General features: G+C 67.5%; 54 protein-coding genes, 2 tRNA genes and 2 pseudogenes (1 of these 58 only partly in view). 23 read left to right on the top strand and 35 right to left on the bottom strand.

What is annotated here, in order from left to right; translation table 11 throughout:
- Positions 1-179 precede the first annotated feature (179 nt).
- On the bottom strand, positions 180-974 hold the full coding sequence (locus tag ACLP9N_RS03515; protein WP_442406089.1) for an alpha/beta hydrolase: 795 nt from the start codon (positions 972-974) through the stop codon (positions 180-182).
- Between the two features lie 168 nt (positions 975-1,142).
- On the opposite strand from ACLP9N_RS03515, the pseudogene ACLP9N_RS03520 reads away from it, so the two are divergent.
- Positions 1,143-1,580 (top strand): annotated as a pseudogene (locus ACLP9N_RS03520) (HNH endonuclease signature motif containing protein); the annotation flags it as partial.
- A gap of 13 nt (positions 1,581-1,593) precedes the next feature.
- Positions 1,594-2,343, top strand: a complete 750-nt coding sequence (locus tag ACLP9N_RS03525) for an SIMPL domain-containing protein (RefSeq protein ID WP_442406090.1) — start codon at positions 1,594-1,596, stop codon at positions 2,341-2,343.
- On the opposite strand, the gene hpt is transcribed toward ACLP9N_RS03525, so the two are convergent.
- From hpt to dacB, 4 genes are read right to left on the bottom strand one after another with little or no spacing between them, the layout of a single operon-like run.
- Positions 2,340-2,951 (bottom strand): hypoxanthine phosphoribosyltransferase, encoded by a 612-nt coding sequence (gene hpt, locus ACLP9N_RS03530; protein WP_442406091.1) that lies wholly within the window; start codon positions 2,949-2,951, stop codon positions 2,340-2,342. The two genes, ACLP9N_RS03525 and hpt, sit on opposite strands and share 4 nt — an antisense overlap.
- Positions 2,952-2,978: 27 nt before the next feature.
- On the bottom strand, positions 2,979-3,947 hold the full coding sequence (gene tilS, locus ACLP9N_RS03535; protein WP_442406092.1) for a tRNA lysidine(34) synthetase TilS: 969 nt from the start codon (positions 3,945-3,947) through the stop codon (positions 2,979-2,981).
- Positions 3,926-4,996 (bottom strand): zinc-dependent metalloprotease, encoded by a 1,071-nt coding sequence (locus ACLP9N_RS03540; RefSeq protein ID WP_442406093.1) that lies wholly within the window; start codon positions 4,994-4,996, stop codon positions 3,926-3,928. Before ACLP9N_RS03540 ends, tilS begins: the two co-directional genes overlap by 22 nt.
- The gene (gene dacB, locus ACLP9N_RS03545) at positions 4,993-6,378 is read right to left on the bottom strand and encodes a D-alanyl-D-alanine carboxypeptidase/D-alanyl-D-alanine endopeptidase (protein WP_442406094.1); all 1,386 of its coding nucleotides are present in this window, start codon (positions 6,376-6,378) and stop codon (positions 4,993-4,995) included. The genes ACLP9N_RS03540 and dacB overlap by 4 nt, the downstream gene beginning before the upstream one ends.
- A 96-nt stretch (positions 6,379-6,474) precedes the next feature.
- On the opposite strand from dacB, the gene ACLP9N_RS03550 reads away from it, so the two are divergent.
- Genes ACLP9N_RS03550 through ACLP9N_RS03565 form a run of 4 tightly spaced genes read left to right on the top strand, consistent with a single transcriptional unit; the run spans position 6,475 to position 9,277 of the window.
- Positions 6,475-6,963 (top strand): inorganic diphosphatase, encoded by a 489-nt coding sequence (locus ACLP9N_RS03550; RefSeq protein WP_442406095.1) that lies wholly within the window; start codon positions 6,475-6,477, stop codon positions 6,961-6,963.
- A gap of 35 nt (positions 6,964-6,998) precedes the next feature.
- Positions 6,999-8,213, top strand: coding sequence for a hypothetical protein (locus ACLP9N_RS03555; RefSeq protein WP_442406096.1), 1,215 nt, complete (start codon positions 6,999-7,001; stop codon positions 8,211-8,213).
- A 24-nt stretch (positions 8,214-8,237) separates the two neighbouring features.
- Positions 8,238-8,939, top strand: a complete 702-nt coding sequence (locus ACLP9N_RS03560; RefSeq protein WP_442406097.1) for a glycosyltransferase family 2 protein — start codon at positions 8,238-8,240, stop codon at positions 8,937-8,939.
- Positions 8,936-9,277, top strand: coding sequence for a DUF2304 domain-containing protein (locus ACLP9N_RS03565; protein ID WP_442406098.1), 342 nt, complete (start codon positions 8,936-8,938; stop codon positions 9,275-9,277). Before ACLP9N_RS03560 ends, ACLP9N_RS03565 begins: the two co-directional genes overlap by 4 nt.
- 93 nt (positions 9,278-9,370) lie before the next feature.
- Here ACLP9N_RS03565 and ACLP9N_RS03570 read toward each other — a convergent pair whose 3' ends face one another.
- A complete protein-coding gene (locus ACLP9N_RS03570; RefSeq protein WP_442406099.1) occupies positions 9,371-10,318 on the bottom strand; it encodes an NAD-dependent epimerase/dehydratase family protein in 948 nt (315 codons plus the stop codon).
- Between ACLP9N_RS03570 and ACLP9N_RS03575 the strand changes: the two genes are divergently transcribed.
- Both ACLP9N_RS03575 and ACLP9N_RS03580 read left to right on the top strand, forming a co-directional pair.
- On the top strand, positions 10,284-12,095 hold the full coding sequence (locus ACLP9N_RS03575) for a hypothetical protein (RefSeq protein ID WP_442406100.1): 1,812 nt from the start codon (positions 10,284-10,286) through the stop codon (positions 12,093-12,095). The genes ACLP9N_RS03570 and ACLP9N_RS03575 overlap by 35 nt on opposite strands.
- Before the next feature lie 199 nt (positions 12,096-12,294).
- Positions 12,295-13,695 (top strand): PE family protein, encoded by a 1,401-nt coding sequence (locus ACLP9N_RS03580; protein WP_442406101.1) that lies wholly within the window; start codon positions 12,295-12,297, stop codon positions 13,693-13,695.
- Positions 13,696-13,711: 16 nt separating this feature from the next.
- Here the strand turns inward: ACLP9N_RS03580 and ACLP9N_RS03585 are convergent.
- Positions 13,712-13,784: transfer RNA gene (locus ACLP9N_RS03585), tRNA-Thr, on the bottom strand.
- Between the two features lie 49 nt (positions 13,785-13,833).
- Positions 13,834-15,051: a DNA polymerase III subunit delta' gene (locus tag ACLP9N_RS03590; protein WP_442406133.1), complete on the bottom strand. Its 1,218-nt coding sequence runs from the start codon at positions 15,049-15,051 to the stop codon at positions 13,834-13,836.
- Positions 15,052-15,098: 47 nt separating this feature from the next.
- Between ACLP9N_RS03590 and ACLP9N_RS03595 the strand changes: the two genes are divergently transcribed.
- Positions 15,099-16,823, top strand: a complete 1,725-nt coding sequence (locus tag ACLP9N_RS03595; RefSeq protein ID WP_442406134.1) for an adenylate/guanylate cyclase domain-containing protein — start codon at positions 15,099-15,101, stop codon at positions 16,821-16,823.
- Positions 16,824-16,862: 39 nt separating this feature from the next.
- Here the strand turns inward: ACLP9N_RS03595 and topA are convergent, their stop codons facing one another.
- The 3 genes from topA to cspA form a co-directional block, all read right to left on the bottom strand.
- Entirely contained in the window at positions 16,863-19,649 is a 2,787-nt protein-coding gene (topA, locus tag ACLP9N_RS03600; protein WP_442406102.1) for a type I DNA topoisomerase, read from the bottom strand.
- 206 nt (positions 19,650-19,855) lie between these two features.
- On the bottom strand, positions 19,856-20,446 hold the full coding sequence (locus ACLP9N_RS03605; RefSeq protein WP_442406103.1) for a hypothetical protein: 591 nt from the start codon (positions 20,444-20,446) through the stop codon (positions 19,856-19,858).
- A gap of 157 nt (positions 20,447-20,603) precedes the next feature.
- Positions 20,604-20,807, bottom strand: a complete 204-nt coding sequence (gene cspA / locus ACLP9N_RS03610; protein WP_007166602.1) for a cold shock protein CspA — start codon at positions 20,805-20,807, stop codon at positions 20,604-20,606.
- A gap of 311 nt (positions 20,808-21,118) precedes the next feature.
- On the opposite strand from cspA, the gene ACLP9N_RS03615 reads away from it, so the two are divergent.
- Both ACLP9N_RS03615 and ACLP9N_RS03620 read left to right on the top strand, forming a co-directional pair.
- Positions 21,119-23,455, top strand: a complete 2,337-nt coding sequence (locus ACLP9N_RS03615; protein WP_442406104.1) for a DEAD/DEAH box helicase — start codon at positions 21,119-21,121, stop codon at positions 23,453-23,455.
- Between the two features lie 413 nt (positions 23,456-23,868).
- The gene (locus ACLP9N_RS03620; RefSeq protein ID WP_442406105.1) at positions 23,869-24,906 is read left to right on the top strand and encodes a PAS domain-containing protein; all 1,038 of its coding nucleotides are present in this window, start codon (positions 23,869-23,871) and stop codon (positions 24,904-24,906) included.
- Between the two features lie 5 nt (positions 24,907-24,911).
- Here the strand turns inward: ACLP9N_RS03620 and ACLP9N_RS03625 are convergent, their stop codons facing one another.
- The 7 genes from ACLP9N_RS03625 to ssd are packed head-to-tail and all read right to left on the bottom strand — an operon-like array spanning position 24,912 to position 29,449.
- Positions 24,912-25,220 (bottom strand): Rv3654c family TadE-like protein, encoded by a 309-nt coding sequence (locus tag ACLP9N_RS03625; protein ID WP_442406106.1) that lies wholly within the window; start codon positions 25,218-25,220, stop codon positions 24,912-24,914.
- 16 nt (positions 25,221-25,236) lie between these two features.
- Positions 25,237-25,527 (bottom strand): TadE family type IV pilus minor pilin, encoded by a 291-nt coding sequence (locus ACLP9N_RS03630; RefSeq protein WP_442406135.1) that lies wholly within the window; start codon positions 25,525-25,527, stop codon positions 25,237-25,239.
- 47 nt (positions 25,528-25,574) lie between these two features.
- A complete protein-coding gene (locus ACLP9N_RS03635) occupies positions 25,575-25,781 on the bottom strand; it encodes a DUF4244 domain-containing protein (protein ID WP_442406136.1) in 207 nt (68 codons plus the stop codon).
- Between the two features lie 9 nt (positions 25,782-25,790).
- On the bottom strand, positions 25,791-26,381 hold the full coding sequence (locus ACLP9N_RS03640) for a type II secretion system F family protein (protein WP_442406107.1): 591 nt from the start codon (positions 26,379-26,381) through the stop codon (positions 25,791-25,793).
- Between the two features lie 22 nt (positions 26,382-26,403).
- The gene (locus ACLP9N_RS03645) at positions 26,404-27,204 is read right to left on the bottom strand and encodes a type II secretion system F family protein (RefSeq protein ID WP_442406108.1); all 801 of its coding nucleotides are present in this window, start codon (positions 27,202-27,204) and stop codon (positions 26,404-26,406) included.
- On the bottom strand, positions 27,201-28,388 hold the full coding sequence (locus ACLP9N_RS03650; protein WP_442406109.1) for a TadA family conjugal transfer-associated ATPase: 1,188 nt from the start codon (positions 28,386-28,388) through the stop codon (positions 27,201-27,203). Before ACLP9N_RS03650 ends, ACLP9N_RS03645 begins: the two co-directional genes overlap by 4 nt.
- Positions 28,385-29,449 (bottom strand): septum site-determining protein Ssd, encoded by a 1,065-nt coding sequence (ssd, locus tag ACLP9N_RS03655; RefSeq protein WP_442406137.1) that lies wholly within the window; start codon positions 29,447-29,449, stop codon positions 28,385-28,387. The genes ACLP9N_RS03650 and ssd overlap by 4 nt, the downstream gene beginning before the upstream one ends.
- Positions 29,450-29,876: 427 nt before the next feature.
- On the opposite strand from ssd, the gene ACLP9N_RS03660 reads away from it, so the two are divergent.
- The gene (locus ACLP9N_RS03660; RefSeq protein ID WP_442406110.1) at positions 29,877-30,734 is read left to right on the top strand and encodes an HAD-IB family hydrolase; all 858 of its coding nucleotides are present in this window, start codon (positions 29,877-29,879) and stop codon (positions 30,732-30,734) included.
- 391 nt (positions 30,735-31,125) lie between these two features.
- Here ACLP9N_RS03660 and ACLP9N_RS03665 read toward each other — a convergent pair whose 3' ends face one another.
- From ACLP9N_RS03665 to ACLP9N_RS03690, 6 genes are all read right to left on the bottom strand, one after another.
- Positions 31,126-31,893: an oxidoreductase gene (locus tag ACLP9N_RS03665; protein WP_442406111.1), complete on the bottom strand. Its 768-nt coding sequence runs from the start codon at positions 31,891-31,893 to the stop codon at positions 31,126-31,128.
- A gap of 65 nt (positions 31,894-31,958) precedes the next feature.
- Complete coding sequence (locus ACLP9N_RS03670) at positions 31,959-33,593, bottom strand: dipeptide ABC transporter ATP-binding protein (protein WP_442406112.1); 1,635 nt, start codon at positions 33,591-33,593, stop codon at positions 31,959-31,961.
- Positions 33,590-34,453 (bottom strand): ABC transporter permease, encoded by an 864-nt coding sequence (locus ACLP9N_RS03675; RefSeq protein WP_442406113.1) that lies wholly within the window; start codon positions 34,451-34,453, stop codon positions 33,590-33,592. The genes ACLP9N_RS03670 and ACLP9N_RS03675 overlap by 4 nt, the downstream gene beginning before the upstream one ends.
- Entirely contained in the window at positions 34,446-35,372 is a 927-nt protein-coding gene (locus ACLP9N_RS03680) for an ABC transporter permease (RefSeq protein WP_442406114.1), read from the bottom strand. Before ACLP9N_RS03680 ends, ACLP9N_RS03675 begins: the two co-directional genes overlap by 8 nt.
- Before the next feature lie 11 nt (positions 35,373-35,383).
- Positions 35,384-37,021: a peptide ABC transporter substrate-binding protein gene (locus tag ACLP9N_RS03685; RefSeq protein WP_442406115.1), complete on the bottom strand. Its 1,638-nt coding sequence runs from the start codon at positions 37,019-37,021 to the stop codon at positions 35,384-35,386.
- A gap of 26 nt (positions 37,022-37,047) precedes the next feature.
- Positions 37,048-37,509: a DUF4232 domain-containing protein gene (locus tag ACLP9N_RS03690; protein ID WP_442406138.1), complete on the bottom strand. Its 462-nt coding sequence runs from the start codon at positions 37,507-37,509 to the stop codon at positions 37,048-37,050.
- Positions 37,510-37,661: 152 nt separating this feature from the next.
- Between ACLP9N_RS03690 and acs the strand changes: the two genes are divergently transcribed.
- A complete protein-coding gene (acs, locus tag ACLP9N_RS03695; RefSeq protein WP_442406116.1) occupies positions 37,662-39,623 on the top strand; it encodes an acetate--CoA ligase in 1,962 nt (653 codons plus the stop codon).
- 11 nt (positions 39,624-39,634) lie between these two features.
- On the opposite strand, the gene ACLP9N_RS03700 is transcribed toward acs, so the two are convergent.
- Entirely contained in the window at positions 39,635-40,333 is a 699-nt protein-coding gene (locus ACLP9N_RS03700; RefSeq protein WP_442406139.1) for a serine protease, read from the bottom strand.
- 380 nt (positions 40,334-40,713) lie between these two features.
- On the opposite strand from ACLP9N_RS03700, the gene ACLP9N_RS03705 reads away from it, so the two are divergent.
- On the top strand, positions 40,714-41,253 hold the full coding sequence (locus ACLP9N_RS03705; protein WP_442406117.1) for a phage holin family protein: 540 nt from the start codon (positions 40,714-40,716) through the stop codon (positions 41,251-41,253).
- Positions 41,254-42,225: an alpha/beta fold hydrolase gene (locus tag ACLP9N_RS03710; RefSeq protein WP_442406118.1), complete on the top strand. Its 972-nt coding sequence runs from the start codon at positions 41,254-41,256 to the stop codon at positions 42,223-42,225.
- Here the strand turns inward: ACLP9N_RS03710 and marP are convergent.
- From marP to nth, 4 genes are read right to left on the bottom strand one after another with little or no spacing between them, the layout of a single operon-like run.
- On the bottom strand, positions 42,218-43,408 hold the full coding sequence (gene marP / locus ACLP9N_RS03715; RefSeq protein ID WP_442406140.1) for an acid resistance serine protease MarP: 1,191 nt from the start codon (positions 43,406-43,408) through the stop codon (positions 42,218-42,220). The two genes, ACLP9N_RS03710 and marP, sit on opposite strands and share 8 nt — an antisense overlap.
- A 5-nt stretch (positions 43,409-43,413) precedes the next feature.
- Entirely contained in the window at positions 43,414-44,199 is a 786-nt protein-coding gene (locus ACLP9N_RS03720) for an NUDIX hydrolase (RefSeq protein WP_442406119.1), read from the bottom strand.
- Positions 44,200-44,208: 9 nt separating this feature from the next.
- Positions 44,209-44,847 carry a TlpA family protein disulfide reductase gene (locus tag ACLP9N_RS03725; protein ID WP_442406141.1) on the bottom strand — a complete coding sequence of 213 codons (639 nt, stop codon included), beginning with the start codon at positions 44,845-44,847 and terminating at the stop codon, positions 44,209-44,211.
- A 36-nt stretch (positions 44,848-44,883) separates the two neighbouring features.
- The gene (gene nth, locus ACLP9N_RS03730) at positions 44,884-45,564 is read right to left on the bottom strand and encodes an endonuclease III (protein ID WP_442406142.1); all 681 of its coding nucleotides are present in this window, start codon (positions 45,562-45,564) and stop codon (positions 44,884-44,886) included.
- Between the two features lie 173 nt (positions 45,565-45,737).
- Between nth and ACLP9N_RS03735 the strand changes: the two genes are divergently transcribed.
- Positions 45,738-46,133 carry a hypothetical protein gene (locus tag ACLP9N_RS03735; protein ID WP_442406120.1) on the top strand — a complete coding sequence of 132 codons (396 nt, stop codon included), beginning with the start codon at positions 45,738-45,740 and terminating at the stop codon, positions 46,131-46,133.
- Between the two features lie 98 nt (positions 46,134-46,231).
- Positions 46,232-46,906, top strand: coding sequence for a cAMP-activated global transcriptional regulator CRP (gene crp, locus ACLP9N_RS03740; RefSeq protein ID WP_424072064.1), 675 nt, complete (start codon positions 46,232-46,234; stop codon positions 46,904-46,906).
- A gap of 99 nt (positions 46,907-47,005) precedes the next feature.
- On the opposite strand, the gene ACLP9N_RS03745 is transcribed toward crp, so the two are convergent.
- Genes ACLP9N_RS03745 through ACLP9N_RS03755 form a run of 3 tightly spaced genes read right to left on the bottom strand, consistent with a single transcriptional unit; the run spans position 47,006 to position 48,435 of the window.
- Positions 47,006-47,806, bottom strand: coding sequence for an MBL fold metallo-hydrolase (locus ACLP9N_RS03745; RefSeq protein WP_442406121.1), 801 nt, complete (start codon positions 47,804-47,806; stop codon positions 47,006-47,008).
- A 6-nt stretch (positions 47,807-47,812) separates the two neighbouring features.
- Positions 47,813-48,277, bottom strand: coding sequence for a RidA family protein (locus ACLP9N_RS03750; RefSeq protein WP_442406122.1), 465 nt, complete (start codon positions 48,275-48,277; stop codon positions 47,813-47,815).
- Positions 48,274-48,435 (bottom strand): DUF4177 domain-containing protein, encoded by a 162-nt coding sequence (locus ACLP9N_RS03755; protein WP_090350112.1) that lies wholly within the window; start codon positions 48,433-48,435, stop codon positions 48,274-48,276. The genes ACLP9N_RS03750 and ACLP9N_RS03755 overlap by 4 nt, the downstream gene beginning before the upstream one ends.
- A gap of 88 nt (positions 48,436-48,523) precedes the next feature.
- On the opposite strand from ACLP9N_RS03755, the gene ACLP9N_RS03760 reads away from it, so the two are divergent.
- Together ACLP9N_RS03760 and ACLP9N_RS03765 are read left to right on the top strand one after the other, a co-directional pair.
- Positions 48,524-49,546, top strand: a complete 1,023-nt coding sequence (locus tag ACLP9N_RS03760; protein WP_442406123.1) for an ArsA family ATPase — start codon at positions 48,524-48,526, stop codon at positions 49,544-49,546.
- Positions 49,543-50,715: an ArsA family ATPase gene (locus tag ACLP9N_RS03765; protein WP_442406124.1), complete on the top strand. Its 1,173-nt coding sequence runs from the start codon at positions 49,543-49,545 to the stop codon at positions 50,713-50,715. The genes ACLP9N_RS03760 and ACLP9N_RS03765 overlap by 4 nt, the downstream gene beginning before the upstream one ends.
- A gap of 142 nt (positions 50,716-50,857) precedes the next feature.
- On the opposite strand, the gene ACLP9N_RS03770 is transcribed toward ACLP9N_RS03765, so the two are convergent.
- A complete protein-coding gene (locus ACLP9N_RS03770) occupies positions 50,858-51,211 on the bottom strand; it encodes a WhiB family transcriptional regulator (protein WP_442406125.1) in 354 nt (117 codons plus the stop codon).
- Between the two features lie 359 nt (positions 51,212-51,570).
- On the opposite strand from ACLP9N_RS03770, the gene ponA2 reads away from it, so the two are divergent.
- From ponA2 to ACLP9N_RS03790, 4 genes are all read left to right on the top strand, one after another.
- Complete coding sequence (gene ponA2, locus ACLP9N_RS03775; RefSeq protein WP_442406126.1) at positions 51,571-54,009, top strand: transglycosylase/D,D-transpeptidase PonA2; 2,439 nt, start codon at positions 51,571-51,573, stop codon at positions 54,007-54,009.
- An 89-nt stretch (positions 54,010-54,098) separates the two neighbouring features.
- Positions 54,099-55,058 (top strand): metallophosphoesterase, encoded by a 960-nt coding sequence (locus ACLP9N_RS03780; RefSeq protein WP_442406127.1) that lies wholly within the window; start codon positions 54,099-54,101, stop codon positions 55,056-55,058.
- The gene (locus tag ACLP9N_RS03785) at positions 55,055-56,161 is read left to right on the top strand and encodes a PLP-dependent cysteine synthase family protein (protein ID WP_442406128.1); all 1,107 of its coding nucleotides are present in this window, start codon (positions 55,055-55,057) and stop codon (positions 56,159-56,161) included. The genes ACLP9N_RS03780 and ACLP9N_RS03785 overlap by 4 nt, the downstream gene beginning before the upstream one ends.
- A gap of 72 nt (positions 56,162-56,233) precedes the next feature.
- Positions 56,234-56,307 (top strand) — tRNA-Pro (locus tag ACLP9N_RS03790).
- Between the two features lie 37 nt (positions 56,308-56,344).
- On the opposite strand, the gene ACLP9N_RS03795 is transcribed toward ACLP9N_RS03790, so the two are convergent.
- Both ACLP9N_RS03795 and ACLP9N_RS03800 read right to left on the bottom strand, forming a co-directional pair.
- On the bottom strand, positions 56,345-56,653 hold the full coding sequence (locus ACLP9N_RS03795) for a tyrosine-type recombinase/integrase (protein WP_442406129.1): 309 nt from the start codon (positions 56,651-56,653) through the stop codon (positions 56,345-56,347).
- A 70-nt stretch (positions 56,654-56,723) separates the two neighbouring features.
- Positions 56,724-56,790, bottom strand: a pseudogene (locus ACLP9N_RS03800) (tyrosine-type recombinase/integrase); its annotated part runs 749 nt beyond the window's last position; the annotation flags it as partial.

Consider the following 56,790-nt stretch of genomic DNA (forward strand, 5'->3'; position numbering starts at 1 on the left):
ACTGGTACTGGCTACGCCGTCTGGGCGAAGATGAGGGTGGACTCCAAACATGACAAGGCCTTAAAAACGTTTGCAATCACCTTTTGAAGGCCTTCTGGACAGGTTGGTGCGACGAGCAATGGCCTGACGGCACGGGAAATCTTCTGAGATACACCCCTGCCTGTATCCGCCGGAGGCAGCTAGGCAATGGCGAGCACGTGATTCCTAGCAATCCAGTCATCGATATGGCCCATGGTCACGGGTAACGCCTCGCCGAAAAAGACGAGGTGGTCGGAGCCGGGAATCTCCACGTAGGTCCCCCTCTGATACCGGGCTGCTGTCCAGGAGGTGACCTGTGGCGCGATGGCTCGGTCGCATTCGCCCTGGATCACAAGCACTGGCGTGGTGACTGCGGCGAAGTTGACGGTGGCGGCTTTGCCCCGGTCCAGAAACCAGAAGGCCATCTCGCAGTAGGCGCGCCCCGATTCGCACACCAAGTCGGTGAAGAACTCGCGGGCGATCTCTTCGGTCTGGGTGTTGGCTATCAACCGCCGAAACCGCTCCCATGTCGGGGGATACAGGGGTTTGGCCCACGGTCGCGGCTGTAGATAGTGCCTCCCCACGAGGCGCGCCGCGTTGCGCAGCATCGTGGGGTTCGGGATGAACCCTGGCGCAGGCACCGGGCATGCAGCGATGACTCCGGCATGACGGGTACGTGCGGCCACTAGCTGCGCCAGCAGACCACCCAGCGACAGCCCCACAATAAGCGGTGGCGAGTCCAGCGAGTCGACCAGCGCCACGAGGTCGTCGGTGTAATCACGCATGCTCAGTGGCGCGATTTTCATTCCGCCTTCCTGCAAGGGTAGTTCGTGATGGCGCAGCGTCGGGGTGTGCACGGTGTAACCGCGCTCTTCGAAGGCCGCCTGCGTGGCGGCCCAACTGTCGCCGCGACACCACGTGCCGTGGATGAGAACGACGTGCTTGGTGTCGGACATGAAACTAAGGATGACAGCCATTGCGCCAGACAGTGCCCCATAAACGTCAAGTTGTTTTGGTAGGCAAGAGGCTGGCGAGTGGATGCGCCCCATCGACGATGTCGATTGTCGACATCGACTGCGCGACAAGGAGACCATCGACAGCGAGTTGCGACTCCTGGCCGCATGGGCCTCCGCGACCGACAGCTCGTCGGCGGCACCGTTATCTGGACGTCATCCTCCGGGCGGATCTATCGAACCGCGCCGGCCGGGGCAGATCTCTTCCCTCAGCAGCCGCGCGGGCCGGCGTGCACGCCGCCGGATGCCAACAGGCGAAGCCGCTCGAAGTAACGAAGCGCTCGAATTGCTCAGGCGCGCAAGCACAACCGCGAGCAACGACCCGTCAACGAAGCACGGCGCTGGTTGGAGCAAGCCCGGAAGCAGGAGATCGCGGCGCGCAAGTTCCGAAACCATATGCGCGGCATGCTGTTTCTGTTCAAGGGCACACCGAGTACCAGCCCCTTCTGCACCTGGGTGAACGAACCCCAAGAGCCCGACGAATTGCCTGCGGACTGGACGCCCGACGAACCGGCCGCGGCAACGCTGCCCGACGACCCACCCTTTTAGATAGGGTCCACACATGCCGATCGCAACGCACGCCCCGAGGTTCGTCCGCAGATCGATTGCCTTGGCCGCCGCCGGTTTGACCGTCGCCACGCTGTCGGCGTGTAACAAGCACAACGCACCACCGCCCGGGGCGAATCCGCGCCAAGTGACCGTCATCGGCTCGGGGCAAGTCCAGGGCGTGCCGGACACCTTGACCGCCAACGTCGGCATCGAGTTCACCGCGCCCGACGTCACCACCGCGATGAACCAGACCAATGACCGCCAGCAGGCGGTGATCAACGCGCTGGTCGGCGCCGGAGTGGACCGCAAGAACATCAGCACCACCACGGTCAACCTGCAACCCCAGTACAGCAACCCCGAGCCCGCCGGCACCGCCAACATCGCCGGCTACCGCGCCACCAACGCGATCGAGGTCAAAATCCACCCGACCGACGCCGCGTCGAAGTTGCTGGCGCTCATCGTCAGCACCGGCGGCGACGCGACCCGCATCACCTCGGTCAGCTACTCGATCGCAGACGACTCGCAACTGTTGAAGGACGCGCGTGCGAGGGCCTTCCAGGACGCCAAGAGCCGTGCCGACCAGTACGCCCAACTGTCCGGCCTTCAACTGGGCAAGGTGCTGTCCATCTCGGAGGCATCCGGCTCGGCGCCGGTCGCGGGGGCACCGCCCGCACCGCCCAGGGGTATGGCCGCCGCGGTGCCGCTGGAACCCGGCCAGCAGACAGTCAGCTTCTCGGTGACCGCGGTGTGGGAGCTGGACTAGCTCTGGTAGACCCTGGGATCCAGCGTTCCGATGTAGGGCAGGTCGCGGTAGCGCTCGTCGTAATCCAGGCCGTACCCCACGACGAAATCGTTGGGAATGTCGAAGCCCACATAAGCGATTTCGACGTTGCCCCCGACCGCGTCGGGCTTGCGCAGCAAAGTGCACACCCGCAGCGAACGCGGATGCCGGGTGGTGATGTTGCGCGACAGCCACGACAAGGTCAGGCCCGAGTCGACGACGTCCTCGACGATCAGCACATCGCGATCGTTGACGTCGCGGTCGAGGTCCTTGAGGATGCGCACCACACCCGACGAGGACGTCGAGGATCCGTAAGAGCTGACGGCCATGAATTCGAACTGAGTCGGTAGCGGGATGGCGCGCGCGAGGTCAGTGACGAAAAGCACAGCGCCCTTGAGCACGGTGATCAACAGCAGATCCTGGCCACTGGCCGTGGCGAGGTCACGGTAGTCGTTGCCGATCTGGGCGCCCAGCTCCGCGATGCGGGCCTGAATCTGCTCCTCGGTGAGAAGTACCGACTTGATATCCCCCGGGTACAGCTCCGCTGGCTGTCCGGGGGTGATCGCCGAGGAGATGGGCTGCACGACCACAGCGTGCCACGCCAGCGGGCGAAATCGCTACACGGGCTCGCGCCGCAAGGTCAGTACGCCGTCGCGGCGGGCCGCGACCAATCGCTGACCACGCAATGTGGATCCGACCGCGACCCCGCCCTGGCCCCGCCACCTGGTAACGAGCGTGTCCACCCCGCGAATTTGCTTGTCGGTCAGTCCGGTCGCACCGCCGCCCAGTAGCCAGCCGCGGATCACCCGGCGTCGGATCACGTCGGGCAGCGCGGCCAGGGCCTGGGTTTGTAGCCCGGCCCCGGCCGTGACTCCGGGCAGCGCCTGCGCGGCGAGCGTGTCGATCAGCTCGGTGTCCTCGCGCAACGCCATGGCGGTGCGGGCCAGCGCCTCGGCCACGCCGCCACCCAGCACTTCTTCCAGCAGCGGCAGCACCTCTTGGCGCAGCCGGGTTCGGGTGAAACGGCGGTCGGCGTTGTGCGGGTCCTGCCACGCGGTCAGGCCCAGCTCCACGCACGCGGCGTGCGTCACGGCGCGCCGAACCCCGAGCAAGGGGCGGCACCACGGCGGATCGTGCGGGCGCATCCCGGCGATCGAGCGCGCCCCCGAACCGCGGCCCAGCCCCAGCAGCACCGTCTCGGCTTGGTCGTCGAGCGTGTGGGCCAGCAGCACCGGGCCTTCATGATAGGCGCCCAACGCGGCGTAGCGCGCGGCTCGGGCCGCCGCCTCGGGTCCGCCCTCATTACCCACTCGCACGCAAAGCACCTGGGCGTCAACACATCCCAGCGCTACGGCTTGCGCCCGCGCGGTCTCGGCGACGGCAGCCGAATCGGGCTGCAGGCCGTGATCCACGATCAGCGCGGTGGTCGGCCGCAGCGGGGCGGCAACAGCGGTGAGCGCCAACGAATCCGGGCCACCGGACAGCGCAACGCACCACCCAGCGAGGGCGGGGTCGGCGGCGAGCTGGTCCCTGACGAACGCTTCGACAGCTGTGCGCAGCTGCCCTACAGCACCCTGTCGATCCATCGCTGCGGGTGTTCGATCTCTTCGGGCAACGGCAGCGTTTCGGGGCCCGACCAGACCGTGTTGAATCGCTGCATTCCGACTCGGCCTACCACGTGGTCGACGAACGCCTTACCGCGGGTGTATTGGCTGAGCTTGGCGTCCAGGCCCAGCAGTGCGCGCAGCAACCGCTGCAGTGGAGGTTGCTTGCGATTGCGACGCTCGTCGAACCGGCGGCGGATGGTGGCCACCGACGGCACCACCATCGGCCCGACCGCATCCATCACGTGATCGGCGTGGCCCTCCAGCAGTGTGCCGAGCACCAGAAGCTGATCGAGGGCTTTGCGCTGCGGCTCGGACTGCAGGGCGCGCACCAGCGCGAGGATTCCCGACCCGTCGGAGCCCTGCCGCGAAGACACCCCGTTACCGCGGCTGCGGACAAAGTCGGCGAGCCGGCTCATCACCTGCCCGACGTCTTCTCCGGATTCCTGGGTCAACAAACCCAGCGACTCCGACATGTAACCGGACAGCCAGCGGTTCGCGGTGAACTGCACGCGATGGGTCACCTCATGCAGGCACACCCACAGCCGGAAATCGGAGGGCTCCACCCGCAATTGCCGTTCGACGGCAATGACATTGGGATAGACCAGCAGCAGGCAGCCCTGTTCGGCGGCAGCGAACGGGTCGTATTGACCGAGGATCCCGGACGCCACAAACGCCAGCACGGCACCCGTCTGCGCACCGGTGAGCCGACCGGTGAAAAACCCGCGCGGCTTGTCGGTCCCGTTTGTCATCACGCGCATCGACTCGGCCGCCGCACGGACCCACTCGGCCCGGTCGACGATGCGGGCCGCGGGCACCAACCCTTCCCTACCTTCGGCTATTAGGCCCGTGACGTCGCGCACCGGCGGTTCGGCCTTCGCCGCTAAAGCGGTCAGCTCGTCGATCGCCTGGCGCCGGGTGTAGTCGCTGGACGGCGGACCCGGACGGGCCAATCTTGACCCGACGGTGGCGGCGAATTGCCAGTCCACGGTGGCACCCAGGGTCAGGTCGGGGGAAGAGGAAGTGGTCATGCGCACCCGCAGGTCCACAGCTTGCTGGCCAACGCATCCATCGCGTTGCGCCCATTCGGGCCGGCGGCATTGGAGATGAACGCGAACGTGAGCACCCGTCCGCTGGCGTCGGTGAGCACGCCGACCAACGAGTTGATCGCGGTCAGCGACCCGGTCTTGGCACGCAACCAGCCCGCCGGACCCTGGTTGGTGGCCGGGTCGAGGAAACGGTCGGCCAGGGTGCCGCTGCCGCCGGCGATCGGCAGCAGATCCAACAACGCCCGCAACGAAGGCTGGTCCGGCCCCGCCGCCGCCTGCGCCGTGCCGTCGAGAGTCTTGGCCGTCAACCGATCGTCGACCGACAACCCGCTGGAATCCGTCAGGGTAGCGCCGGTGGTGTCGATGTGGGCGTTGCTCAACCTATTGGTCACGGCGTCGACCGCGCCGGCGAAACTTAGCGGCCGGTTGATGGCGGCCGCCACCTCCCGGGCGATGCATTCGGCCAGCACATTGTCGGAATGGTCCATCATCTCCGACAGCCGCTGCACCAGCGGCGCCGACTGCACGACGGCCAGCTGCCGCGCGCCCGAGGGTGCCTTGGCGATGGTCACCGCCCCGGGATCCAGGCCGAGAGCCTTGGCCAGCTCCCGCCCGGCGTCCAGAGCGGGCGTCTTCGACCGTCGCGAGTTGACGGTCGTCGGCTGGATGCGCCCGGCGTCGATCATCGCCGACTCGATCGGGGCGATGTCGCCGTTGTCCACATCGGACGGATCCCAGCCCGGCGCCATCGTGGGACCGCTGAACAACGAGGTATCCACCTGCACCGACGTCGGCGTAACACCGCTGCGCCGCACCTGTTCGACCAGGTCACTGATCCGCGGCGCACCGCGATACCAGGTGGGCGCCTCCGGTGGCGCCGCCGACAGCGTCGGATCCCCGGCGCCCACCAGCACGACGGGCCCCTGGGCGTTTTGGCTGCCCGCCACCACGCGTGTGCTGAGCCGCGCCTGGCGGTCCAGCGTCAGCAGCGCCGCGGCCGCCGTTAAGACCTTGTTGGTCGACGCCGGCACCAACGGCACGTCGTCTGCCATCTGCCACAGCTCTTTGCCGGTCATGGCGTCGGTGATCCGGCCGCCCAACTTGCCCAGATTCGGATCGGCCGCCGCCGGCGCCAACACGGCCGCCAGCCCGCCGGCGCTGGGTACCGCGGCGGTGCCGGCTACCGGGACAATTCCCGGCTTGACCGTCGGCGGCCGAGGGGGCGGTACCGTGGCCCGCACGCCGCTGGTGCCGTGATTGCCCATGGTGAAGAACGCCGCGGCCGCGACCACGGCGGCGACAAACGCCAGCACGGCGAACCCGACGAATACCTGGGTGATTTTCCGCCGGCGAGTAGCACTCATCCCTCTCCTGACTGTCTGGTCCCATTCTGCCGAACCAGTCGAAATCCGCTCCATTAGGGTGGATCCGCGACCCACCCAGACTTAAGGAGCGAGACGGTGCAATTCGACGTGATCATCGAAATTCCGAAGGGCAGCCGCAACAAGTACGAGGTCGATCACGAGACAGGACGGGTGCGGCTGGATCGCTACCTCTACACCTCGATGGCCTACCCGACCGACTACGGCTTCATCGAGGACACCCTCGGTGAAGACGGCGACCCGCTGGACGCGCTGGTGCTACTGCCGGAGCCGCTGTTTCCCGGCGTGCTGGTGGAAGCGCGTCCAGTGGGAATGTTCCAGATGGTCGACGAGGCCGGCGGCGACGACAAGGTGCTCTGTGTTCCCGCCGGCGATCACCGCTGGGAGCACATCGAAGACATCGGTGATGTTCCGGAACACCAGCTGCATGTCATCAAGCACTTCTTCACGGAATACAAGGCGCTCGAGCCGGGCAAATTCGTGAAGGCCGCGGATTGGGTGGGCCGCGCCGAGGCCGAGGCGGAGGTGCAGCGCTCGGTGGAGCGGTTCAAGAAGGGCTCGCACTGACGGGAGCTGCACAGGGGCCCATAGCGCGCGGCAGCATGGCCCGGGTTGGCACGGCGACCGCGCTGACCGCCCTGTGCGGCTATGCGGTGATCTATCTGGCCGCCCGCGACCTGGCCCCGAGCGGCTTCTCGGTGTTCGGGGTGTTCTGGGGGGCGTTCGGCCTGGTCACCGGCGCCGCCAACGGCCTGCTCCAGGAAGCCACCCGGGAGGTCCGCGCAACGGTCTTTTTAGGGCAGCTCGACGTGTTGCCGGACAGGCGCACCCATCCGATGCGGGTCGGCGCGCTGCTGGGCGTCGCTGCGGCCGTCGTGATCGCCGCCAGCGCACCGCTGTGGAGCGGGCGGGTGTTCGTCGAGCAGCGCTGGCTGTCAGTGGCGCTGCTCAGCGTTGGGCTGGCCGGGTTCTGCCTGCACGCCACGCTGCTGGGGATGCTGGCCGGCACCAACCGCTGGACGCAGTACGGAGCGCTGATGGTGACCGACGCGCTCATCCGGGTGACGGTCGCCGCGGCGACGTTCGTGATCGGCTGGGGCCTGGGCGGGTTCTTGTGGGCAACCGTTGCCGGCGCGGTGGCCTGGCTGATCATGCTCGTGGCGTCACCCGCGGCGCGCGCGGCGGCGCACCTCATGACGCCCGGCAGCGTCGCGATGTTCCTGCGGGGCGCCACGCACTCGATCACCGCCGCCGGCGCCAGCGCGATCCTGGTGATGGGATTACCGGTGCTGCTGAAGGTGACCTCGAATCAGCTTGGGGCACAAGGGGGCGTCGTCATCCTGGCCGTCACGTTGACCCGCGCACCGCTGCTGGTGCCGCTGACCGCCCTGCAGGGCAACCTCATCGCTCATTTCGTCGACGAGCGCACCGACCGGTTCCGCGCGCTGATCGCACCGGCGGCGATCATCGGCGGCATCGGCGCGCTCGGGGTGCTGGCGGCCGGTGTGGTGGGCCCCTGGTTGCTGCGCGTCGCGTTCGGGCCGCAGTACGACGCCGGCAGTGCCCTGCTGGCCTGGCTGACCGCCGCCGCGGTGGCGATCGCCATGCTCACCCTTACCGGCGCCGCCACGGTGGCGGCCGCGTTGCATCGGGCGTATTCGCTGGGCTGGGTCGGTGCGACGGTGGCGTCGGCTCTGTTGCTGTTGTTGCCGCTGCCGCTGCAGACCCGCACCGTGGTCGCCCTGTTGTGCGGCCCGCTGGTGGGAATCGGCGCCCATCTGGTGGCGCTGGCGCGTGCCGGACGCCCAGCGGGCTGATACTGGCTAACCTGGTGGGCACAAATGGCCACTGAACCGCATCACCCCGACGTCTGGATCGTCGTTCCCGCCTTCAACGAAGCCGCCGTCATCGGCGAGGTCGTCGCCGACCTGCGCTCGGTGTTCGACCACGTCGTCTGCGTGGACGACGGCAGCGCCGACGGCACCGGCGAGATCGCCTTGCGGGCCGGAGCTCACCTGCTGCGCCATCCGACCAACCTGGGTCAGGGCGCGGCCATCCAGACCGGCGTCGAGTACGCCCGCAAGCAGCCCGGGGCGAAGGTGTTCGCCACGTTCGACGCCGACGGCCAGCACCGCATCAAAGACGTGGCCGCGATGATCGACCGGCTGGCCGCGGGCGACGTCGACGTGGTCATCGGGACCCGGTTCGGACGGCACGAGGGCAGCCGGCCGCCGTTGCTGAAGCGGGTCGTGCTGCGCACCGCCGCGCGGTTGAGCCCGCGCGGTCGCCGGCTCGGCCTGACCGATACCAACAATGGGTTGCGGGTGTTCAACAAGAAGGTCGCCGACGGGCTGAACATCACCATGAGCGGGATGAGCCACGCCAACGAGTTCGTCATGCTGATCGCCGAAAACAATTGGCGTGTGGTCGAAGAACCGATCGAGGTGCTCTACACCGATTACTCGAAGTCGAAGGGGCAGCCGCTGCTCAACGGCGTCAACATCATCTTCGACGGATTCCTGCGAGGGAGGACTGGACGATGAACTGGATCCAGGTGTTACTGATCGGGTCGATCGTCGCGCTGCTGGTGTACTTGCTGCGGTCGCGGCGCAGTTCGCGTTCCAAGGCCTGGGTCAAGGTCGGTTACGTCTTCTTCGTGCTGGCCGGCATCTATGCGGTGCTGCGGCCCGACGACACCACGGTGGTCGCCCACTGGTTCGGCGTGCGCCGCGGCACCGACCTGATGCTCTACGCGCTGATCATGGCGTTCAGCTTCACCACGCTGAGCACCTATATGCGGTTCAAGGACTTGGAGCTGCGCTACGCCCGACTGGCGCGGGCGGTGGCGCTCGAGGGCGCGCAGGAGCCCGAGCAGGTGTAGTTCCGCTTAGTTGCGTCATAGGCACCCGCCGAGCGTGAACTGGGGGCGAGAAATCGGCCGAAACCTCGCCTTGAGTTCACGCTCGGCGCAGGGTCATCCGGTGTGCTGCCGGCGGAAGTACTCCACCGTCCGGCGCACGCCTTCGTCCAACGCAACTTGCGGGCGCCAGCCCAAAACCCTTTCGGCTAAGCCGATGTCGAGGCAGGACCGCTTCAGATCACCCAGCCGCGGCGGACAAAACTCCGGGTCGTCCGGCCCGCCGACGGCCGCCGCCACCGCGGTGTGCAGGGCGCGGTCTGATGTCTCGATCCCGGTGCCGACGTTGAAGCGCTGCCCGCCGCCTACGTCGCCGGACGCTTTGACGAAGGCATCCGCTACGTCGTCGACGAACACATAGTCGCGGGTGTTGGTGCCGCCCTCGCCGAACACTTTGGTGGGCTTACCCAACAGCAGCGCCTGGGCGAAGATCGCCACCACGCCCGCCTCGCCGTGCGGATCCTGGCGGGGGCCGTAGACGTTGCCCGGCGCGATATGCGAGCAGTCCAGACCGTACAGATGGCGAAACGTGTTCAGGTAGATCTCCCCCGCCACCTTGCCCGCGGCATACGGCGACGCCGGATCGGTGGGCACCGTCTCGGGGGTCGGGAACTGGGTCGGGGTGCCATAGATGGATCCGCCCGAGGAGGTGTGCACGATTTTGCGGACTTCGGCCCGCCGAGCGGCTTCGGCCAGACGCACCGTCCCGATCACGTTGACCGATGCGTCGAATTGCGGGTTGGACACCGAGCGCCGCACGTCGATCTGCGCCGCCAGGTGGAACACCACCTCGGGCCGGTGCTCGTCGAGGATGCCGTCGAGATCCGCGGTGACGATGTCCGCCTCGATGAAGACGTGTGCGGGATTGTCGGCCAGATGCTCGAGGTTGGTGGCGCGGCCGGTCGCGAAATTGTCCAGCCCCACAACCGTGTGACCGTCCGCCAGCAGACGGTCGACTAGCGTCGACCCGATGAAACCGGCCGCCCCGGTGACCAATGCGCGCACCGGCCCACCATACCGGCGGGTCGTTTTGGCCGCGGCCGCGCTGGTTGCCGCGCAGCTGGTGATCCGCGGGGTGCTGGCCTTCGGTGGCTACTTCTACTGGGACGACCTGATCCTGGTCGGGAAGGCCGGCACCGAGGGATTGCTGTCGCCGTCGTACCTGTTCGACGACCACGACGGGCACGTGATGCCGGCCGCCTTCCTGGTCGCCGGGGCGATCACGCGATTGGCGCCGCTGGTGTGGACGGGTCCGGCGATCAGCCTGGTGGTGCTGCAGCTGCTGGCCTCGCTGTCGCTGTTGCGTGCGCTGCACGTAATCCTCGGCTGGCGTCCGGTGCTGCTGATCCCGCTGACGTTCGCGCTGTTCACGCCATTGGCCGTACCGGGGTTCGCGTGGTGGGCGGCGGCGTTGAACTCGCTGCCGATGCTGGCCGCGCTGGCGTGGGTCTGCGCCGACGCGATCCTGCTGGTGCGCACCGGCAACCAGCGCTACGCGGTGACCGGTGTGCTGGTCTATCTCGGCGGGCTGCTGTTCTTCGAGAAGGCCGCGGTGATCCCGTTCGTCGCGTTCGTCGTGGTCGCACTCCTGCGCCACGTCCAGGGCGACCGGTCGGCGTTGCGTACGGCGTGGCGGGGGGGTGCCCGGTTGTGGATCGCGTCGCTGGCGCTGACCGCCGGCTGGGTGGCGCTGTATCTGGCCGTCGTCAATCAGCGGCGGTGGAGCACCGACCTGGCGATGACGTGGGATCTGTTGTCGCGATCGGTCACCCACGGCATCGTGCCGGGTCTGGCCGGCGGCCCATGGCGCTGGGCTCGTTGGGCCCCGGCCTCGCCCTGGGCCACGCCCCCGCCGCTGGTGATGGCGCTCGGCTGGCTGGTGCTGCTGGGCGTGTTGGCGCTGTCACTGATCCGCAAACAACGCATCGGCGCGGTCTGGCTGATCGCTGTCGGGTATGTCGCCGCCTGCCAGGTGCCGATCTATCTGATGCGGTCATCCCGGTTCACCGCGCTCGAATTGGCGCAAACCCTAAGGTATTTCCCGGATCTCGTCGTGGTGCTGGCACTGTTGGCCGCCGTCGGCTTCACCGCATCGAACCGGCCATCTTCCCGTCGGCTCGATGCATCGCCGCCGCGCGCCGTGGTGACGGTGTGTTTGGCGGCGTTGTTCCTGGGGAGCAGCCTGTATTCGACGGCGACGTTTCTGACCAGCTGGCGCGACAACCCGGCCCAGCCCTACCTGCAGAACGCCCGCGCCAGTTTGGCTGCCGCGCATGCTAATTCGGACGCACCGTTGCTGGATCAAGAGGTCGATCCGTTTGTGCTGCAACGGGTGGCCTGGCCGGAGAACCTGGCCAGCCACATGTTCGCCCTATTGCACGACCGGCCCGAATTCGACACGGCGACAACGCAATTACGGATGCTGGACAGCTCCGGACATCTGATCAACGCCCGAGTCACCTGGGTGCGGACTATCGTGCCCGGGCCGATGCCGCGCTGCGGCTATTTCGCACAGCCGGATAAGCCGGCGCGCATGGTTCTGGACGGGCCGCTACTGCCGGCCGACTGGACCGTCGAACTCAACTACCTGGCCAACAGCGACGGCTCGATGACGTTGTCACTGTCCGAGGGCCCGCCGCAAAAGGTTCCTGTGCATCCGGGGCTGAACCGGGTCTATGCGCGGCTGCCGGGCGCCGGAGACGCGATCACGGTGCGGGCCAACACCACCGCGCTCGCGCTCTGCCTCGCATCCGGGCCAGTGGGATTCCTCGCGCCGGCCTGACGAGAACACGCACGGAACTTCATTATCTTTGGTGCTCAGCTTGTTTGGGATCCACCGCCCGCAATTCCGCCAAGGCCTTAAAAGTTCCTGTCAGGTTGGGGTATGTTCAGAAATCCGGGTGAGGGTCGGAATACGCTCCCCATGCATTCTTGAATGTTCGTCAGATTCGCCGGCGGTTTAGAGCGGAGTGGGAGGCGGCATGTCATACCTGATCGCAGCGCCAGAAATCCTGACGGCGGCAGCCGCGGATGTAGCGGGTATCGGCTCGTCGCTGAGTGAGGCCAATGCGGCGGCGACGATTCCGACCACCGGGGTAGTGGCTGCTGCCGCCGATGAAGTGTCGACGGCGATTGCGTCGCTGTTCTCCGGTCACGCCCAGCAGTTTCAGGCGCTGAGCGCACAGGCGGCGGCGTTTCATGCCCGGTTTGTGCAGGCGCTGACCAGCGCAAGCACGTCGTATGCGGCCGCCGACGCTGCTAGCACCCACACCCTGGGGTTTTTGTCGCCCGTTGAGGCGTTGACGGGGCGCCCGCTGTTCGGCAACGGCACCAACGGCAAGGCAGGCACCGGGCAGGCCGGCGGAAACGGCGGGTGGATCATCGGCAACGGCGGCGACGGCGGGTCGGGCGCGGCCAGCGGTAACGGCGGGGCCGGCGGGGCCGCGGGGCTGATCGGCGACGGCGGGGTCGGCGGGGCCGGCGGCGCCGGCACCACAGGAAACAGCGGCACAGGCAACGGCGGGGCCGGCGGCGCCGGAGGGACCGGTGGGCAATGGATCGGCTTCGGCGGGGCGGGCGGCGCCGGCGGCGCCAGCGCCAGCACCGCGGGCACCGGGGGTAACGGCGGCGCCGGCGGCAACGACGTGTTGTTCGGATCCGGCGGGGCCGGCGGTAACGGCGGGGCCGGGGTCGCCGCCGGGGGTGCCGGTGCGGCCGGCGGGAACGCCGGGATGGCCGGCATCGGCGGGATTGGCGGTACCGGTGGCGCCAGCACCACGGCGACCGGGGGGGTCGGCGGGGCCGGCGGAGCTGCCGGCTCGTTCTCCGGCGTCGGCGGGACCGGTGGCACCGGCGGGGCCGGGGCCACCATCGCGGGTGCCGGCGGGGCCGGCGGGGCCGGCGGCGGGATGACCGGCACCGGGGGCGCCGGCGGGGCCGGCGGCGCCAGCACCACCGGCACCGGGGGCGCTGGCGGGGCCGGCGGCGGGCTGCTCGACCACGGGTTCGTCGGTACCGGCGGGGCGGGCGGCACCGGCGGGTCCGGGGGCACGCAAGGGGGTGCCGGCGGGCCCGGCGGCGAGGCCGGGGTGCATCTCGGTAACGGCGGTCTCGGCGGTAACGGCGGCACGTCAACGTCGGGCACCGGCGGTAACGGCGGCATCGGCGGCACTGCCCATTCCGGCGCCGGCGGCAACGGCGGTAACGGCGGGGCGTCGACGTCGGGCACCGGCGGTAACGGCGGCGACGGCGGTAACGTGACGCACCTGGGCAACGGCGGCAACGGGGGCAACGCCGGGATGGGCACGCCGCACGGCAGCCCCGGCACCGGCGGCAACGGTGGCGCAGCCGGCGGTTCAAACGGGAAAAACGGGTCGACTTAGCGTCGCTGCTTGATTGAGCCGCCTAGGAGAATCGAACTCCTGACCTATTCATTACGAGTGAATCGCTCTACCGACTGAGCTAAGGCGGCATGCCCGCGGGCGGCACGAGTCTACGGCAGGCGGGCGGGCGCGACGAAATCAATCACGTAGTTCCTGGCCGATGGTGGCGACCATGGCGTCGACGGCGAACTTGGGTTTGACGTTGACCGCCAGCGCTTCCCGGCACTCGAGCACGGCCTCGATGCACCGCAGCAGCCGCGCCGGCGCGGCGTGGGCGGCCAGCGAAGCCACCCGCTCAGCCATGTCCGGGTGATTGGCCCGCACCCCGCCCGCGTTTGCCGAGACCACCAGCGCATCCCGGAAGTAGGTCGCCAGGTCGATCAGCGCCCGGTCCAGCGCATCGCGCGAGGCCCGGGTGTGACGGGATTTCTGCCGTCGCTCCAGATCCTTGATCGCACCGGTGGCACCGCGCATCGCCGAAGCCGTGCCCTTGCCGGTACCGCCGGCCCCTAAAGCCGTTCGCAGCTCTTCGGTTTCGGCCTCGGCGCGCCCGGCGGTCAGGACTAACGCCTCGGCTTCGGCGGCGGCCACCAACTCCTCGGCGGCGGCGTAGGCCCGTGACGGGGTGGCGGCGTCACGCACCAGTCCTAACGCCTGCTCGCGCCGCTGCGCAGCCTCCGGGTCGGTGGCGAGCCGGCGCGCCCGCCCCACATGACCGCCGCTGACAGACGCCGCCCAGTTCGCCGTGTCGGCGGCCAGGCCGTCGCTGTCGACCAGCACCTGCGCGATGGCCTCGGTCGACGGAGTCACCAGCGCGACATGCCGGCACCGGGATCGCAGCGTGACCGCGATGTCCTCGGGATCCACCGACGGCGCGCAGAGCAGGAACACCGTTGACGGCGGCGGCTCTTCGACAACCTTGAGCAGAGCGTTCGCCGCGCCTTCGGTCAATCGATCGGCGTCCTCGATCACGACGATCTGCCGGTGCCCGGTGGTCGGACAGCGCGACGCGATCTGCACGATGGCGCGCATCTCGTCCACGCCGATGGACAGGCCTTCCGGAATTACCCGTCGCACGTCGGCGTGGGTGCCGGCCATCGTCGTCGTGCACGCCCGGCAGCTCCCACAGCCCGGCTCCCCGTCTTCAGGTTTCCGAGTGCATTGCAGCGCCGCGGCAAAGCACAGTGCGGCGACTGAGCGGCCGGATCCCGGGGGACCGGTGATGAGCCACGCATGTGTCATAGTCCCGTCGCCAGGGGCGTTGTGAGCCGGATCACCACGGGCGGCCCTGGCGGCGGCGAGCAGCGCGGTTTCCACCGCCTGCTGGCCTACCAGCCGCGTAAACACCCCGGACATCATCGGCAACAGTAGCGACACCCGCCGACAGATACCGATCAGCTGCCATATCGCGACATTCCCGTGATCTTTCGGCGGCTTTTGGCAGCTCGCGGCGACTTGCCGAGGCGCTTTTAGGTTTCCGACAAGTCGGCACTGACCGATACGGTGGATTGGTGGCAACCCCGGCGGCGACACTGCCCGGGCGGATTAGCGCATTCGTCCGGTGGGTGGTGCGCACCCCGTGGCCGGTGTTCTCGCTGAGCATGCTGCAGGCCGACATCATCGGCGCCCTGTTCGTGCTCGGCTTCCTGCGCTACGGCTTGCCACCTCAGGACCGCATTCAGCTGCAGGACCTGCCCACCATCAACCTGGTGGTCTGGGCGATCTCACTGATCGTCGTGTTCACCGCCGGGTTCGCGGTGAACCTGAAAATGCTGATGCCGGTTTTCCGGTGGCAGCGCCGCGATAATTTGCTCGCCGAGACTGATCCGGCCGCTACCGAACTGGCCCGCAGCCGCGCGTTGCGCATGCCCTTTTACCGCACGGTGATCAGCGTGGCGTCCTGGTGCATCGGCGGGGTGGTTTTCATCGTCGCCAGCTGGTCGGTGGCCAGGCACGCAGCGCCCGTCGTGACGGTCGCCACGGCACTGGGCGCCGCCGCGACCGCGATCATCGGTTACCTGCAGTCTGAGCGGGTGCTGCGGCCGGTTGCTGTGGCCGCCCTGCGCAGCGGCGTGCCGGAGAACGTGAAGGCGCCCGGCGTCATCCTGCGACAGATGCTGACCTGGATGCTCTCCACCGCCGTGCCGGTGCTGGCCATCGTGCTGGCTGTGGTGGCCGACAAGGTTTCGCTGCTGCATGCGGCACCGGAGAGTTTGTTCACTCCCATCCTGTTGCTGGCGTTGGCGGCGTTGGGCATCGGGCTGGTCAGCACGCTGTTGGTGGCCATGTCGATCGCCGACCCGCTGCGCCAGCTGCGCTGGGCGCTGTCGGAGGTGCAGCGCGGTAACTACAACGCGCACATGCAGATCTACGACGCCAGCGAACTCGGCCTGCTGCAAGCCGGCTTCAACGACATGGTGCGTGATCTGTCCGAGCGGCAGCGGCTGCGCGACCTGTTCGGTCGGTACGTCGGCGAAGACGTTGCGCGCCGGGCCCTGGAGCGCGGCACCGAGTTGGGCGGCCAGGAACGCGACGTCGCGGTGCTGTTCGTGGACCTGGTCGGCTCGACCCAGCTGGCCGCCACACGACCGCCCGGCGAGGTGGTCCATCTGCTCAACGAATTCTTCCGGGTCGTGGTGGACACCGTCGGCCGCCACGGCGGATTCGTGAACAAGTTCCAGGGTGACGCCGCGCTGGCGATCTTCGGCGCGCCGATCGAACACCCGGACGCGTCCGGCGGCGCACTGGCGGCTGCCCGCGAGCTGCACGACGAACTCCTGCCGGTGATCGGCTCCGCGGAGTTCGGCATCGGGGTGTCGTCCGGTAGGGCCATCGCGGGTCACATCGGCGCGCAGGCCCGCTTCGAGTACACGGTGATCGGCGACCCGGTCAACGAGGCCGCCCGGCTCACCGAACTGGCCAAGCTCGAGGTAGGCCATGTGCTCGCGTCGGCGATCGCCGTCAGCGGCGCGCTCGACTCCGAGGCCCTGTGCTGGGATGTGGGCGAGGTCGTCGAGCTGCGCGGGCGCTCCGCGCCCACCCAGCTGGCCCGGCCGCTGAAGCTGGCCGTCCAGGCGGCTGCTCCCGAAGAACCTGCCGCCGAAGAGGTGTCCAGCGAGATCATGTGATCGACCCGGGCGCTACCGGGTCGAGTCGGGTCGAGTCGGCTAACGCTTGGTGGCCTTCTTCGCCGGCGCCCTGCGAGTCGCCTTCTTGGCGGGCCGCTTGACCGGACCCCGGGCGCGCCGGTCGGCCAGCAGTTCGGCGGCGCGCTCGTCGGTGATCGACACCACGTCGTCACCCTTGCGCAGACTGGCGTTGGTCTCACCGTCGGTGACGTAGGGCCCGAATCGGCCGTCCTTGATCACCATCGGCTTGCCCGTCGCCGGATCAGCTCCCAGCTCGCGCAGCGGCAGCGCCGAAGCACTTTGTCGGCCAGGGCGTTTCGGTTGCGCGTAGATCTTCAACGCTTCGTCGAGGGTGATCGTGAACAGCTGGTCCTCGGCCGCCAGCGAGCGAGATTCGCTGCCGCGCTTGAGGTATGGCCCATAACGCCCGTTCTGCGCGGTGATCTCCTCACCCGAATCGGGGTCCACGCCGACCAGCCTTGGCAACGACAGCAGCTTCAGCGCGTCCTCGAGGGTGACGGTCTGCAAGTCCATGCTGCGCAGCAGTGAGCCGGTCCGGGGTTTGGGGCCTTGAGAAACAGAAGCCTTCTTGCCCTTCTTCGCCTTCTGATCAGACCCAGCGCCACCGTCGTCCTCGCCGGGTTGCTCCGGCACGATCTCGGTCACGTAAGGCCCATACCGGCCGTCTTTGGCGACGATTTCGTGGCCGGTTTCCGGGTCCACTCCCAGGACGCGCCCCTCTTGCGGGGTGGCGAAGAGCTCTTCGGCCACTTCGAGTGTCAGCTCGTCGGGGGTGAGTGCGCCGTTGAGGTTGGCCCGCTGGGGCGTGGGCTCGCCGTCCTCGTTGGGAACCTGGCGTTCCAGGTACGGCCCGTTCTTGCCTACCCGAACATAGACCGGTCGGCCCTCTGCGTCGTCAAAAAGCTTGATGGAGTTGACTTCTCGAGCGTCGATGCCTTCGAGGTTGACACCGACCAGCCGCTTGAGGCCGCCGGAGCGGGCTACCGAATCGGGCACACCGTGGTCGCCGCCGAAGTAAAAGTTGTTGAGCCAGTTGGTCCGTCGCTCGTGCCCGTTGGCGATCTCGTCGAGCTCGTCTTCCATCGCCGCGGTGAAGTTGTAGTCGACGAGCCGGCCGAAATGCTGCTCCAGCAGACCGGTGACGGCGAACGCCACCCAGGAGGGCACCAGGGCGCTGCCCTTCTTGTGCACGTAGCCGCGATCCTGGATGGTCTTGATGATCGACGAGTAGGTCGACGGGCGCCCGATACCCAGCTCCTCGAGCGCTTTCACCAACGACGCCTCGGTATAACGCGCCGGCGGGTTGGTGGCGTGGCCGTCCGGGGTCAGCTCGATGGCGTCCAGCCGCTGACCCGGGGTCAGGTGGGGCAGTCGCCGCTCGGCGTCATCGGCCTCGCCGCCGGCCAGTTCGTCCACCGTCTCCACGTAGGCCTTCAGGAAGCCGGGGAACGTCAGGGTGCGGCCGGTCGCGGCGAACCCGACCTCTTGCTCGCCCGATCGACCGGCAATGCGCAGGCTCAGCGTGGTGCCGCGCGCGTCGGCCATCTGCGAGGCCACCGTGCGCTGCCAGATGAGCTCGTAGAGGCGGAATTCGTCACCGCCGAGTTCGTGGCGCACCGCGTCCGGGGTGGCGAACGTCTCGCCGGCGGGCCGGATGGCCTCGTGCGCCTCCTGAGCGTTCTTCACCTTGCGGGTGTACTGACGGGGCGACGCAGCGACGTACTCCGCGCCGTAGAGCTGGCGCGCTTGCGTGCGCGCCGCCTCGATCGCCGACTCCGACAGCGTCGTGGAATCGGTACGCATATAAGTGATGTAGCCGTTTTCGTAGAGCCGCTGCGCGATGCTCATCGTGCGCTCCGAGGAGAACCGCAACTTGCGGCCCGCCTCCTGCTGCAGCGTCGACGTCATGAACGGTGCGTACGGACGCCGGGTGTAGGGCTTCTCCTCCGCCGACGCCACCGTCAGCTGTGCGCCCTGCAATCCCGTCGCCAACGCGGTCGCGCGGGCCTCATCGAGTACGACAACCTCGTCGGCCTTGCGCAGCGTTCCCAGTGAGTCGAAATCGCGGCCGGTGGCCACGCGCAGCCCGTCAACGGTCGCCAGCCGGGCGGTGAAGGTCGGCGGCTGGGCTTGCGGGTCGGACACGCTGGCGTCCAGCTTGGCGACGATGTCCCAGTACGACGCGCTGCGGAACGCCATCCGGTCGCGTTCCCGCTGCACGATGATGCGGGTGGCCACCGACTGCACCCGGCCCGCCGACAGCTTGGGCGCGACCTTCTTCCAGAGCACCGGGCTGACCTCGTAGCCGTAGAGCCGGTCCAGGATGCGGCGGGTCTCCTGCGCGTCGACCAGGTCGATGTCCAGATCGCGGGGATTTTCGGCGGCCTCGAGGATCGCGGGCCTGGTGATCTCGTGGAAGACCATCCGCTTGACGGGTATGCGCGGCTTGAGGGTTTCCAGCAGATGCCAAGCGATGGCCTCGCCCTCGCGGTCACCATCCGTGGCGAGATAGAGCTCGTCGACGTCCTTGAGCAGCCCCTTCAGCTCGCTGACCGTGCTCTTTTTCTCGGGGCTGATGATGTAGAGCGGTTCGAAGTCGGCGTCGACGTTGACTCCAAGTCGTGCCCACGGCTCCGACTTGAACTTCGCGGGCACGTCGGCCGCGGCGCGCGGCAAGTCGCGGATATGCCCCCGGGAGGACTCGACGATGTAGCCGGAGCCCAGATAACCGGCCAATTTGCGCGCCTTGGTGGGCGACTCGACTATGACCAGTCGCCGGCCGCTCCCATGTCCGCCGTCAGCCAACTGCGCCTACGCTCCATCTCCTATGCCGGTCCCCTAGCGGGACCGCCCCGCAGGAAGAATGACAGGTCGGCCTCTGAAAGTCCGGGCAATTCCCGGGGAAATTCAGGTACGCCGCCGTACCGCCCGCCTGTGGGCATGTGACAATTTCGCACCCTTGGGTGCGCTTTCGCAAACCGGCCCTCGGGTGTGGGTGCCCTCCTGCGCCGCTAAACCCGGGGCCAGAGCGACAACGCCTCGGCGTCGGCGGGGGGTTCCCCCACGTTCTCTACCAGGCGCGATAGCCTCCGACGGCCACTGATCCGGAGTGCGGGCCGGCCGCCGCGGGTACCGATCAGGGTAGGCGCAATCCCGACCCGCATCAGGGCCGACGCCAGCGGCGAATGGGTGTCCGGTGCGTGCGGGTCCAGACCGAGCAGATAACGGTCGGCCTCCGGCGTGCCGGCCGCCAGGGTCCACGCCCGCAGCTCGCGCGGTCCGGGCAGCCAACGCGGCGGCACCGTCTTGACCGCCCCCCGCGTCCACTCGGCGGCAATCGGGCGCAACAGCTCGCTCACCGCCGTGCGCACCAAGGGGGTGTCTTCCTCGGTTCTGGAGATCTCGGGTTCCAAACCGGCTTCGCGAATCATCTCGGCCAGCGCCGAAGCGCGCCACGGTTGATCCACGACCACCGAAAGCCGGGCACCGGCAATGTCTCGGGCGCCCACCATCACGATCTGGCCGGAGGCAGCCAGCACACCGGAAAGATCGGCGACCGCGGGCGGTACCGACTCAGCGGTGAAGAAGGAAAGCTGGCTCACTCAACCGACAGTAGGCCAGCTTGCCGATCCTTGGCTTGAAGTATCCGGCGCGGCGCCACCCGGCCGTGTCGCGGGCACCCCGCTGGGTAACGAGAACCCCCCGGCGGGCCCGCTAAGCGGGACTGCACGGGGGGTTTCGTCGGACTCTGCTCTTCTCCTAGACGGAGCGGACTCCGGTGGCCTGGGGGCCCTTAGGGCTGTGGCCGATCTCGAACTCGACCTTCTGGTTTTCTTCGAGGGTGCGGAAGCCCGAACCCTGGATTTCCGTGTAGTGGACAAACACATCGGCGGAACCATCCTCAGGGGCGATGAATCCGAACCCCTTCTCCGCGTTGAACCACTTCACAGTTCCCTGTGGCATCTCTCGATCTTTCCTTCTCTACATGGGTGCGGTGCACCGCCTTCCGGCGCACCGGGCCCGCCGCGACCGCCATACCATGCGTAGTCGCCGGAATCTCCCCCGACCGATAACCTCGCAGGAACCGCGGCCGCAACGTCGATCCTGCGAAAGTTTGACACGAACACAGAAGCTGCGACCGCTGATTAGTCAACCATGTTCATCGCCTTCGCAACAGATTTCCGCTAACGACGATCCGGAAAGGTTGGTCTGGTAACCCGGTCGTCATCTAGACGATGGATTCCGGCGACCGAGAAAGGCGAGAGAGGCTTGTGATGGCGAGTTTCGGCAGCGAGCTGCTGGCCGCCGCGCTGGCGGGCACCGCGCCGGGTGAGCATCCGCTGCGGCACGTCGCCGAGTTGCCGTCGCGCAGCGGCCGGCCGCACGGATGGCCGGCGTGGGCCGAGCCCGACGTGGTCCGCGCATTTACCGACCGCGGCATCAGCTCGCCGTGGTCACACCAGGTGCAGGCCGCGGAGCTGGCACACGCCGGCCGTCACGTCGTGGTAAGCACCGGCACCGCGTCCGGAAAATCGCTGGCCTACCAACTTCCCGTCCTCAATGCGCTGGCGACAGACCCGCGGGCCCGGGTGCTGTACCTGTCGCCCACCAAAGCGCTCGGTCACGACCAGTTGCGCGCCGCGCACGCGTTGACCACGGCCATCCCTCGGCTGAACGACGTCGCACCCACGGCCTACGACGGCGACAGTCCCGCCGGGGTGCGCCGCTTTGCGCGCGAGCGGTCGCGCTGGCTGTTTTCCAATCCCGACATGATCCACCTGTCGATACTGCGCAACCATGCGCGCTGGGCTGTCCTGTTGCGCGGTCTTCGGTTCGTGGTCGTCGACGAATGTCATTACTACCGTGGTGTTTTCGGCTCCAACGTGGCGATGGTGCTGCGCCGGCTGTTACGACTGTGCGCGCGTTATGCCCCCGAACCCGGCAAAGCGCCGACCGTGATCTTTGCCAGCGCGACGACGGCCTCACCGGGCGCGACGGCCACCGAACTCATCGGCCAGCCGGTCGAGGAGGTCGTCGACGACGGCTCGCCGCAGGGGGCCCGCACGGTGGCGTTGTGGGAACCCGCGTTGCGCGCCGACCTGACCGGCGAGCACGGCGCCCCGGTCCGACGGTCCGCGGGTGCGGAGGCGGCGCGGGTGATGGCCGACCTGATTGCGCAGGGGGCGCAGACGTTGACGTTCGTCCGGTCGCGGCGTGCCGCCGAGCTGACCGCGCTGGGCGCGCAGGCGCGACTGGACGACATCGCACCGGAGCTGACCGACAAAGTGGCGTCGTATCGGGCCGGCTATCTCGCCGAGGACCGCAGCGCTTTGGAACACGCCCTGGCTGAGGGCCGGTTGCGCGGTCTGGCCAGCACGAATGCGCTCGAACTGGGGATCGATATCGCCGGACTCGACGCGGTGGTCTTGGCCGGTTTCCCCGGTACGGTCGCCTCGTTCTGGCAGCAGGCCGGGCGGTCAGGCCGGCGCGGCCAGGGCGCACTGGTCGTGTTGATCGCCCGCGACGACCCGCTGGACACGTATCTGGTCCACCACCCTGCCGCGCTGCTGGACAAACCGGTCGAGCGCGTGGTGATCGACCCCGCCAACCCCTACATTCTCGGACCCCAACTACTTTGCGCCGCAACCGAACTACCACTCGATGACGCTGAAGTCCGATCTTTGGACGCAGAGCAGGTGACCGCGGCGCTGGTCGACGACGGGCTGCTGCGCCGGCGCGGCGGCAATTACTTTCCGGCCCCCGGCGTAGAACCACATGCCGCGGTGGACATCCGGGGTTCGACTGGCGGCCAGATCGTCATCGTCGAGGCGGACACCGGGCGGCTACTGGGCAGCGTCGGTGCCGGTCAGGCTCCGGCCTCGGTGCATCCGGGGGCGGTTTACCTGCACCGGGGCGAGAGCTACGTCGTCGATTCGCTCGATCCCCAGGAGGGAATCGCATTCGTCCACGCCGAGGACCCCGGTTACGCGACCTTTGCGAGGGAGCTCGCCGACATCGCGGTCACCGGGGAGGGTGAGCGTTTGGCTTTCGGCCCGGTGACGCTGGGCTTGGTGCCCGTGACGGTCACCCACCAGGTGGTCGGCTATCTGCGCCGCCGCCTCAACGGGGAGGTGATCGACTTCATCGAGCTGGATATGCCGGAACACACGTTGCCCACTACCGCGGCCATGTACACGGTCACCCAGGATGCGTTGCTGCGCAATGATATTGGAGGCATCGACTTACCTCAGATTCCAGGATCGTTACACGCCGCCGAGCACGCCGCCATTGGATTGCTGCCCCTGGTGGCCAGTTGCGACCGCGGCGACATCGGCGGCATGTCCACCGCGATCGGGCCTGATGGGCTGCCCAGCGTCTTCGTCTACGACGGCTATCCGGGCGGGGCGGGATTCGCCGAACGCGGCTTTCGTCAGGCGAGCACCTGGTTGGGTGCGACGGCCGCGGCCATCGAGGCGTGCGAATGCCCGAGCGGATGCCCGTCGTGCGTGCAGTCCCCCAAATGCGGCAACGGCAACGACCCGCTGGACAAGGCGGGTGCTTCGCTGGTGTTGCGGCTGGTACTCGCGGAATTGGGCCACGGGCCACGCTGAGCAATCCAGCGGATGGCGACCGACCCCTCGACGGTCGACCTCCACGGATCTGCGTCGTGACGGCCGCCACCAGAAGGCATTTCCTCGCTGCTGAAGAACTGCCGGCGCGCCGTCACACAGCGCGGCGAACGGTCGGACATCACGATCCGTTCGCAAGCCCGCTAAATGCGGACGCAGCAGGAAAATACCTGGCCGCGGCAACATTTGCAAACGTAGCGGCTATCGGCGCGGCGACCAGATCGGTCTTCGTTTATGGGCGACGACGGCCGCGCGATCGTCGCGTCGGGCGACAGCAAAAACCAAGCAGCAAACCATGATTGGCGCCCAACCGCCAGGGCCGGCGCGGCAGGTGTCCACGACCGGGTCTCCCCCGGCCGATCAGACAGGCGTCACTCGGACGTAAACTTGGCCGCATGGCCCACGACTGGCTGCTCGTGGAGACGCTGGGGGACGAACCCGCCGTGGTGGCGCAGGGACGGCAGGTCAAAAACCTCGTCCCCATCACGACGTTTCTGCGGCGCAGTCCCTATCTTTCCGCCGTCCGAACGGCGATCGCCGAGACACTACAGACCGGCCAGAGCCTCACCAGCATCACCCCCAAGCGCGACCGGGTGATCCGCACCGAGCCGGTGGTGATGTCCGACGGCCGCATGCACGGTGTGCATGTGTGGACCGGCCCCGCCGATTCCGAGCCGCCCGAGCGGCCGACCCCCGGACCGCTGAAGTGGGACCTGACCCGTGGCGTGGCCACCGACACCCAGGAGTCGCTGGCCAACAGCGGCAAGAATCCCGAGGTCGAGGTCACCTCTGGCAGAGCCTTTGCCGAAGATCTTCCGTCGCGTGAACTGAATCCGAACGAAGCCAAGCTGCTTGCCATGGCCGTCAAGGGCGAGGCGGGGCAAACGTTGTGCAGCACCTTGGATCTCACCGATTGGCAGGGAAACGCCATCCGGATAGGTCTCGTCGCGCGCACCGCGAAGGAGCCTGGACCAGACGGCCGTGACCACCTGGTCGCGCGGGCGATGAACTGGCGTGCCGAGCCGAAGGGTCCGATGGTGTCGGTGGACGACCTGGCGCAGCGGATCCTCAACGGACTGGCACAGGCCGGAGTGCACCGCGCGCTCTTCGACCTCAAGACGTGGACCCTGCTGAAATGGCTCGACGAGCCGTGCCCCTTCTACGATTGGCGGGGCGGCGATACCGACCAGGAGCGGGTCCATCCGGACGACGAGCAGGTGATGGAATCCATGACCAAGGAGTTCGCCGACGGGGCAACCAGCCGGGTGCTGCGGATGCGGGGCTTCGAAAACGCTTGGGTGCCAGTACATGTCACCGTCAACCGGGTGGAACTCGAACCGGATATTTTCGCCGGACTGGTCTCGCTGCGATTACCCACCGACAGCGAACTCGACAATGCGGGACTGTCGAAAGCCACCGACGACGAGTCCTGACGGACTTAGGGACCGGCCGGTCCCGCCCGCGCGGCGGCCTGCGCCACCCCGGCAAAGGCGACGCCCACCCGCGCGGTGACGACGACGTCGAGCCCGTCGACACGGCAGCGGGCGTCGTCGACGCGCATCTCGTGGGCCACCGCCGTCGCACGGGCGCAAGCCGCGGCGACTCCCGAAGGTAGCGCCGCGGCGGCCGCCAGCGCGGCCAGATCGGCGACCGCCTGCGCGCGGTGCCGCGCCACCACGACCGAGCCCAGGTAGGCGCCGGCGCCGGTGATGCACAGCAGCGCCGCGACCATCGCGGCCGCTACCACGGTGGCCGAACCCCGGTCACCGCCGCGGCTCGGCCGACGAGACCGCTTTGGCCCCAATATCCAAGGTGGGCAACAGCTTTGATTGCGCGACGACGGTCGCGACGAAGAAGTCGCCGTCCCGCCGCACACGGACCAACGCACCACCGGGCGCGATGCGGCGGGCGGCCTCGACGGCCGCCCCGTCGTCGCCGCGCGCGGCGAGTCGCGCTGCCTCGCGCGCGGCGTCGACGCAGCGCACCTGCATCGACACCGCGGTGATACCCGCCAGGCACAGCACCAGCACGACGACCAGCGCCGCGATGCCCAGTGCCGCCTCGACGGTGCTCGCGCCGGCACTCCCATCGACACCGCGCGCTAAACCTTGGTGCTGAGCGCGCGACCGATGATGTGGGTAAGCGCCGACACCACGGAATCGCCGGTGACGACGGAGTACAGGATCGCGCCGAAGGCCGCCGCCGCGATAGTCCCGATGGCGTATTCCACCGTGGACATGCCCGACTCGTCGGCCGCCAGCAGCGTCATCCGCGCGACGAAGGCACGAAACATGTTGCTCACCAATATATTCCTTTCTCATAGCAGACCCGACTGCAGGACATCGCCGGCCAGCCCGGCCACCACCGGAACGATGCCCAGGCACACAAACGCCGGCAAAAAGCAAAGCCCCAGCGGCCCGGCGATCAGTACCCCGGCCCGCTCGGCGGCTGCGGTGGCCGCGTGCGCGGCGTCGTCGCGGGACTGGTCTGCCAGTTCGGCGACGCCGTCGGCCAGCGCCGCGCCCGAGGACGCCGAACGCCGCGCCAGCCGCAGCAGCGCGTCGGTCTGCGCGTCGACGGCCGCCCCCGGCAGATCCGGCGCTGTCGACCAGGCGACGGCGGGGTCGGCGCCCAGCGCCAGCAGGTCGGCGGCCCGACGCAACACCCGGGCCAGCTTGGGCGGCGCGGACGGGGCGGTCGCGGCCGCGGCGGTCGACACCGCCATGCCCGCCGCCAGGCACACCGCCAGCACGTCCAGGCTGGACGCGACGGCGAGGGGATCTGGGCCGCGCGCCGACTGTGGTCGCAGCCGATGTGCGCGGGCCGGCATCCCGGCGCGAGCCCGCACCAGTGAGGGACCGGCACCGGTCAACAACGCCACGGCCAGCAACACCGCCGCTGTGCTCATGGCTCGGCGCTCGCCCCGGCGCTCATGCAGCCAGCCGATCGGTGATGCGGTCCGACCACAGCAGCCCGGCGCATGCCAACGTCGACCCGATCACCAGCAGCCACCCGCCGGCGTGCCCACTCAGCAAGAAAGTCAGCGGCCGGGCGCCGATCAGTTGCCCGAGCAGTACCCCGAGCACCGGCAGGCCCGCGAGTATGGCCGCGGTGGCGCGGGCGCCGGCCATACCCGATACCACCCGCGCCGAAAATCGTTGCCGCTCGGCGATATCGCGTTGCGCGGCGTGCATCAGGGTGGCGATCGCCAGCCCCTGGTCACTGGCGAGTTGCCAGCACACCGCGAGTCGATCCCAGTGTGCGGGCAACGCCGAAGACCAGGCCTCGGCGCGCAGGCCGGCCGTCACATCGGCGCCCAACCTGGCGCGCGCGGCGACGGCGCGCAACGAGGCAGCGACCGTACCGGCGGTTTCGTCCGCGGCGACGCAAAACGCACGCACGGGATGAGAGCCGACCCGCAACTCCCCCACGAGCACGTCGAGGGCCGTCTGCAGCGTGCGCCCCTCGTCGGTGGCGCGCCGGCTCCGGCAGCGACGACGGTAACGGACGCATCCGGTCGCACCCACGACTAGGACAGCCAGGACCGTCGTCAACGGCAGCAGCACCGCCGCGCTGACCGCGACGCACCCCGCGAGGCGGACAAGCCAGCGCGGGTCGAGCGGCGACAGCCTCCGCGTGCGCACAGCCGGTGTGAGCCGGCCACGAGGCGACGACGGAAACACCAGCAGCGCAACCGATAACAGCAGCGCGGCGGACGTGAGGGCGCTCATGCCGGGATTCTGGTTCGCAGCACACGGCCCAGATCGGCCGCACCGTCTGTCAGCCCACGGTCGGCATGCCACACCGTGACCGTGTGAACCCACCCATCGGTCTGGCGCAGCATCGCGATCTCGCTGAGCCTTCGCCGGCCGGCGCGATCCCGCGTGACATGCAGCAGCACCTGGACCGCCGCGGCCAGCTGGCTGTGCAACGCCGCCCGATCAAGGCCGCCGAGCGCGCCCAACGCCTCCAGCCGCGCGGGAACCTCGCTCGGGTTGTTGGCGTGCACGGTGCCCGCTCCGCCGTCGTGGCCGGTGTTCAGCGCCGCCAAAAGATCGACCACCTCAGCGCCCCGGACCTCGCCGACCACGATGCGGTCCGGCCGCATCCGCAGCGCCTGGCGGACGAGTTGGCGCACCGGGACCTCACCGACACCTTCGACGTTGGCACACCGGGCGACCAGCTTGACCAAATGCGGATGCCGGGGTGCCAGCTCGGCCGCATCCTCCACGCACACGATCCGCTCATGGGGCGGGACGGCACCCAACATCGCCGCCAACAGGGTGGTTTTGCCCGCGCCAGTCCCGCCGCACACCAGGAAGGCGAGCCGGGCCGCGATGATGTCGTCAAGCAGTGCGGCGGCCTGTCGCTCGATCGCGCCCGCCGCGGTCAGCGCGGCCAGATCCTGTGTGGCCGGGCGCAATACCCGCAACGATAGGCAGGTGCCCCCGGCCGCCACCGGTGGCAGCACCGCGTGTAGCCGCACCGCGAAGCGTCCGGCACCGATGCCGGTCAGCTGCCCGTCCACCCAGGGTTGCGCGTCGTCGAGACGCCGGCCCGCGGCCAACGCCAGCCGCTGCGCCAATCGTCGCACCGCGGCCTCGTCGGCAAACCGAATGTGGCTGCGCTGCAATCCGTTTCCGTCGTCCACCCACACCGCGTCGGGTGCGGTGACCAGCACGTCGGTGGTGCCGTCCGCGCACAGCAGCGGTTCGAGGATGCCGGCACCGGTCAGTTCGGTCTGCAGCACCCGAAGATTGGCGAGCACCTCGGTGTCGCCGAGCATCCCGCCGGACTCGGCGCGGATCGCGTCGGCCACCGCTCGGGGCTCCAGAGGGGACCCCAGAGGGGTCCCCAGCGGAGCGAATTCCGACGCCAGCCGCTCACGCACGCGTTCGATCAGTGAACCGCTCACGCTGCCCTACCACTCTGCGCTGACCCGGGTCTCGACCCCGAACGGGGCAGCACGGCCAGCACCCGACGTGCGGCCGCAGCGAGCGGGGTTCGCGGTCGTAATCGCAGGCCACCGTGTTCTAGCTGCTCAGCGAGCCGCGGCTGGGCCCTCATCGAGGCCAGCAGCGGCAGCCCGGCGATATCGGCGACCTCCGCTGCCCGCAAACCTCCCGGGGACGGCCCCCGCACGACCAGCCCGAGATGAGGATTGCTCGCCGAAAGTACCGGGGCGATCGTCGCGGTCGCCGCGCACGCCCGGACGTCGCAGGGGCTGACCACGACGACCAGATCGGCGGCGTCCAGTGCAGTTTGGGTGGCATCGGTGAGGCGACGGGGAAGATCGCAGACCACGGTGACTCCCCCGCGGCGACCGGCGTCAACGACGGCGTCCACCGGCCCGGCGTCCAATTCGTACCCGCGCCGGGTGCCCGAGAGCAAACTGATCCCCCGGTGTCGCGGCAGCGCCTCGCGCACTGATGACCAGTTCAGCCGCCCGCTCTGCAAGGCCAGGTCCGGCCAGCGCAGGCCGGGCGTGGCTTCGCTGCCCACCAGCAGATCGATACCGCCGCCCCACGGATCGAGGTCCACCAGCAGCGCATCGGTGGCGCCCTGCGCCAGGGCGACCGCGAACAAAGATGCACCGGCCCCGCCGCAGCCCCCAACGACGGCGACGACCTCGCCGCGCACGCCGTCGTCGCGCGCCGACTCGGCGGCTTCGGCTAGTTCGTGGATCAATTCGCGCTCTTGCTCGGGCAACCTCAGCACATGCTGGGCGCCAACCGCGATGCCGGCAGCCCACGTCGCCGTCGCAGCTTCGGCAGCGGTAAGCACGCTGACGTGGGTGCGGCGCGGCAGCGCGGCCTGCCCACACCGGTTCGCCGCCGCCTCGTCGAGCACCACTGCCACCGCTGCCGACCAGGTTTTCCTATTCACCGCAGACCCCGCGCCGGCATGAACCACCCGAACACCGACAGCCGCGGCCACCCGGTCGAACTCGTCCCGCAACTGCGGATCGGTCAGCACCGCCAACACGCCCGAAGAGCCGCAGCGGGCGGCAGTCGTCCTCGTCACCCATTCACCGTGCGGGGCCGCAAGGGTGGGACACCAGGCCCAAATCCCAACTTGTGGAAAGAGACGCGACTGTGCACTAACCGAGACAGCGGCCGACGCTGTAGGTCCGTTGATTACTTACCCCAGAAAAGGGACGACCCCCGCCAGGGGGGGAGGAGGCGAGGGTCGTCGTGCATCAGCCCCGGGGGGTCGGGCTGATGCACCCTCGGCCCAGGGCCGAGTAATGCTTACTATACACATGACAGTGCGGACTGACGCAAGTAGTCGCAAAATGAAAAAAACACTGTGAGCCGCAAAAACACCACCTATCCTATCTGTCCTGATCCGGCGTTTTGCGCAAGCCCGTGGCCCCGTCGCGTTGTCCACCTATGCTGGGCTGGTGACCGTCTCTGACTCGGCCGCGCATCAGCAGACCTCGCCCGAAACGGCGGCAAACACCGCTTCCAGCGCCCGCACCGCCGCCTTCTTCGACCTGGACAAGACCATCATCGCCAAGTCCAGCACGCTGGCGTTCAGCAAACCGTTTTTCAACCAGGGACTACTCAACCGCCGGGCAGTGCTCAAGTCCAGCTATGCCCAGTTCATCTTTCTGCTCTCCGGTGCCGATCATGACCAAATGGATCGGATGCGCACCCACCTGGCCAACATGTGTACCGGGTGGGATGTCGAGCAGGTCAAGTCGATCGTCAACGAGACCCTGCACGACATCGTGACTCCGCTGGTGTTCGCCGAAGCCGCCGACCTGATCGCCGCACACAAGCTGTGCGGCCGCGACGTCGTGGTGGTGTCGGCGTCGGGAGAAGAGATCGTTGCGCCGATCGCGCGGGCGCTGGGCGCCACCCATGCAATGGCGACCCGAATGGTCGTCGAGGACGGTAAGTACACCGGCGAGGTGGCGTTCTACTGCTACGGCGAAGGCAAGGTTCAGGCGATCCGCGAGCTGGCCGCCCGGGAGGGCTATTTGCTGGAGCACTGCTACGCCTACTCCGACTCGATCACCGACCTGCCGATGCTCGAGGTGGTGGGCCACCCGCACGTGGTCAACGGCGACCGCGGATTGCGCAAGGAAGCCAACGAGCGCGATTGGCCGGTGCTGAGTTTTTCGCGGCCCGTGTCGCTGCGTGACCGCATCCCGGCACCATCGGGCGCCGCGATCGCGACCACCGCCGCGGTGGGTATTACCGCGCTGGCCGCCGGAGCGGTCACGTACTCGCTGCTACGACGCTTTGCGTTCTAGCCCGCAGCAAACAGAAAGCGCACCCGATCCGAGCCGCCTTCGCAACTTTCACAGAATTGGGCCTTGCCGTGTTAAGGCTCTAAGAGTACAAAGGAACCACGGAAGCCCGTTGAGGCCTAGGTCGATCCGGAAGAGAAGGTTCGATCTCCCGCTTCGGGCGCCCAGCACGGGTTCCGGCACCCACGCGGAGTCATAGCCGCGATAATGGCAGAAGTGTTGCGGGCCTGCGTAATTGCGAATAGTCGAAGGCACCGACGGCCCTTTGGGTGGGGTTGCAGCCGGAAGCGTCGCAAGATCGCCGAGGCCACCCACGCAGCCCAAAGATGCACGATTGGAAACCGATATCCGTGTTAGCGGGCGGCGATCCGAAATCTTCGGAACGCCGCCCGCTTCACACGTCTGAAGCCGATACTCCGCTGGACGACTCAGCAATCGTCAAAGCCTCCTGGGCGCCCGCCTGCAGCGCCCCACAGCACAACACCAACCAAGCCGCCACACCGTCGGGTGTTCCGTCGGCGAATCCGCGGGCCGCGTCACGATAGTCGGACGGTTGGCGCATCCAACTCGCCTCGGGTACACCCAGTCCGTGCGGGTCCAGTCCGGTGGCGATGGTCACCAACCGCGACACCGCCCGGGCGACCACGCCGTCCGCGCTGCCAAACGGCTTCAGCGTCAGCAACTCTCCGTGCGCAATCGCTGCGACCACCGGTGCCGACGCCCGCGTGCGCGCGGTCACCACATTGGCGAGCAGTTCCAGCCGCGGGCCAACTCCGCCGTCGGCACGCGGGCGGCCCAGCCGATCGTCGTCCACCTGGCCGGCCGCCGCCAGCATGTGCAGACGCGCCAGCGCCTGCAACGGTGCCCGCTGCCACACCCCGACCAACGAGCCCGCGCCACCTTCCAGCGCCTGGGCCACCCTCAGCGCGCCGGCAAACACCGGATGCGTAACCGCGGCGGCCTGCTCATCCAGCCGCACCGGACCGCCGTCGAGCACCGATGAAGCCCGCGCGGCCCGCAGCGCCGCCTCGGCGGCAGTCGCCGGCCAGCCCCGCAGGTTGGCCCGGTGCCGGTGCGCTCGGCCCAGCGCGTCGCGGGCCCGGTCGCTGGCAGCCGCGACCCCGGGCAACTCCATCAGCGGAGCCAACGCGTCAGCCGTCATAGGGTGCCAACCTAGCCGACGGTCGCGACCCGCTGCGCCCGGCTTCGCCGCGCTTGCGATCGCTCCTAGCCGGGAGGTGCCGGCGCGCCGGGAATGGCCTTCAGTAACTGGCGGGTGTATTCGTGGCGGGGCTCGGTGAACACCGCCTCGGTGGGCGCGTGCTCCACCAACCGGCCCCCACGCATCACCAGGACGTCGTCCGCGATCTGCCGGACCACCGCCAGATCATGGCTGATGAACAGGTAGGTCAGGCGCAGTCGGGCCTGCAGATCGGCTAGCAGGTCCAGTATCTGCGCCTGCACCAAAACGTCGAGCGCCGACACCGCCTCGTCGCACACCAGCACCTCGGGCCGCAGCGCCAGCGCCCGAGCGATCGCGACCCGTTGCCGCTGGCCACCTGACAGCTCACGGGGCCGCCGGCCCAACACCGACGACGGCAGCGCCACCTCGTCGATCAGCTCGCGCACCGCCTGCTCGCGCTGCTTGCGGTCGCCGATTCGATGGATCCGCAACGGTTCCTCGATTGCGCGAAACACCGAGTACATGGGATCCAAACTGCTGTAAGGGTTTTGGAATACCGGCTGGACTCGCCGGCGAAAAGCCAATGCGCTGTCCCGGTCGAGTTCGCCCACGATCTGGGTGGCCTGGGTGCCCTTGAAAACGACCTTGCCCGACGTGGGTTGCAGCAGACCGAGCACCATCCGCGCCAGGGTCGATTTCCCCGACCCCGACTCTCCAACGACCGCCAGCGTGCTCGCCCGCCGCAGCCGAAACGACACGGCGTCGACGGCGCAGAAGTCCGCCCGCCGCCACGGTGCACCACGAGACTCGCGGTAGATCTTGGTCAGCTCCGAAGCGACGAGAATGTCGTCGGTTTCAAGGTCGGTTTTCGGAGGCGGCCTGGTCTTGCGACGCGTCAGCGACGGCGCCGCGGCCACCAGCCGCCGGGTGTACTCGTGTTGCGGGTTCTGCAGGATCGACTGCGCGGGGCCGGATTCCACCACCACTCCGCGATGGATGACGACGACGGACTCGGCTCTTTCGGCGGCCAGCGCCAGATCGTGGGTGATCAGCAGCAGCGCGGTGCCCAGTTCGTCGGTGAGGCGCTGTAGGTGGTCTAGCACTTGCCGCTGCACCGTCACGTCCAGCGCGGAGGTCGGCTCATCGGCGATCAGCAATTGCGGACGGCCGGCGAGCCCGATGGCGATCAACGCCCGCTGGCACATGCCGCCGGAGAGCTGGTGCGGGTACTTGCCGGCCTGCGTCGCCGCGTCCGGCATACCGGCCTCGGCGAGCAGCTGCACTGCCCGTCGTCGCGCCTCGCGTCCGTCGGTGTTGGCCCGCAACGCTTCTGAAATCTGAAAGCCGACCTTCCAGACCGGGTTCAGGTTGGTCATCGGGTCTTGGGGTACGTAGCCGATGCGCCGACCTCTGATCGAGCGCAGTACCTTGCGGTCGGCCCGGCTGCCAAACGAGGTGACATCGAGGCCGTCGAAGACAATGCGACCCGCGGTGATTCGACCGGCGGGCGGCAGCAGCCCGAGAATCGCGGCGGCGGTGGTGGATTTCCCCGATCCCGACTCGCCCACGATCGCGACGGTATGCCCACGCGGCACGGTCAGATCCACCCCGCACACCGCGGGCTCACCGGCGCCGAACCTGACTTCCAGCCCCTCGACCGACAGCAGCGGCGCGCTCATGCCCGCGACGCCCGCGATACCGGATCGAGCGCGTCGCGCAAGGCGTCACCCATCATCATGAACGCCAGCACCGTGATCGCCAGCGCACCCGCCGGATAGAACAGTATGGGCGAACCGGACCGCAGCCGAGTCTGATCGGTGTTGATATCGCCGCCCCAGGACACCACCGACGTCGGGAGCCCGACGCCGAGGTAGGACAGCGTGGCCTCGGTGACGATGAAAAGCCCGAGTGCGATGGTGGCCACCGCGATCACCGGACCCAGCGCGTTAGGTAGGACATGTCGCAGCAGAATCTGAAACCTGCTCAGCCCCAATGCTTCAGCGGCCAGGACGTAGTCGCTGGCGCGCACCTCCAGCACCGCGCCACGGGCGATCCGGGCCACCTGCGGCCAGCCGAACAAGGCCAGGATGGCGATCACGGTCCACACCGTGCGGTGGTGCAAGACACCCATGAGCACGATGGCGGCCAACAGCAGCGGCAGCCCGAAGAACACGTCGGTGATGCGCGAGACCACCGCGTCGACCCAACCCCCGTAGAAGCCGGCCAGCGCACCCAGCGCCCCGCCGACGACGAACACGGCCAGGGTTGCTCCCAACCCGACCGTGACCGAAGCCCGCGCACCGTAGACGGTGCGCGCATAGATGTCATGACCCTGTAAATCGGTGCCGAACCAGTGCGCCGCCGACGGCGCGAGCAGGCTCTGGCCGGGATCGGCATAGTCGGGATCGGCTCCGGTGAACAATGCCGGAAACAACGCGACGACGACGACGAACAGGATCAGCAGAGCGGCGACGACGAACTTCGGGCGCCGGTGCAGCCCGCGCCACGTTTCACGCCAAAAGCCGGTGTGCTCACCCATATCGGATCCGCGGGTCCAGGGCGGCGTAGAGCAGGTCAACGAGCAGGTTGGTGATCAGATAGATCAGCACGAGCACCGTCACAATCGACACCACGGTCGGCGCCTCCTGCCTGGTGACCGCCTGATACAGCACACCGCCGACGCCGTGGATATTGAAGATGCCTTCGGTCACAATGGCTCCGCCCATCAGCGCCCCCAGATCGGCGCCGAGGAAAGTCACCACCGGGATCAGCGAGTTACGAAGAATGTGAACCGTCACCACCCGGGGCCGCGACAACCCCTTGGCGGTGGCGGTGCGGACATAGTCGGCGTGGGCATTGGCGGCTACCGTGGAGCGGGTCAGCCGCACCACGTAGGCGAATGACACCGAGCCCAAGACCATCCCGGGCAGCAGCAGCCGGGAGAACGTCGCCCGTTCGCCCACGGTGACGGGCGCGATTCCCAGCCGGACCCCGAAGACGAACTGGGCCAGAAAGCCGAGCACGAAGATGGGGACCGCGATGATGATGAGCCCGGTGATCAGCACCGTGGAATCGAATATCCCGCCCCGACGCAAGCCGGCGATCACGCCGAATCCGATCCCCAGCACCGCCTCGACCGCCAGCGCGATGAGCGACAGCCTGATGGTCACCGGAAACGCATGGGCGAGAACGGAACTGACCGGGAGCCCGGAATAGGCACGACCCAGGTCTCCATGCAGGATCCCACCGAGATAGCGCAGGTACTGCAGCAGGAACGGTTCGTCGAGGTGGTAACGGGCACGCAGTTGCGCGGCCACCGCGGGAGTCAGGGGTCGGTCGCCGGCCAGCGCCGCCAACGGGTCCCCTGGCAGCAGGAAGACCATGCCGTAGATCAGCAGCGTGGCACCCAGGAAAACCGGTACGATGACGGCGATCCGGCGCGCGATGTACCAGCCCATTTCAGCCCGGCTCAGCTCTTGACGATGTTCTCGTAGTCGGGCAGGCCATTCCAGGTGACTGTCACCTTACTTACCCCGGATGACCACCCAACCACGCTGATGAAGTTCCAAAGTGGGATAACGGGCATGTCGTGCAACAGGATTCGCTGCCCGGCGTTGGCCAGCGCATAGGATTCCTGTAGCGTGGGTGCGGATTCGGCTGCCGTCAGCGCCCCGTCGAAGTCCCGGCTGGAGTAGCCGACGTCGTTGGAACCGGCTCCGGTGACGAAAAGCGGGCCAAGGAAATTCAGCATCGACGGGTAGTCACCCTGCCACCCGGCCCGAAAGGCGGTCGCAATGGTGCGGTTGACGATCTGCGTGCGGAATCCGGCGAAGGTGGGTTGCGGCGCGCCGACCGCGTCGATACCCAAAACATTCTTGATGCTGTTGGCCACGCCATCCACCCACTCCCGATGGCCAGCGTCGGCGTTGTAGGCGATCGCGTACTGACCGCTCCATGGCGAGATGGCGTTGGCTTGCGACCATAGCCGCCGCGCACGATCGGGATCGAAATCCAACGCGTCGCTGCCCGGAATGTTCGGATCGAACCCCGGCAGTGAACGAGCGGTGAAATCACGTGCCGGAGTCCGTGTTCCGACGAATATCTGCTGGCAGATTTGCGGACGGTTGATGGCAGCCGACAGGGCCAGGCGACGCAGCCGGCCCTCCTCGCCACCGAAATGCGGCAGCCGGAGCGGCGTGTCGAGACTCTGGTTGATCCCGGCCGGGTCGCTGGTCGCGTTGCCGCCCAGGTCGCGCTTGTAGATTGGCAACGCGCTCGGCGGAATCGTGTCCAGCACATCGAGATTGCCGGACAGCAGGTCGGAGTAGGCGGTGTCCAGGTTGGCGTAGAACTCGAACCGCAGCCCCTTGTTATGCGGCATCCGGTTACCGTGGTAGTCGGGGTTGGGTCTCAGATCGATCTTGACGTTGTGCTCCCAGGCCTGCCCGTCCGGGCTGTCAGCGAGTTTGTAGGGCCCGTTGCCAATTGGATTGCCCCCGAATGCCACCATGTCCCGAAATGCCGCTTGCGGCAGTGGATAGAACGGGCTGAACGCCAGTCGCACCATGAAGTCGATGGTCGGGGCCTTGAGCCGCACGGTGAAATGCAGGTCGTCGACCACCTGCAGCCCGGACATGGCGGTGATTACCGGCTTAGACGCGGCGACGTCGTCGTATCCCTGGATCGGGCTGAAAAAGCTCTGTTGCAGTTGGGCATCGGTACTCAGGGCCCCGTAGTTCCACGCGTCGACGAACGAGTGGGCCGTCACCGGCGAGCCGTCGGTGAACTTCCAGCCCGGCTTGAGGGTGATTCGGTAGTTGACGTCGTCGGTGGTCTCGATCGACTGGGCCACCTCGGTGGAGGTTTTGCCGTCGGGGTCAAAGGACATGAGGCCGGCGAACAACCGATCTATGATCCGGCCGCCAAAGCTGTCGTTCGCGGTGGTGGGAATCAGCGGGTTCGACGGTTCCCCGCCGTTGACGACCACGACGTCGGGGCTCAGGACGCCGCCACCACAGCCGGCCAGACAGCCGGCCAACGGGGCCGCGGCCAGCAGGGCCAGCAGCCCTGTTGCAATGACGGCCGGCGCGGCCCGCATCCGACGCATAAAAGCGACCCTAGGGTCTACCCGGGTCAGCCCGCGGTGACCGGGTGCACCTGCAGTTGGCAGGCCTCGATGGTGGCGGGCACCGTGAACATCATGTTGATGTCGGGAGGGCTGACGCGCAGATCGGTGTAGCTGGGGCATCGATTACCGCCGCCGTCGATGGCCACGCCCTCCACGATGGCCTGCGCCTGTGTCGACACCGACAGGATGACACTGGGCGGCACGTCGACCGAGGCGGGCAGGCCGCCCATGTACCCGCGCGGCGTGGGCTCGGCATGAATGGTCGGTCCACCGGTGCCCGAGTCGACCGACGGGTAGCCGGTGAGCGTGCACGGTTCGCCGCCGACGAGGCTGAATGTCAGGATGACCCTGCGGTAGCCCACCGCGCTTTCCGTCGGCGAGGCATTCACGGCGATCTGCTCCGCCCAGCAGGGCGTCCCCTCGTCGCCGGTGGCGATCGGCACCGCCCGTGCGGGTGGCCCCAACATGGTGCTGACTGCGAAACTTGCGGCGGCCGCAGCAAGGGTGGCGACTAGAGGAGATCCGGGCACACCGGGATTATCCGGCAAACCGATGCGCGATACCGGCAGATTGGCACGTAGAGCATCCGCATCATCGCCACGGAGTTAGGCTCACTCCCGTGACCGGAACGAACACCGAGCCCCCCCAAACGACCGAGTCTTACCCGCCGTCGGCGCAGTTCGCCGAGCAGGCCAACGCGCGTGCCGACCTGTACCGCGAGGCCGAAGAAGACCGGCTGGCCTTCTGGGCCAAGCAGGCTGACCGGCTGTCGTGGGCGAGGCCGTACACCGACGTACTGGACTGGTCGGAGGCGCCCTTCGCCAAGTGGTTCGTCGGCGGCAAGCTCAACGTCGCCTACAACTGCGTCGACCGCCATGTCGAGGCCGGCAACGGCGACCGGGTCGCGATTCACTGGCAGGGCGAGCCCGTCGGCGATAGCCGCACCCTGACCTATTCCGATCTGCGGGCGGAGGTGTGCAAAGCGGCGAACGCGCTGACCGGCCTCGGTCTGGTGGCAGGCGACCGGGTCGCCATCTACATGCCACTGATCCCCGAAGCGGTGATCGCGATGCTGGCCTGCGCGCGGCTGGGACTCATGCACAGCGTGGTTTTCGGCGGCTTCGCTGCGCACGCGCTGCGGGCGCGGATCGCCGACGCCGAAGCCAAGCTGCTGATCACCAGCGACGGGCAATTCCGGCACGGCAAGCCGGCGCCGCTCAAGGACGCCGCCGACGAGGCGGTCGGCGAACCCGACAGCCCCGTCGAGCACGTTCTGGTGGCGCGACGCACCGGTATTGACGTGTCCTGGAACGATGACCGCGACCTGTGGTGGCACGACGTGGTCGACTCGGCATCACCCGAGCACACGCCGGAGGCGTTCGACTCCGAGCACCCGCTGTTCCTGCTGTACACATCGGGCACCACCGGCAAGCCCAAGGGCATCATGCACACCAGCGGCGGCTATCTCACCCAGGCCTCCTACACGGTGCACGCCATCTTCGACGTCAAACCCGAAAGCGACGTGTTCTGGTGCACCGCCGACATCGGCTGGGTCACCGGGCACACCTACGGCGTCTACGGACCGCTGTCCAACGGTGTCACCGAGGTTCTCTACGAGGGCACGCCCAATTCACCCGATGAGCACCGGCACTTCCAGATCATCGAAAAGTACGGTGTCACAATCTATTACACCGCCCCCACGTTGATCCGAACCTTCATGAAGTGGGGACGGGAGATCCCCGACGCCCACGACCTGTCCAGCCTGCGGCTGCTCGGGTCCGTCGGCGAACCGATCAACCCCGAGGCCTGGCGGTGGTACCGCGAAGTCTTCGGTGGGGGCCGCACCCCGGTGGTGGACACCTGGTGGCAGACCGAGACCGGCTCCGCGATGATCTCGCCGCTGCCTGGAGTCACCGCGACCAAGCCGGGTTCGGCGATGACACCGCTGCCCGGGATCTCGGCGAAGATCGTCGACGACCACGGCGATCCGCTGCCGCCGGACACCGACGGCGAAACACACGTCACCGGATACCTGGTGCTGGACCAGCCGTGGCCCTCGATGTTGCGCGGCATCTGGGGTGACCCCGAGCGCTATCGCCACACCTACTGGTCCAAGTTCGCCGAGCAGGGCTACTACTTCGCCGGCGACGGCGCCCGCTTCGACCCCGACGGCGCGATCTGGGTGCTGGGCCGCATCGACGACGTGATGAACGTGTCCGGGCACCGCATCTCCACCGCCGAGGTGGAGTCGGCGCTCGTCGGCCACTCCGCGGTCGCCGAGGCGGCGGTCGTCGGAGTGACCGACGACATCACCGGGCAGGCCATCTGCGCGTTCGTCGTCTTGCGCGGCAACTACCAGCCCCACGACGGCACCCACGACGAGCTACGCGGCGAGGTGGCCCGCGAGATCTCGCCGATCGCCAAGCCACGCGAGGTCCACATCGTGCCGGAACTGCCCAAGACCCGCAGCGGCAAGATCATGCGCAGGCTGTTGCGCGATGTCGCCGAAAAACGCGAGCTGGGTGACACGTCGACGCTGGTCGATGCCAGCGTGTTCGACGCGATCCGCGCCGCGAAATAGCGCGGGCCGCGTCAGGCCGCTACCGGGACGAACCCCGCTCCCGGCCGGTTCTTGCTGTTGATGTCGGCCAGGATCGAGTTGAAGTCCATCACGACCGCCGGTGTGTGCAGCGGGATGTACTTGATGATGCAGGTCGGCAGGTTATCGCTGAACGCCCCGTGGATCATGCCGACCAAGAGATTGTTGACGGTCACCGGCGCCCCGGAGTCTCCCGGTCGCCCGCACACCTGCATCACGATGGTGCCCGGATCCTGGCCCATCCCCCACGTGACGCCGCACGAGTTGCCGGTCGTGCGGCCCTGCTTGCAGGCGATCTGGCCGAAGGTCGGATCCGGGCCGATGCCGCTGATCACAAAGCCGTTGTAGTTGGCCACCGGTGCCACCTTGGCCGGATCGAACTTGATCACCGCATAGTCGAGGATGTCGTTGCCCGCGACCATGACACCCATAACGCCCCTGTTCTCGGCGCCCTCGGCGGCGACGTGCGCGCCTGGGCCGCCGCAGTGCGCCGAGGTGAAGCCGATGAGTTCGCCGGCTTTATCGGTGCCGATGGTCGTCAGGGTGCACATCGTGTCCCCGTTGATGACGATGCCCGCGCCGCCACCCATCGGGAGCCTGTCGTCGGCGGCCGCGATCCTGCCAGGCATGCCGGCCAGAGCCAAGAGTGCGGTCACCATCGCCGCGACAACGCAGCGGTGCCCCGTCTGCAAAGCGACAACTCCCATCGAACGGTCGGACATCTGAGAAGCCTGGCCAGTCTAGTGGCTAGGCCGCCTTCGACCAGGTCGGCGCGCACGCCGCAGCGCTTTGTTGATCGCTTCCGGCTCAAGGGAATCGGCGCTTGCTTTGCTGAACGTCCCCGCTGCGCAAAGCCACAGGAACTTTTCAGATTGCGATGGTGTAAACGGCCTAGGTATGCCCGTTGGTCCGGCACGGGGACGATCTAGGCGAGTCATCGCCGCCGCCCCCGCCTGAGCGGGCCGTTTCGCGCGCCCAAACGCGGTGGTCGGCTGGCCTCGTCCGGCATCGCGGCGCATGGCAACATGAACCGCGACGACGCGCCGGGCAATCAAACGAAGGAGGACTGTCTGTGAGCAAAGCCGACCGCAACAACGGTGTGCCCAACACGCTGACCACGATTCCACTGGCCGACCCACACGCCAGGCCCGCTGAGCCGTCGATCGGTGATCTGATCAAAGACGCAACAACCCAGGTGTCCACCCTGGTGCGCGCGGAGGTCGAACTGGCCCGCGCCGAGATCACCCGCGACGTGAAAAAGGGCCTGACCGGCAGCGTTTACTTCATCGCCGCGCTGGTGGTGCTGTTCTACTCCACCTTCTTTTTCTTCTTCTTCGCCGCCGAGGTGCTCAACATCTGGCTGTGGCGCTGGGTGGCATTCCTGATCGTCTTCGGGGCCATGGTCCTGGTCGGGGCCGTGCTGGCCCTGTTGGGTTTCTTGAAGGTCCGCCGGATCCGCGGACCACAGCAGACCATCGAGTCGGTCAAGGAGACACGCACCGCGCTCACTCCGGGCCACGACAAGGCCCAGGCGGGCAAGCAGCTCACCGAGTCGCACGGCAGGCATGAAAAGCCCGACAGCACCACTCCCGCCGATCCCACGGGCTGGTAAATGCCGGCACCAGATCCGTCGGTAACCCGCATCGCGGGGCCATGGCGTCATCTGGACGTGCACGCGAACGGCATCCGATTCCAAGTCGTCGAAGCCTTAGCAGCCGTACCCGGCCAGGACGTGAGCACGCCCGCCACGGCGCGGCCATTGGTCATGCTGCTGCATGGTTTCGGTTCGTTCTGGTGGTCCTGGCGTCATCAGCTGCGCGCGCTGACCGGGGCCCGAGTGGTCGCGGTGGACCTGCGCGGCTACGGCGGCAGCGACAAGCCACCCCGAGGCTATGACGGCTGGACGCTCGCCGGCGACACGGCCGGACTGATCCGCGCGCTGGGGCACTCGTCGGCGACGCTGGTCGGCCATGCCGACGGCGGGCTGGCTTGCTGGAGCACCGCGCTGCTGCATTCGCGGCTGGTGCGCGCCATCGCGCTGATCAGCTCGCCGCACCCGGCCGCGCTGCGACAATCGACCCTGACCCGGCGCGACCAGGGCTGCGCACTGCTGCCGACGCTGCTGCGCTACCAAGTGCCGATCTGGCCGGAGCGCTTGCTCACCAGAGACAACGCGGCGGAGATCGAGCGTCTGGTCCGCAGCCGTAGCAGCGCCAAATGGGTCGCTTCAGAAGACTTCTCCCAAACCATCGGTCATCTGCGCCAGGCGATACGTATCCCAGCGGCGGCGCACTGCGCACTGGAGTATCAGCGCTGGGCGCTGCGCAGCCAACTGCGCGACGAAGGCCGGCGATTCATGAAATCAATGAGTCAACGGCCCAGCGTCCCCATATTGCACCTACGCGGCGACGCGGATCCCTACGTGCTGGCCGATCCCGTCGACCGCACTCAGCGGTACGCGCCGCACGGACGCTATATATCCATCGCCGGCGCAGGACATTTCAGCCACGAAGAAGCGCCTGAAGAAACCAACAGGTACCTGATGAAGTTTTTCGAGCAGGTGCACGGGCCACTGCTCAGCTGACGCAGGCGCCCGTCGGCACCGGTTGGGTGTCGCCGATCTTGTCAAGCTGACTGGACACTTCACCGGCCGTCAACACGAAACCCGTGTCGGCGTCATCGACGGCCGCGCCGAAAACCACGCCGAGCACGTGACCGCTGAGGTCGATCAACGGTCCACCCGAATTGCCTTGCTCCACATTGGCTCTGATGGTGTACACGTCGCGGGTGACCGGCGCCGGATCGCGATAGATGTCGGGTCCGCTGAGCTTGATGGCTTCGCGGATCCGGGCCGGTGTCGCCGTAAAGTTACCGCCGCCGGGATAACCCAGCACCACAACGCTGTCGCCCGTTTTCGCCTCGGCTTGAGCGAAAGGCAGCGGCGGCGGCAAGTTCGACACGGCAAGAATAGCGATGTCGACCGACGGGTCGTAAGACACCACGGTGGCGTCGAGCGGGTTGCCGCTGGCGTACACCTGGATGCTGCTGGACCCGGCCACCACGTGCGCGTTGGTCATCACCCGGTCGGGCGATATCACGAATCCACTGCCCTCCAACACTTTCTGGCAGCTGGGCGCCAGGCTGCGGACCTTGACCACGCTCGGTTGGGCGGCCAGCACCACCGGATTGTTGGCCAGCGCCGGGTCTGGTGACGCGACCGGTATCACCGGGGTGCGACTGAACGGCTCCAGCACCGCGGGCAGGCCGGACGTGTTCAGCAGCGCAGACAACCGCCTGGGCACCGTTTTCAGCCACGGCGGCGCGACCTCGTTGACCGAAGCAAGTACCCGCGAACCCTTGACCGCGGAAGCCAACTCGGGCTGGTCCTTCGACTGCGTCAGCGGCGTCGCCAACAACCAGGCCGCGGTCAGCACCACGATGAGCTGCACGCCCACCCCGATCACCGAGTCGACCAATCGGATTGTGCCGCTGCGGATCGCGCCGCGGACCGCCCGGCCCAGCACCACACCGGCGACCTCACCGACGACCACTAGCGCCAGGATGAGGAACAAGGCGGCGAACAGCTTCGCGCGCGGCGCGGCGATGTGGGCCACGATGTGCGGCGCCAGCAACACACCCGCTATCGCGCCCAGCAGCACACCGACAAACGACAGCAGCGAGCCGAGCGCCCCCGACCGCCAACCCGAGATCGCCGCGATGAAGGCCACCGCCAGGACGGCGACATCCAGCCACTGCGACGGGGTCATCGAATTCATCGCGGGTCGCCCTGTTCGCCGACCAGCACCATCGCCTCGTCCAGCTCACGGAGATCGTCGGTGTCCCAAGGCTTGGCCCAGCCGGCCACGTCGAGCACCGCGGAGATCACCTGGCCGGTGAATCCCCACACCAGCATCTGGTTCAGCAGGAACGCCGGGCCCGCCCAGCGGCGGCCGAGGTCGCCGCGGTAGACCATCAGGCGGTTGGCCGGGTTTGTGAAGGCGCGCACCGGAACCCGCGACACGATCGCCGTTTCGGTCTCGTCGACGACGGCCACCGGCCCGGGATCCGGTGAGTAGGCCAACACCGGGACGACGTGGAACTGCGACGGCGCGATGAACGTCCGTTCCATTGTGGCCAGTGGATGCAACCGGGTGACGTCGATCCCGGTTTCCTCGTGGGCTTCACGCAGGGCGGTGGCCACCGGCCCGTCATCGGTGGGATCCGATGCGCCGCCAGGGAAAGCGGCCTGGCCCGCATGGTGACGCAACGTCGAGGCGCGCACCGTCAACAGCAGGTCGGCATCGTCGGGAAGGCCGCCGTCGCCCGGGCCGGTCTCCGAACCCGAGAACAACACCAGGACCGCGGCGTCGCGGCTGTTGCGGCGGACCGATGACACAGCTTTGGCGGCGGTCACCATCGCCAGCACATCGGCCGGCAGCCGGCGCCGGTACGCATCCGGTATCTGACCGATGTTGTCAACGAGCGGATGCAGCCAGGACGGGCCAACGTCCGGCGTCAGGGGGACCGCTGCACTCACCGGCGCCTCCGTTGGGTCCACTTATCCCGCTTATCCGGCATAGTTTCCGACCGCCGCCGCGATCTCGTCGGCACTCGCGAAAGCCCGCGGCAGCGTCTGCGCAACGCTACCGTCCAGCCGCAGGACCACCGTCGCGGGCATCACATTTGCGACCCGCAACGCCGTCGCGACCAGACGTCGACCGTCCTGCAAAGTCGGTAGCCGAACACCGAGCTCCGCCAACCGCAGCAACGCCGCCGTCTCGTTCTCGTCTTGGTGCACGGTCACCACCATCACGTCGGGCCCCATTCGTCGTTGGTACTCGGCCATCGCGGGCAGTTCGCGCATGCACGGCCCGCACCAACTCGCCCACAGGTTGAGCACCACCCGGTGTCCGGCCAGCGCGCGCCCGACGTCGACGGGTGATCCGTCCGCCGCGCATTCCACCACCACACCGCGCAACGCCGCCGGGCCCGCACCACTGCCGGCGGCGGGGCACGGCGGCAGGTTCACCTGTGCTCGCGGCCCCGCCAGTGCGCCAGGTGTGTCGGCGTCGCGGTGTTCGCGATCGGCGGCTGTCTGGGGCGTCGAGGTCGTTGCCGAGTTGTCGCGCAGCTGGGCCGCCAGCGCCGCGATCAGCGCTGCCACCACCGCCAGGACTGCGAGGGTCCAACGGGTTTTGCTGGTCAACGTCTTGCTCAAGTTCGAAGTGCTCCGGACCCCCGCCTACAGCCCGGCCAGCGCCAGCAGGTGCTCGGTTTCCGGGCCCTGCACCAGGGGAGCGGCGAGCAGCGGTTCGGTGGGACCGAGCCCGAAGGACGGGCAGTCTTTGGCGAGCACGCAGACACCGCATGCCGGTTTGCGGGCGTGGCATACCCGGCGGCCGTGGAAGATGACGCGGTGGCTCAGCAGGGTCCACTCACTGCGTTCGATCAGTTCGCCGACCGCGTGCTCCACCTTGACCGGGTCCTCTTCGGCGGTCCATCGCCAGCGCCGCACCAAGCGCCCGAAATGTGTGTCGACAGTGATTCCCGGGATATCGAACGCATTGCCCAGGATCACGTTGGCGGTTTTGCGCCCCACTCCGGGCAGCGTGACCAGCTCGGCCATCGTCGCCGGCACTTCGCCGTCGAACCGCTCGACCAGCGCCTGCCCGAGGCCGATGAGCGACGTCGCCTTGTTGCGGTAGAAACCCGTGGGCCGGATGAGGCTTTCGAGTTCGGTGCGGTCAGCCTGCGCGTAGTCCAGCGCTGTCCGGTATTTCGCGAACACAGCGGGCGTCGTCAAGTTCACCCGCTTGTCGGTGCTCTGCGCCGAAAGAATGGTGGCCACCGTCAGTTCCAGCGGCGAGGTGAAATCAAGCTCGCAGTAAACGTGCGGAAATGCTTGCGCCAGTGCGCGATCCATGCGCCGGGCCCGTCGCACCAAACCGAGCCGGGTTTCGCCTACCCAGCGTCGAGCCGCGTCGGCCGCGGGCTTGGCCGGCGTTGACTTGGAGCGCCCAGACGACTTTGCCGCTGTCACCTACGACAGAGTACTGATTTCGTGATCTCACCGAGACCTTGTGTTGATGCAAGGCCATGTTTACTCTCCTAGTGTCATGGTTGCTGGCCGCCCTCGTTCCGGGGCTGCTTATGCTCGCAACGCTGGGGCTCGGGCGCCTCGAAAAGGAACTGGCCCATGACAGCGTCACCGCACCCGACGTCGACGAGTTTCTGGAGAACGCCGACGCGGTCGACATGCACACGCTGGCCCGAGAGGGCATGCCGGAGGCACTGGATTATCTGCACCGACGCCAGGCCCAGCGAATCGTCGATTCCCCACCGCCCGGCCGCCACGCCAAGCCGGAGGACGTCGGACCGCTATTTGCCGGCGACCTCGACATCTACGACGAGGCCGCCTTGCCGACACAGATGCACAAGCATTCCCGGGCCAATCCAGAGGTTACGGGGACTCGACACGTCAATCGTGTGTAGCGTTGGCAGGTCGAACCGATTGGCCTAACCTCTGATTCATGCCAGTCGCAAGAGGTTGGCCTGCACGTATCACTTCGTTGGAGAGCTGAAGAGGCAACGTGGACGAGATCCTGGCAAGGGCAGGAATCTTCCAAGGGGTTGAGCCGACTGCGGTCGCCGCACTGACCAAACAGCTGCAACCCGTCGACTTCCCGCGCGGACACACGGTTTTCGCCGAAGGAGAGCCGGGTGATCGGCTCTACATCATCATCTCGGGAAAGGTCAAGATCGGGCGCCGCTCGCCGGACGGCCGGGAGAATCTGCTGACCATCATGGGCCCGTCGGACATGTTCGGCGAGTTGTCGATCTTCGACCCGGGGCCGCGGACGTCCAGCGCGACGACCATCACCGAGGTGCGGGCGGTGTCGATGGACCGCGATGCGCTGCGGGCATGGATCGCCGATCGTCCCGAGATCGCCGAGCAGCTGTTGCGGGTGCTGGCCCGACGGCTGCGGCGGACCAACAACAACCTGGCCGACCTCATCTTCACCGACGTGCCCGGCCGGGTGGCCAAGCAATTGCTGCAGCTCGCCCAGCGTTTTGGCACCCAGGAAGGTGGCGCGATGCGGGTCACCCACGACCTGACGCAAGAGGAGATCGCGCAACTGGTAGGCGCCTCCCGGGAGACGGTGAATAAGGCGCTGGCCGATTTCGCCCATCGCGGCTGGATCCGGCTGGAGGGCAAGAGCGTGCTGATCTCGGATTCCGAAAGGCTGGCCCGCCGAGCGAGGTAAGCGCCCCAGGACTCGCGAGCGTGCGTGTGTGCACAGGGACACGCCGCAAACTGCGTGCAACTGCGCACGCTCGCCAGCCGCGCCCGGCGGGTAAATCTTTCAGCCGCGCAAGTAGTCGAGCTGCACCCGCACGGACCATTCGGCCGCATCCCAGAGCTTCTCGTCGACGTCGACGTAGACACGCTCGACGATCTGACGGGCGCTGGCGTCCTCACCGAGTTCTCGCAGCGCGGAGCGCACCTGCTCCAGCCGCTCTTTCCGGTGCGCCAGGTATCCCGACGCGACCGTCTCCAGGTCGGGCAGGTCCGGCCCGTGCCCCGGCAGCACCATGCGACGGCCCAGGCCGCGCAGCCGGTGCAGTGATTCCAAATAGTCGGTCAGGCTGCCGTCTTCCTCATCCATGACGGTGGTGCCGCGCCCCAGCACCGTGTCGGCCGTCAGGACCGCGTCGTCGAGCAGGAACGACAACGAGTCAGCGGTATGGCCGGGAGTCGCCATCACCTTGATCTTCAGGCCGGCCGCATCGATGACCTCGCCGTCGACCAGTTCTCCTCTCAGGCCGCGCAAGAACCCGCTGCCCGCCGATCGCACCGTCGCCCCCGTCGCCTCGACCAGCTTGTCGATACCGTCGGTGTGGTCGACGTGCCGGTGACTGATCAGCACAAGCGCGATGCGGCCCAGCGCGGCAACCCGCGCGATGTGCTCGTCGTCGTCGGGCCCGGGATCGACTATGACCAACTCGTCACTACCCGGGCCACTCAGCACCCAGGTATTGGTGCCCTCCAGCGTCAGCAAACCGGGATTGTCGGCCAGCAGCACCGAGGCGGTGTCTGTCACCGCACGGCATCGACCGTATGCGGGATGGGACAGCGACTGAGCGGGCTCGGCTGCATCGGACATCGGATGTCAGCCGACCTCCACGATCAGCTCGACTTCCACCGGGGCGTCCAGCGGCAATTCGGATACGCCGACCGCCGAGCGCGCGTGCGCGCCGTTGTCGCCGAACACCTCGGCGAGCAAGTCGGAGGCCCCGTTGATGACGCTTGGCTGACCATTGAAACCCGGTGCCGAGGCGACGAACCCGACGACCTTGACGACCCGGGCCACCGCGTCGATATCCACCACCGACCCCACCGCCGCGAGCGCATTGAGCGCGCATAGGCGTGCCAGGGTTTTGCCCTGCTCCGCGGTTATCTCGCCGCCGACCTTGCCGGTTGCGGCCAACTTTCCGCCCTCTATCGGCAGCTGGCCGGAGGTGTAGACCAAGTTGCCCGTGCGCACCGCGGGAACATAGGACGCCAACGGCGCCGCTACCTGCGGCAGCGCGACACCCAGTTGCCCGAGCCGGGTCCTGGCAGATCCACCGGTCATTTCGGCCGTTTCAGGTACGCGACATGTTGCTCACCCGTCGGCCCCGGCAGCACCGCCACCAGCTCCCAGCCATCGGCGCCCCATTGGTCGAGGATCTGTTTCGTGGCGTGCGTTAGCAGCGGAACGGTGGCGTACTCCCATGCGGTGGGTTGGCTCATGACGGCAGCTTATCGGGCGCCCGAGCCCGGCGTCGGAAGTACTCCGGCCGCTTTGCGAAGGACGGTAGGGCGAGCGGGCTAGCATGCGATGGTGGCAAAGACAATTAGCGGCGGTAGTTCCGTCGGCTGGCCGGCGCGCTTGTCGAAGGCCCGCTTGCATTTTGTGACTGGCAAAGGCGGTACGGGTAAATCGACGATCGCGGCGGCGCTGGCTCTGACCCTGGCAGCGGGAGGCCGCAAGGTCCTCCTCGTCGAAGTCGAGGGGCGCCAAGGCATTGCACAGCTCTTCGACGTTCCACCGCTGCCTTATGAAGAGGTCAAGATCGCGACCGCCGAGCGGGGCGGCCAGGTCAACGCCTTGGCGATCGACATCGAGGCCGCGTTTCTGGAATACCTCGAAATGTTCTACAACCTCGGCATCGCGGGCCGGGCGATGCGCCGCATCGGCGCGGTCGAGTTCGCGACGACGATCGCGCCCGGCCTGCGCGACGTGCTGCTCACCGGCAAGATCAAAGAAGCGGTGGTGCGCGTCGACAAGAACAGGCTTCCGGTTTACGACGCGATAGTTGTCGATGCCCCACCGACGGGCCGCATTGCACGCTTCCTGGACACCACCAAAGCGGTGTCCGACTTAGCCAAGGGCGGGCCTGTGCACTCGCAGGCCGACGGCGTGGTGAAGTTGCTGCACTCGGACCTGACCGTCATTCACCTGGTGACTCTGCTGGAAGCACTGCCGGTACAGGAGACGCTGGAAGCCATTGAGGAACTTTCCGAGCTCGAGCTGCCGATCGGCAGTGTGATCGTGAATCGCAACATCCCTTCCTACCTAGAACCCGGCGACCTGGCAAAGGCCGCCGAAGGCGATGTCGATGCGGACTCGGTGCGAGCCGGGTTGAAGATGGCCGGCATCAAGCTCGGCGACACCGACTTCGCTGGCCTGCTAACCGAGACCATCCAGCACGCCACCCGAATCACCGCACGCGCCGAGACCGCCCAACAGCTCGACGCGCTCAAGGTGCCGCGGCTGGAGTTGCCGACCATCTCCGACGGCGTCGACCTCGGCAGCCTGTATGAACTTTCGGAATCTCTTGCGCAGCAAGGAGTTCGATGAGCATAAAACCGAAAACACTTGATATGGCCACGATCTTGGCCGACACAGCCAACCGGGTAGTGGTGTGCTGCGGTGCCGGCGGCGTAGGCAAGACCACCACCGCGGCCGCGATGGCATTGCGTGCGGCCGAATATGGCCGCACTGTCTGCGTTTTGACGATTGACCCAGCTAAACGACTGGCTCAAGCACTGGGAGTCAACGACCTCAGCAACAACCCGCAGCGAGTCCCGCTGGCGCCCGAGGTGTCCGGCGAGCTGCACGCAATGATGCTCGACATGCGGCGAACGTTCGACGAAATGGTGATCCAGTACTCCGGCGCAGATCGAGCACAAGCGCTTTTGAACAATCAGTTCTATCAGACCGTCGCCACTTCGCTCGCCGGCACACAGGAGTACATGGCGATGGAGAAGCTTGGTCAGCTGCTGAGCCAGGACCGATGGGATCTGATCGTGGTGGATACTCCTCCGTCGCGCAACGCGCTGGACTTCCTGGACGCCCCAAAACGGCTGGGCAGCTTCATGGATAGCCGACTGTGGCGGCTGCTGCTCGCACCGGGCCGGGGCATCGGGCGGTTGGTTACCGGCGCAATAGGTTTGGCGATGAAGGCGCTTTCTACAATAATGGGTTCGCAATTGCTCAGTGACATAGCATCTTTCGTGCAATCACTGGAAGCGACGTTCGGCGGTTGGCGCGAGAAGGCGGATCGCACCTATTCGCTGCTGAAACGGCGCGGTACCCAGTTCGTTGTAGTGTCGGCGGCCGAACCTGACGCATTGCGCGAGGCATCCTTCTTCGTCGACCGGCTGTCAGAGGAAGGCATGCCGCTGGCGGGGCTCGTCTTGAATCGCACCCACCCGATGCTGTGTTCACTGCCGGTCGAGCGGGCGATCGACGGGACCGAAACGTTGGAGGTTTTGGATGCCTCGGAGGCCGGCGACTCGGCGGCCGCTTCACTGGCCGCGGCCGTGCTGAGAATCCACGCCAATCGCGGACAAACCGCCAAGCGGGAGGTCCGGCTGCTGTCGCGGTTCACCGGGGCCAACCCTCACGTGCCGGTCATCGGGGTGCCGTCGCTGCCCTTCGATGTCAGCGACCTGGAGGCGCTACGCGCGCTCGCCGATCAGATCACAGCGGTCGGCGACGATGCGGGCCGCGCAACCGCCCGCTGAAGCAGGGACCCCATCAAGCCCAATTAGGGCTATTTTCAACGCAATTCGACACGCGCCAGTTTCTGTTGGGGTGCAACCCAATTGGAGCCTATTTCGTCAGTGCTGTAACAGAAAAGTAACAATGAAGCGCGGCAGGACAGAGTCAGCCGACGCTGCGCTGCTTGCGCTTGTCGAAGAAGTCCGCCCACGACACCACTTCGGGGTGTTGCTTGAGCAGGGCCCTGCGCTGACGCTCGGTCATCCCGCCCCAAACGCCGAACTCGACCTTGTTGTCCAGCGCGTCCGCTCCGCATTCCTGCATGACAGGGCAGTGACGGCAGATCACCGCGGCCTTACGTTGGGCGGCTCCGCGGACAAACAGTTCGTCGGGATCGGTGGCTCGGCACAACGCCTTGGACACCCATGCGATCCGCTCTTCCGCGTCGACGCTGCGCAGCAGCGTGGCATTGGTAGCCACCAGGTTGGTTCGTCGCGGGGCCGGCCGCGTACCTGACAAGAGCTGTTTCCTTCCTCCCGGTCGCGGTTTGCGACCGCCCTCCTCGAGCGCAGACCAGCTGCGGCCTAGGCCACACTATGCACTTCGGTGTTACCTGAATCTCACCGTGTGTCTAAGTTAGGTGGTCAGGTAGCAATTGCGCAACAGTCTCATAACGCTTTTTTTGGGACGGGCGTGCCGTCTCGGTGCGCAGCGTGGGGCCAACAGGAACACTGCGGCCCCGTTTTGGGCGGTTGACCGGTGACGCAGGCGAAAAGTGTCGGCCGGGACCGATGAGGCGACCACTGGTCACCTGGTGGGGAGGCTTTTCGGGGTCGCGGGGCACGTCGACGTCAGGGCGGGCGGTTAGGGTAGTACGCATGGCAGAGCGCCCCCCGGCCGTCCTCACGGTCCTCAAGCTCGCTGGGTGCTGCCTGCTGGCCAGTGTCGTGGCCACCGCCCTGATGTTCCCGTTCGCGGGTGGCCTGGGGCTGATGTCCAACCGCGCCTCGGAAGTGGTCGCCAACGGGTCGGCCCAGCTTCTCGAGGGGCAGGTGCCCGCGGTGTCGACGATGGTCGACACGAAGGGCAACGTGATCGCGTGGCTGTACTCGCAGCGCCGCTTCGAGGTACCCACCGACAAGATCGCCAACACTATGAAACTGGCGATCGTCTCCATCGAGGACAAACGATTCACCGAGCACAACGGTGTGGACTGGAAGGGCACCCTGACCGGACTCGCCGGCTATGCACGCGGCGACGTCGACACCCGCGGCGGCTCGACCATCGAACAGCAGTTCATCAAGAACTACCAACTGCTGGTAACTGCCCAAACCGACGCCGAGAAGCGCGCGGCCGTCGAAACCACCCCGGCGCGCAAGCTGCGCGAGATCCGGATGGCGCTCACGCTGGACAAGACCTTCACCAAACCGGAGATCCTGACCCGCTACCTGAACCTGGTCTCGTTCGGTAACGGCTCGTTCGGCGTGCAGGACGCCGCGCAGACCTACTTCGGCATCAACGCGTCGGACCTGAACTGGCAGCAGGCGGCACTGCTGGCGGGCATGGTGCAGTCGACCAGCGCACTCAACCCGTACGTCAACCCTGAGGGCGCGTTGGCCCGGCGGAACTTGGTCCTGGACACCATGATCGAGAACCTGCCCCAGGAGGCCGACGCATTGCGCGCCGCCAAGGCCCAGCCGCTGGGGATCTTGCCGCAGCCCAACGAGCTGCCCCGGGGCTGCATCGCGGCAGGCGACCGCGCCTTCTTCTGCGACTACGTCCAGGAGTACTTGTCGCGCGCCGGCATCAGCAAGGAGCAGCTCGCCAGGGGCGGCTACCTGATCCGCACCACGCTCGACCCCGACGTGCAGATCCCGGTCAAGGCGGCCATCGACAAGTTCGCCAGCCCGACCCTGCCGGGCATCTCCAGCGTGATGAGCGTGATCGCGCCGGGCAAGAACTCCCACCACGTAATGGCCATGGCCAGCAACCGCAAATACGGGCTGGACACCGACGCCGGTGAAACCATGCGACCGCAGCCGTTCTCCCTGGTCGGCGACGGCGCGGGGTCCATCTTCAAGATCTTCACCACCGCCGCCGCACTGGACATGGGCATGGGCATCAACGCCACACTCGAAGTCCCGGGCCGGTTCCAGGCCAAAGGCATGGGAAGCGGCGGGGCCAAGGGCTGCCCCAAGGACACCTGGTGTGTCGTCAACGCCGGTAACTACCGCGGTTCGATGAATGTCACCGACGCATTGGCCACCTCACCCAACACCGCGTTCGCCAAGCTGATCCAGCAAGTCGGGGTGAGCCGCACCGTGGACATGGCGATCAAACTCGGCCTGCGGTCCTACGCCAATCCCGGCACTGCCCGCGACTACAACCCGGACAGCAACGAGAGCCTGGCCGACTTCGTCAAACGGCAGAACATCGGTTCGTTCACTCTCGGCCCGATCGAGTTGAACGCGCTCGAGCTGTCGAATGTCGCGGCCACTCTGGCCTCCGGCGGCGTGTGGTGCCCGCCCAGCCCGATCGACAAGGTGATCGACCGCAACGGCAACGAAGTCGCCGTCACCACCGAGACCTGCGACCAGGTGGTGCCCGAGGGCCTGGCGAACACGATGGCCAACGCGATGAGCAAAGACGCGCTCGGCAGCGGCACCGCGGCGGGTTCGGCAGGCGCGGCCGGCTGGGACCTGCCGGTGTCGGGCAAGACCGGCACTACCGAAGCCCACCGCTCCTCCGGCTTTGTCGGCTTCACCAGCCACTATGCGGCGGCGAACTACATCTACGACGACTCACCCAATCCCACGGATCTGTGTTCCGCACCGCTGCGCCACTGCGGCGACGGTGACCTGTACGGCGGTAATGAGCCGGCCCGGACATGGTTCACCGCGATGAAACCGATCGCCACGAGTTTCGGTGAGGTGAAGCTGCCGCCCACCGACCCCCGCTACGTCGACGGCTCCCCGGCTTCGCGGGTGCCCAGCGTTGCCGGGCTGGAGGTGGACGCGGCACGCTCGCGCCTGAAGGAAGCCGGTTTCCAGGTGGCCGACCAAACCAACTCGGTCAACAGCAGCGCAAAGCTCGGCGAAGTCGTCGGGACGACTCCCAACGGCCAAACGATTCCGGGTTCGATCATCACGATCCAGGTCAGTAATGGGATCCCGCCGCCACCGCCGCCACCACCACCGCCACCGGAAGGTGGGCCACCGCTACCGATCCCGGTCGGATCGCAGGTGGTGGAGATTCCGGGCTTGCCGCCGATCACCATTCCGCTGCTGGCTCCGCCGCCGCCCCCACCACCGCCATAACCGGCTATCGGCCCGTCATCGGGTCTCGACGAGGCCTCGTCTGGGCCAGAGACGCGCCGTCAGTTCGCCACTGGCAGTAGGCTTCCTGCATGGCTGACGTTCTGCCCGCCCTGATACGCACCGGCGCCGTAGCGCTCGGCTCGACCGTCGCCGGGATCGGTTACGCCGCGATCGTCGAGCGCAACGCGTTCGTGCTGCGCGAGCTGACCATGCCCGTCTTGACGCCGGGCTCCACACCGCTGCGGGTGCTGCATATCAGCGACCTCCACATGACACCCAATCAGCGCCGCAAGCAGGCTTGGCTGCGTGAGCTGGCCAGCTGGGAGCCCGACTTGGTGGTCAACACCGGCGACAACCTGGCGCACCCGAAGGCGGTGCCGGCCGTCGTCCAGTCGCTGGGCGACCTGTTGTCCCGGCCCGGTGTCTTCGTCTTCGGCAGCAACGACTACTTCGGGCCGCGGCTGAAGAACCCGTTGAACTACCTGGCCAACCCCGGTCACCGGGTTCGCGGCGAGCCATTGCCCTGGCAGGACCTGCGGGCGGCGTTCACCGAGCGCGGCTGGCTCGACCTCACCCACACCCGCCGTGAGTTCGAGGTGGCCGGTCTGCACATCGCGGCGGCGGGCGTGGACGACCCGCACATCGACCGGGACCGCTACGACGCGATCACGGGCCCCGCGAGCCCGGCGGCGAACCTGCGGCTGGGGCTTACCCATTCGCCCGAACCCCGGGTGCTCGACCGCTTCGCCGCCGACGGCTATCAGCTGGTGATGGCAGGCCACACCCACGGCGGGCAGCTGTGCCTGCCGTTCTACGGGGCGCTGGTGACCAACTGTGGCCTGGACCGCACCCGGGCGAAGGGGCCGTCACGCTGGGGCGCCGACATGCGGCTGCATGTTTCCGCCGGTATCGGCACCTCGCCGTTTGCGCCGGTGCGATTCTGCTGCCGGCCCGAAGCAACCCTGCTGACATTGATCGCCAGCCCGATGGGTGGCCGAGACTCCACCAGCGACCTGGGCCGCATTCAGCCAGCAGCCTCGTTGCGTTGAACGACCGGGCCCGGATCGCGGTCCGCAGCCGGCCGCGCTGCTGGACGGACAACGCGATCCGGCTAATCGAGGCCGACGCCCGGCGCAGTGCCGACACCCACTTGTTGCGGTACCCGCTGCCGTCGACCTGGGGCACGAACGTCGAAATCGAGCTGTATCTCAAAGACGAGACGACCCACATCACCGGCAGCCTCAAACACCGGTTGGCGCGCTCGTTGTTTCTGTACGCGCTGTGCAACGGATGGATCGACGAGGGCACCACGGTGGTCGAGGCGTCGTCGGGTTCCACTGCGATATCCGAGGCCTACTTCGCGTCCCTGCTCGGTCTGCCATTCATCGCCGTGGTGCCCGCGACCACCAGTCCCTCCAAGGTGGCGCTCATCGAAGCACAAGGCGGGCGTTGCCATTTCGTGCAGAACTCGAGTCAGGTGTACGCCGAGGCCGAGCGTATTGCGCGGGAGAGTGGCGGGCACTACCTGGACCAGTTCACCAACGCCGAGCGCGCCACCGACTGGCGCGGCAACAACAACATTGCCGAGTCGATCTACGCGCAAATGCGCGACGAGAAGCACCCCATACCGGACTGGATCGTGGTCGGCGCGGGCACCGGCGGAACCAGCGCGACGATCGGCCGCTACATCCGCTACCGGCGACACGCGACTCGGTTGTGTGTGGTCGACCCGGAGAACTCGGCATTCTTTCCTGCCTACGCCGAAGGCCGAGATGACATTGTCATGCCTACGTCGTCGCGTATCGAGGGCATTGGCCGGCCGCGGGTCGAGCCGTCGTTTCTGCCCGGCGTGGTCGACCGGATGGTCTCGGTGCCCGATGCGGCGTCGATCGCTGCCGCCCGCCACGTCAGCGCCGTACTGGGACGCCGCGTGGGCCCGTCGACGGGAACGAACTTGTGGGGCGCCTTCGGGCTGCTCGCCGAGATGGTGGCCGAGGGCCGCAGCGGTTCGGTGGTCACGCTGCTTGCCGACAGCGGCGACCGCTACGCGGACACCTACTTCAGCGACGAGTGGGTCAGTGCCCAGGGCCTTGATCCCAGCGGACCCGCCGAGGCGCTGCTCGAATTCGAACGGTCATGCGCCTGGAGCTGACGCCCCAGTGATGCGCTGCCTCGCGGTTTGGCCAGTCGATGGGCCGGTGCGATAGGCTGTCGAGGCTTCAAGCGGGGTGTGGCGCAGCTTGGTAGCGCGCTTCGTTCGGGACGAAGAGGCCGTGGGTTCGAATCCCGCCACCCCGACCGGTATTAGGGCTGGTAGATGCCGTATTCAGTGCAGCTATGCGGTTTGCCGCAGCGTACCGGGTACGCTTCCTCCCTCAGATTCACTGTCACTGTTGGCACTTGATGGTTGAAGCGCCGCCGTGCGGTGCTGGTCGAGTACGTCCGCCAATGCATCCAGGTCTGAGTCGAACAGGTCGGCATAGGTCCGAAGGGTGAGGCTCGGGTCTTCGTGGCCTAGCATCCGCGCGAGCGCCAAGACGTTGCCGCCCGCAGACACTGCCAAGCTGGCGGCGGTGTGCCGGAGGTCGTTCGGAGTCACCTTCGGGAAGTCCTCCAGCGAGTCGCGGGCAGCGTTGAAACACACGCGGTCTCCAGTGCGAGACCCGGAGCGGCCCGCCCTTCGACGCTGAGAACAGCAGATCTTCTCGGCCCTTGCCGAGCATTTGCTTGCCGAGTTCATCCGCGAGGAACGCGGGGAAGGGCACTGAGCGGCGCTCGTGA

The sequence above is a fragment of the Mycobacterium sp. genome, from assembly GCF_052144515.1.
Taxonomy (GTDB): Bacteria; Actinomycetota; Actinomycetes; order Mycobacteriales; family Mycobacteriaceae; genus Mycobacterium.

Excerpts from the sequence above, each read along its gene's own strand:
- ACLP9N_RS03555 (WP_442406096.1), top strand. The coding sequence starts at position 6,999 with ATGGCCCGGGTTGGCACGGCGACCGCGCTGACCGCCCTGTGCGGCTAT.
- ACLP9N_RS03755 (WP_090350112.1), bottom strand. The coding sequence starts at position 48,435 with ATGAGCCAACCCACCGCATGGGAGTACGCCACCGTTCCGCTGCTAACG.
- ACLP9N_RS03750 (WP_442406122.1), bottom strand. The coding sequence starts at position 48,277 with ATGACCGGTGGATCTGCCAGGACCCGGCTCGGGCAACTGGGTGTCGCG.
- nth (WP_442406142.1), bottom strand. The coding sequence starts at position 45,564 with ATGGATCGCGCACTGGCGCAAGCATTTCCGCACGTTTACTGCGAGCTT.
- ACLP9N_RS03615 (WP_442406104.1), top strand. The coding sequence starts at position 21,119 with ATGGCGAGTTTCGGCAGCGAGCTGCTGGCCGCCGCGCTGGCGGGCACC.
- ACLP9N_RS03675 (WP_442406113.1), bottom strand. The coding sequence starts at position 34,453 with ATGGGTGAGCACACCGGCTTTTGGCGTGAAACGTGGCGCGGGCTGCAC.
- ACLP9N_RS03540 (WP_442406093.1), bottom strand. The coding sequence starts at position 4,996 with ATGACCACTTCCTCTTCCCCCGACCTGACCCTGGGTGCCACCGTGGAC.
- dacB (WP_442406094.1), bottom strand. The coding sequence starts at position 6,378 with ATGAGTGCTACTCGCCGGCGGAAAATCACCCAGGTATTCGTCGGGTTC.
- ACLP9N_RS03620 (WP_442406105.1), top strand. The coding sequence starts at position 23,869 with ATGGCCCACGACTGGCTGCTCGTGGAGACGCTGGGGGACGAACCCGCC.
- cspA (WP_007166602.1), bottom strand. The coding sequence starts at position 20,807 with ATGCCACAGGGAACTGTGAAGTGGTTCAACGCGGAGAAGGGGTTCGGA.
- marP (WP_442406140.1), bottom strand. The coding sequence starts at position 43,408 with ATGACCCCGTCGCAGTGGCTGGATGTCGCCGTCCTGGCGGTGGCCTTC.
- ACLP9N_RS03645 (WP_442406108.1), bottom strand. The coding sequence starts at position 27,204 with ATGAGCGCCCTCACGTCCGCCGCGCTGCTGTTATCGGTTGCGCTGCTG.
- ACLP9N_RS03670 (WP_442406112.1), bottom strand. The coding sequence starts at position 33,593 with ATGAGCGCGCCGCTGCTGTCGGTCGAGGGGCTGGAAGTCAGGTTCGGC.
- tilS (WP_442406092.1), bottom strand. The coding sequence starts at position 3,947 with ATGGATCGACAGGGTGCTGTAGGGCAGCTGCGCACAGCTGTCGAAGCG.
- ACLP9N_RS03565 (WP_442406098.1), top strand. The coding sequence starts at position 8,936 with ATGAACTGGATCCAGGTGTTACTGATCGGGTCGATCGTCGCGCTGCTG.
- ACLP9N_RS03710 (WP_442406118.1), top strand. The coding sequence starts at position 41,254 with ATGCCGGCACCAGATCCGTCGGTAACCCGCATCGCGGGGCCATGGCGT.
- ACLP9N_RS03580 (WP_442406101.1), top strand. The coding sequence starts at position 12,295 with ATGTCATACCTGATCGCAGCGCCAGAAATCCTGACGGCGGCAGCCGCG.
- ACLP9N_RS03685 (WP_442406115.1), bottom strand. The coding sequence starts at position 37,021 with ATGCGTCGGATGCGGGCCGCGCCGGCCGTCATTGCAACAGGGCTGCTG.
- ACLP9N_RS03765 (WP_442406124.1), top strand. The coding sequence starts at position 49,543 with ATGAGCATAAAACCGAAAACACTTGATATGGCCACGATCTTGGCCGAC.
- ponA2 (WP_442406126.1), top strand. The coding sequence starts at position 51,571 with ATGGCAGAGCGCCCCCCGGCCGTCCTCACGGTCCTCAAGCTCGCTGGG.
- ACLP9N_RS03760 (WP_442406123.1), top strand. The coding sequence starts at position 48,524 with ATGGTGGCAAAGACAATTAGCGGCGGTAGTTCCGTCGGCTGGCCGGCG.
- ACLP9N_RS03590 (WP_442406133.1), bottom strand. The coding sequence starts at position 15,051 with ATGTCCGGGGTGTTTACGCGGCTGGTAGGCCAGCAGGCGGTGGAAACC.
- ACLP9N_RS03560 (WP_442406097.1), top strand. The coding sequence starts at position 8,238 with ATGGCCACTGAACCGCATCACCCCGACGTCTGGATCGTCGTTCCCGCC.
- ACLP9N_RS03665 (WP_442406111.1), bottom strand. The coding sequence starts at position 31,893 with ATGACGGCTGACGCGTTGGCTCCGCTGATGGAGTTGCCCGGGGTCGCG.
- ACLP9N_RS03640 (WP_442406107.1), bottom strand. The coding sequence starts at position 26,381 with ATGAGCACAGCGGCGGTGTTGCTGGCCGTGGCGTTGTTGACCGGTGCC.
- ACLP9N_RS03690 (WP_442406138.1), bottom strand. The coding sequence starts at position 37,509 with ATGTTGGGGCCACCCGCACGGGCGGTGCCGATCGCCACCGGCGACGAG.
- ACLP9N_RS03745 (WP_442406121.1), bottom strand. The coding sequence starts at position 47,806 with ATGTCCGATGCAGCCGAGCCCGCTCAGTCGCTGTCCCATCCCGCATAC.
- ACLP9N_RS03680 (WP_442406114.1), bottom strand. The coding sequence starts at position 35,372 with ATGGGCTGGTACATCGCGCGCCGGATCGCCGTCATCGTACCGGTTTTC.
- ACLP9N_RS03525 (WP_442406090.1), top strand. The coding sequence starts at position 1,594 with ATGCCGATCGCAACGCACGCCCCGAGGTTCGTCCGCAGATCGATTGCC.
- ACLP9N_RS03735 (WP_442406120.1), top strand. The coding sequence starts at position 45,738 with ATGTTTACTCTCCTAGTGTCATGGTTGCTGGCCGCCCTCGTTCCGGGG.
- ACLP9N_RS03575 (WP_442406100.1), top strand. The coding sequence starts at position 10,284 with ATGAAACCGGCCGCCCCGGTGACCAATGCGCGCACCGGCCCACCATAC.
- ACLP9N_RS03515 (WP_442406089.1), bottom strand. The coding sequence starts at position 974 with ATGTCCGACACCAAGCACGTCGTTCTCATCCACGGCACGTGGTGTCGC.
- ACLP9N_RS03780 (WP_442406127.1), top strand. The coding sequence starts at position 54,099 with ATGGCTGACGTTCTGCCCGCCCTGATACGCACCGGCGCCGTAGCGCTC.